Origin of the sequence: Klebsiella sp. S69, from assembly GCF_016516145.1 — a bacterium.
Classification (GTDB): domain Bacteria; phylum Pseudomonadota; class Gammaproteobacteria; order Enterobacterales; family Enterobacteriaceae; genus Klebsiella; species Klebsiella oxytoca.
Map to the genome: position 1 here is coordinate 1 of NZ_JACVUU010000009.1, position 57,671 is coordinate 57,671.

Genomic DNA, 57,671 nt, shown 5'->3' on the forward strand with positions numbered 1-57,671 from the left:
GGTAGCCCGGACAGATGCGCAGCATCGCCTCCGGGGAGTTCAACGACTCTGCTCTCTACTGGGGTATTCTGCGCACAGCTCCCGGGGGCGGCGCTTGACGCGCCTTGCCCGGGCTACGGGTTCATTGCCGTTTGCAGCGCGGTAGCCCGGACAGATGCGCAGCATCGCCTCCGGGGAGTTCAACGACTCTGCTCTCTACTGGGCTACTCTGCGCGCTGCTCCCGGGGCGGCACTCAACGCGCCTTGCCCGGGCTACGGGTTCACCGCCGTTTGCGGGCCGGAAGCCCGGGCAAAGCACTGTCAGGCAGCCGACACCACCGATTTTTGCAGCAGCCAGTCGCGAAATACCTGCAAATGACGGGATTCCGTTTTATCCTCCTGCCACGTCATAATAAAACGGTTACCGGTACGAATCGGCACATCGCAGGGGATCACCATCTCACCGCTATCCAGGTCATGCTGAATGGCAAAACGCGGCAGTAGCGCGACTCCCAGATTTGAACGCACTGCCGCAATCAGCATCGAGAGCAGATCGAAACGTGGACCGATGTTGATCTGCGGGCTGGTGATATTCGACAGCGCAAACCACTCCTGCCAGCCGTGAATCCGCGTGCTTTGATGCAGCAGCGGAAATTCGCCCAGCAGCTCCTCCACCGCCAGCTTTTGCCCGGGTTCCGACAGCAGTCCGCAGCCGCACACCGGCAAAATCTCCTCTTCAAACAGATACTCCACTTCAGACCACGGCGAGCAAAAATCCTCGCGCATAATGGCGGCATCGTACTCGCGGCTCAGAAAATCACTCATGCTGGCCAGCGAATGAATATTAACGATGATGTCAGGATTTAATTTATTAAACTCGCGCAGGTTGGGGATCAGCCAGTGGGTGCTAAAGGTGGGATTAACGGCCAGTTCAAGAACCTGCACCGTCGGTTGCCAGGTCATAATCGAATTGGTATCACGCTCCAGTTTGTTCAACGTTTCTTTAACGATAGACAAATAATGCTTGCCGGCCTCATTTAAAAAAATCCTTTTTTTAGCATGATTAAATAATGACGTATGGAGGAAATCCTCCAGCGCCGTGACCTGTCGGAACACGGCGCTTTGTGTTAAAGCCAACTCTTCCGCTGCCCGGGTATAACTTTCATGGCGAGCCACAACCTCAAAAGTCACCAGTAATTCAGTTTTCGGTATTTTTCCTCTCATAACGTCTTCCATTTACGGCGTGCAAAAATTGTTTAATATATAAAAAAAGCGCGCAAGGACATCAGGTTAGCCCCCGGTGTTATATTTTATTTTACCGTCAGGTGTCATTGATCTATTCCATGATTAATGCATACTATCACTGATCAAATAATAACCAATGATACCCAGGCGCTACAATAAAGACAATTTAAACAACGTGATTGCTGCACAATTAAAAGCATTAAGTTGTCAATATTTTTTCACGTTAACTTGTTTATTAGCGAAGACATGAAGAGAGCCAATGGGAATTAATTACCTGGCCATGGGCATAATTGAAAAATTCCGCGATCGGGCACACATTATGAATGCTCCAGGAAAAATCTGTATTAGCCTGAATTCGAGGCTAACCGATGCGAGGTGAAGATCTCCAGAGGTTCCGTTCGCGGAACGACTGGGGGGTCGTGCGGTGAGCAGCGCGGAACACCCGGCAAAAGTAGCTGGTTTGCGCAAACTGAAGCTTACGCGCCACGCTGTCTATGGAATTAGCCGGGTCCCCGAGCAGCTCTCCGGCACGCTGCATTTTCTTCTGATTGACCCACACCTTAAAATTTACGCCCTGACGCTTTTTAAAAAAACGGCTGAAGTAGTTAGCGCTGAGACAAACATGGGCGGCAACAGATTCCAGAGACAGCTCATCATATAAATGTTCATCAATATAGCGCAGCGCAGCCGCCAGTTTTATTTCATGCGGCGATTTTTGCGCATAATAAAAAGTGCTCTTTTGTCGCGCCAGTCTCGCACCTTCCTCCTCTGCTTCTTCCATCGCTGAGTAATGACTAACGATGAAATGCAGAAGCCTTATCGCCGCCGAGCGATGATTATTATCGGTTGCTGCTCGATGGTCAAAAATAATATACCCGCATATTTCATTGCTTTGAACCAGCGGTAGGGAAAAGAACTCTGCCCCCGCATAGCAATCGGGCAAGCGACCGTCGGTTACCTTAATAACTGTCGCCGTCAGCCCCGTTGCCCGCGAAAAAACATCTGTTAACGAACTAAAAAAAACGATGCCATTATCCCTTTTATTTTCCGCCATCTTATTCTCCGTAAGCTTTTGCAAGCGATTAATATGCAAAATCTTACGGATAAAAAGGATGATGACTGACGCAAAAAATAATCTCATTTAAACAGATGAATATGATCAAAATGCACAACCGTTACGCCGGTTCAGGAGGTCGATGCCTGAGAGCGGCCCGCGATCAGGCGGCCAGCGTTCTCAAACTTTAACGAATCTTCACAGAAAACTGTGAGCACAAATTTCTGACCGACAAATGATTAATTGTTATATTTCATATAGTTATAAAAATATCATGCGTTTTCGTGATGTTGTTGTTTGTGAGAATCATCATGTGAATGTGAAATGCCCTCCTGAATAATAGGTTCAATGTGAAAACAACTTGAACGGAGTGGATCCATGGCCGTCACTACAGGCGTTATCGCCGACGATTTTACCGGCGCAACGGATATAGCAAGCTTTATGGCTGAACAGGGCTGGCGAGTCGCGCTGCTGCCCGGCATGCCCGATATCACTCAGTGCTGGAACGAAGAGGTTGACGCTATCGTCATCTCGTTGAAGAGCCGCGCTTTACCGGCAGAACAGGCCGTCGCCCAGTCCCTGGCCTGCGCCCGCTGGCTAAGACAAAACGCCGGCGTCCGCCAGCTCTATTTCAAGTATTGCTCAACCTTTGACTCCACGCCGGCGGGCAACATCGGCCCGGTAAGCGATGCGCTGATGAACGACATTCAGGCCCCGCTAATCGTTCACTGCCCCGCTCTGCCGCAAAACGGGCGCACGGTGGTCCACGGCCATCTGTTTGTGAACGGGGTGCTGCTTAACGAATCCGGTATGGAAAAACATCCGCTAAATCCGATGACCGATGCCAGCGTACCGCGCCTGCTGGCCGCGCAGACGGCCAGCCCGGTTGGGCACATTGCTCTCAATACGATTCGCAGCGGTGTGGAAGCGGTCACTTACGCCTTAGAACGCTATCAGACTGAAGGGACGCGCCATGTGATTGTCGATACGCTGGACGACACCGATCTCCATACCCTGGCTCAGGCGCTGCAGGAGTATCCGCTGCTGGCCGGAGGTTCCGGTCTCGGCGGCGCGCTGGCCGCTAACGCTGGTGGTCATCATGTTGCGTCGCCGCACCGCTTTCCCTCTCCCGCCAGAGCAGTCGTGTTCTCCGGAAGCTGTTCGACGATGAGCAACCGCCAGGTCAACCGCTATAAAGCCCAGGCGGCATCCTGTTTGCTTGACGTTGCCCGCTGCCTGTCGGATACCGAAAGCTACAGCGACGAGCTGTCTACCTGGGCGATGGCACATATCAGCGACCCGCTCGCGCCGCTACTTTATGCCACCCAGCCGCCAGAGGCGCTACAGCGCATTCAGCAGGAATACGGCGAACAGGCCGCCAGTCGGGCAATCGAACGCACTTTCGCCCGGCTGAGCGCCAAACTTCTGGCCGCAGGCGTCAACACCTTTATTGTCGCTGGCGGAGAAACCTCCGGCACCGTCGTGGAAGCGCTACAGGTGAAGCGCCTGGCCGTCGGCAGAGCGATCGCGCCGGGCGTACCCTGGGTCTTCTCCTCCGGCCTGGCGCTGGCCCTGAAGTCAGGCAACTTTGGCGACGAAGATTTCTTTTTTACGGCCCAGGAGTATCCATCATGAATCCGGTGAGTGAACACCAACTCCGCGAACAGCTGGTCCACTATGGGCGCTCGCTGTTTATGCGCGGCTACAGCAGCGGCGGTTCCGGCAATCTCAGCGTGAAGCTGCCGGACGGCGGCTATCTGGTGACCCCAACCAATTCCTGTCTGGGTGAACTGCAGGCCGCCACCCTGAGTCGACTGGATGCCGATGGCGTGCATCTCAGCGGCGATAAGCCGTCAAAAGAGGTCCCTATGCATCTGGCGTGGTACCGCCACCGGCCTTCCTGCGGGGCCGTAGTACATCTGCACTCTCCGTGGCTGACCGCGCTCTCCTGTCTACCGTGCGCCACGCCGGAAAACTGCCTGCCGCCGCTAACGCCGTACTACGTGATGCGCGTCGGACGGCTGCCGCTGCTGCCCTATTTCAAACCCGGACACGAGGGCATTGCCAGCGCGCTCAGTGACATCGCCGCAGACCATACGGCGGCGCTACTGGCCAATCACGGGCCGGTAGTGAGCGGTCGCTCGCTGCGCGAGGCGGTGTTTAACGCCGAAGAACTGGAAGACAGCGCCCGTATCTGGCTGACCTTAAAACCGCTCGGCTATGTCCCGCTCTCAGAAGCAGCGGTGGCCGAACTCGAACAATCCCGACAGGCCTGAGGTGCGATGATGATCCCGGAACAACGGCGCGACTTTATTTACCGCTACGTGCATGAAAAAAACGCCGCCTCCTTCAATGAACTGGCGGAGCTGATGAGCGTGTCGCATATGACGGTACGCCGCGACATTCAGCTGCTGGAAGAAGAAGGCAAGGTTATCGCCATTAACGGCGGCGTAAAGCTCAATAATCTGCTTAAATCCGAGCTGCCGTGGCGAGAGAAAGCGGAGTTGCATCATGAAGTAAAACGCAAAATGGGCCAGCTGGCGGCGATGCTCATCGAGCCAGGTCAAACGCTCTACCTCGATGCCGGCACCTCGTTGTTTGAAGTGGCGAAAGCGGTGGCCGCCAGCCGCTGTTTTAACCTGACGGTCGTCACCAACGACTTTTCCATCAGCCACTACCTGATGGATATGCCGCATATCACGCTCTATCACACCGGCGGCCTGGTGGACCAGCGCAACCGCTCAAGCATTGGAAAAAGCGCCGCCAGCTTTCTTCGCACCATTAATATTGACGTGGCGTTTCTGAGCTCCTCTTCGTGGGATACCGAACGCGGGATGTCAACGCCGAGCGAAGGGAAAGCCTCGGTCAAGGAGGCGGTGCTCACCGTTTCCCGGCGTCGGGTACTGGTCTGCGATAGCAGTAAATTTGGCAAATACGGCATGTTCCATATCTGCGGGCTGGAGCAATTGACCGATATTGTTTCTGATAACCGGCTACCGGAGGATGCGCAACACACTATTGCCAGCCAGGGGGTGAAGCTGCATCTGGTAGATAGCCGGGAGGGAGCGCATCATGCTGAAGCTCGCGGCTAACCTCGATTGGCTATTTACCGATTTACCGATAGCGGCACGTTTCCAGGCGGCAAAAGCGGCCGGTTTTCACGGCATTGAAGGGCTATTTCTCTGGCAACACCCGCTGGAACAGCTGCAGGCGGCACAGCGGCAAACGTCTCTACCGTTGGTGCTGATGAACGCTCCGGCAGGCAACTGGTCTCAGGGTGAACGCGGGCTGGCAGCGCTACCCGGGCGCGAAGAGGAGTTTCACCGCAGTCTGGAGCGGGCTCGTCATTATGCCACGGCGCTGGGCTGCCGCCGGGTTCACGTTATGGCGGGCTTGCGCTGCGACGCTCTGACGCATCAGGCCCAGCTTGAGCTCTTGCGCAACAGGCTGCGTATCGCCTGCGATGTGCTGGCTGTTGCGGGAATAGACGTGCTGATTGAACCATTAAACTCGCAGGATATGCCCGGCTATTTTATTGATAGCTTTCCGCTGGCCGCAGCAATCATTGACCAGGTCGCCAGGAACAATATCGGTTTACAGTTTGATATTTATCACTGCCAGAAAATTCACGGCAACGTCGCCAAAAATATTGAACGCTACTTTACGCTTATCAAACATATTCAAATTGCTTCCGTTCCTTATCGCCATGAACCTGGGACCGGCGAATTAAATGAAGCATGGTTATTCGATTTTATTAAAAAAATGAACTACAAGGGCTGGATTGGTTGTGAATATCAACCCTCAACATCAGGCCCTGAATCATTACGCTGGATAACGCCTTACCTGGAATTTTAATCTCTCTGTACCGGAGGAAAATATGTCGGATACCGTTATTATCTCGCTGGCGCCCGTTGCCGCGGATTGCCCTCGAGTCATACCCGAAGAACTGGCGCAGGAAATACTCGCCAGCGTAGAATATGGCGCGGCGATTGTTCATCTGCACGTCCGTGATAAGCAGGGGCGTCTGACGCCGGACACCGTCGATTTTCAGGCCACAATCGACCCTGTGATGCGCCATTCAAACCTGATAATTCAGGCCTCTACCGGCGGCGTCTCTTCGCTGTCCATCGCCGAACGCTGCGCGCCCCTGGCCTGCTCAGGAGTGGAGATGGCGTCGCTTAACGTCGGCTCCGTTAACCTTGGCGATGCCGTTTACTTTAATCCCGGCCCGGACGTCGAATATTGTGCAAGACAAATCATCGCGCATAACATAATTCCCGAGTTTGAAGTTTTCGAAATTGGCATGATTAATAATATCCTGGCTCTGCAGGAAAATATCAAATTCAAAACCCCGATGCTGTTTAATATTGTACTGGGGCATCGCGGCACTACTCCCGCCACGATTGATACATTAATTGCCATGCGCAGCATGCTCCCCCGCGAGGCCTTATGGGGAATAACGCATTTTGGCAGAAAGAATTTCGATATTATCGCTGCCGCGGTCGCCATGGGCGCCAGCGAGGTTCGAATTGGCTTTGAGGATAGCTATTATTTAAGCGCGGAAGAAAAAGCCCAGAATAACTATCAGCAGGTCGCCAAACTCGCCACCCTGATTCGCAGCATGGATAAGAAAGTCGCCACGCCCGACATTGCGCGGCAAATGTTATCTATTCCCCCCCGGCAGCAATAACAACAGAAAGGACATTTCGCTATGACTATGACCACTGTTATTCACAAAACCGGTCTCGGCGTCAGCATCGCCGGCGCCGCCCTGGCGGCGGTTGGCGCGCTGATGCATTCACCCGCGCTCTGGCAGCCTGGGCTGGTGATGTTCACCGCCGGTTTTGCGGCGGGAGCAGGATACTGGCCGGGGTTACGCAGCTATCAGTTTACCTTGTGGATCATCGCCGGTTTCGTTGCCGCGATGACCTGGTCTACGGATCTGATCGTCTGGGGCGGCTTTAACATCACCCATAAATGGATCGTTTTCCTGGTCATCCAGGCCACTATGTTCAGCATGGGCACCAAGCTGACGATCCAGGATTTTATCGATGTCGCCAAAATGCCGTGGGCGGTGTTTATCGGTACCTTCTGCCATTTTGTCATTATGCCCCTGCTCGGCCTGACCATTACCCTGGTCTTCAACTTTCCGCCGGAAGTCGCGGTGGGCATCCTGCTGATTGGCGCGTGTCCCAGCGGCCTCTCTTCGACGGTGATGGTTTACATCGCCAACGCTAACCTGGCGCTGGCGGTATCGATAGCGGCAGTATCAACCCTGGCGGCCACGGTGATGACGCCGCTGTGGGTTAACCTGCTGGCGGGCTCGATGATCGATATTCAGCTGACCGCAATGGTGATGGACGTGGTGAAAATCGTGCTCATCCCGATCGGCGCGGCGATCTTACACGACTACCTGAAAACCTACGCCAGTATACGCGGCCGCCGTATTGTGCAGGGACTGGCCGGGCTCGGCGCCCTGTGGCTGCTGTATATGAGCGCCGGAGGCTGGAACACGCTGTTCGCCAGCGCCGGCGCCGAAGCGCAAATGTACGCCGTGGTTGTCAACTTCGTGGCTGGCGGTCTCGTCTGGGCGCTGTTTTACAACTGGCTGTATGGTCGCGTTGAAGGTATTAAGAAAATCATGCCGACTATCTCGATGATAGGGATTATTTTCTTCACGACCACCGCCGCCGCTGCGGGACGCGACAACCTGGTGCAGGTCGGCTTCCTGCTCTGTTTCGCCATGCTGATGCATAACCTCGGCGGTTTCCTGATTGGCTATCTGATGAGTCGCTGGATCTTTCGCATGGACGTACAGTCCGCCCGTACCGTGGCCTTTGAAGTCGGACTGCAAAACGGCGGAATGGCGTCGGGGCTTGCCGCCGCGATGGGCAAGCTGGCAACAGTGGGCCTTGCTTCCGCGGTGATGACTCCGCTTGGCAACGTCAGCGGCTCGCTGCTGGCGAACTACTGGCGCAAAAAGGACGCCCGACAGGCGCAGGCCGCCGCGAACAACCCCGCTCAAACCGTTTCTGAACATCTTTCAAAAGGATAATCACCATGACGACTCTCACTCTGGAACAGGCTTTACGCGCCGTAGCGTTCGCGCTTGACCTCGCTGACTCCTGCTATGCAAAGCGCCCGCTAAGCGTAGCGGTGTGCGACGCCAGCGGGGAGCTGCTCAGCTTCGCGCGGATGGACAATGCCAAATTGTTAACCATTGAACTTACCCAGCGCAAGGCGCATACCAGCAGTCGCCTCGGCTGTACCACGCAGGCATTTTTACAGCGCCTGCAAAAAGAGCAGCTGGACATCAGTTACTTTGCCGATCCGCATTTTACCGCCCTGCCCGGCGGGGTCCCGCTTCTGTACGACGGTAAATGTCTCGGCGCCGTCGCGGTAGGCGGGCTATCGGCACAGGAAGATCACGACGCGGCGCTGGCCGTCGCAGAAAATTTGCTTAAGGAGATAGCCCAATGAAAAAGATCGCTATGCTGCACACCAGTTCAGCGACGCTCGCGATGATGCAGCAGCTGATTGCCGATATCATGCCGGAAGTGGAAGTCATGCATCTGGTGGAAGAATCCATGATCAAGCAGGTAATGAAGGCCGGAGGGGTAACGCCGAATATTGCCGCCCGCATCGCCGACTACGTGCATATTGCCGAAAAAGCGGACTGCGATATTTTCATTACCGCCTGCTCTTCTATTGGCACGGCGGTGGAACAGTGCCAGTTTCTGACGCCGCTTCAGCTCGCCCGTATTGACAGCGCGATGGTCGAAGAAGCGATTGAAAAAGGCGAGCGTATCGCCGTGCTGGCAACCGTAGCGACCACGCTAAAGCCGACGCTGGATTACGTCCAGCGCAAAGTACAGGAGAGCGGTAAGCCGCGCGCCATTACCCCCATATTAATGGAAGAGGCTTTTCACGCACTGCTGGCAGGCGATATGGATACCCATGACCGAATCGTCAGTGAAGGGCTACAAAGCGCGTTTAGCCAGGCGGATGTAGTGATGCTGGCGCAAGCCTCGATGGCCCGGGTATTACAGCAGCTCCCTGCCCCGCCGGTACCGGTCATGACCTCACCAGAAAGCGGGATTCGCTGGCTGAAAGCGCTGGCGGAAAGCTGAGTTACGGGCAAAAAAAAGGCCATCATCAGATGGCCAACCATGTCGAAACTGGACCAGCCCTTGACCATGCAGAAAGTCAGGGCTGTTTTTTTACTTATTACTTAATGACGGTTTTCAGCGCTTCGCCGATATCGGCCAGGCTGCGAACGGTTTTCACGCCAGCGGCTTCCAGAGCGGCGAATTTTTCATCCGCCGTCCCTTTACCACCCGCAATGATGGCACCCGCGTGCCCCATACGTTTGCCTTTCGGCGCGGTCACGCCGGCGATGTAGCCGACAACCGGTTTGGTCACATGATCTTTGATGTAAGCGGCCGCTTCTTCTTCCGCGCTACCGCCGATCTCACCGATCATCACAATCGCTTCGGTCTGCGGATCTTCCTGGAACAGTTTCAGGATATCGATGAAGTTGGATCCCGGAATCGGGTCGCCGCCGATGCCCACGCAGGTGGACTGACCAAAGCCGTAGTCGGTGGTCTGCTTAACCGCTTCATAGGTCAGGGTACCGGAACGGGAAACGATGCCCACTTTACCCGGCTGGTGAATGTGGCCCGGCATGATGCCGATTTTGCATTCGCCCGGAGTGATCACGCCCGGGCAATTCGGCCCGATCATGCGCACGCCCGCTTCGTCGAGCTTCACTTTCACGGTCAGCATATCCAGCGTCGGGATACCTTCGGTGATGGTGATAATCAGCTTAATGCCAGCATCGATAGCTTCCAGAATAGAATCTTTGCAGAACGGCGCCGGAACGTAGATGACGGATGCGGTTGCGCCGGTGGCTTCGACCGCTTCGCGAACGGTATTGAATACCGGCAAGCCCAGATGCGTGGTGCCGCCTTTGCCCGGGGTGACGCCGCCGACCATTTGCGTACCGTAAGCGATGGCTTGTTCAGAGTGGAATGTGCCCTGGCTACCGGTGAAACCCTGGCAGATAACCTTGGTGTCTTTATTGATTAAAACGGACATTATTTCCCCTCCACTGCGGCAACAACCTGCTGAGCTGCATCCGTCAGACTTTTCGCTGCAATAATATTCAGGCCGCTGTCAGCCAGTTTCTTCGCGCCCAGTTCGGCGTTGTTACCTTCCAGACGTACGACTACCGGTACGTTAACGCCCACTTCGGCAACCGCGCCGATGATGCCGTCGGCAATCAGGTCGCAGCGTACAATACCGCCGAAGATGTTAACCAGAACCGCTTTTACGTTGTCATCAGAGAGGATGATTTTGAACGCTTCAGTAACGCGCTCTTTGGTTGCGCCGCCGCCAACGTCAAGGAAGTTAGCCGGTTCGCCGCCGTGCAGCTTAACGATGTCCATGGTGCCCATCGCCAGGCCCGCGCCGTTAACCATGCAACCAATGTTGCCGTCCAGCGCGACGTAGTTCAGTTCCCACTGCGCAGCCTGCGCTTCGCGCGGATCTTCCTGCGACTGGTCGCGCATTTCGCGCAGATCCGGCTGGCGGAACAGCGCGTTGCCGTCAGCGCCCAGCTTGCCGTCGAGGCAGATCAGATCGCCCTGTTTGGTGATAACCAGCGGGTTGATCTCGATCAGCGCCAGGTCGCGCTCAAGGAAAATGGTCGCCAGGCCCATGAAAATTTTAGTGAACTGCTGAACCTGTTTACCTTCCAGACCCAGTTTAAACGCCAGTTCACGACCCTGGTAAGGCATCGGGCCCGCCAGCGGATCGAGGGCGATCTTATGGATCAGATGCGGAGTCTCTTCCGCCACTTTTTCGATTTCCACGCCGCCTTCGGTGGAGGCCATGAAGACCACGCGACGGGAGCTGCGGTCAACTACCGCGCCCAGGTATAGCTCTTTATCGATATCGGTCGCGGCTTCAACCAGAATCTGGTTAACCGGCTGGCCGTTCGCATCTGTTTGATAGGTGACGAGGCGTTTGCCCAGCCAGTGCTCAGCAAATGCGCGAATGTCTTCTTTGCTTTTTACTACCTTCACACCGCCCGCTTTACCGCGGCCACCAGCGTGAACCTGACATTTCACTACCCACGGACCCGCGCCGATTTTAGAAGCGGCTTCTTCTGCTTCACGCGGAGTAGTACAGGCATAACCCACCGGCGCCGGTAAGCCATAGCGGGCAAAAAGTTGTTTTGCCTGATATTCATGTAAGTTCATGTGTTCAGTCCATCCTTCAGGGAATAATTATCTTTAAACCTGTAGGCCTGATAACGGCGCCAGGGCGCGTTATCCGGCCTACGGTAGGTAATACTCTTGCTGACTACACGTCCAGCAGCAGACGAGTCGGGTCTTCCAGCAGCTCTTTAATCGCTACCAGGTAGCCTACCGATTCACGTCCGTCGATCAGACGGTGGTCGTAGGAGAGCGCCAGGTACATCATCGGCAGAATTTCTACCTTACCATTCACCGCCATCGGGCGATCTTTAATGGCATGCATACCCAGAATCGCGCTCTGCGGCGGGTTGATGATCGGCGTGGACATCAGTGAACCGAATACGCCGCCGTTGGTAATGGTGAAGTTACCGCCGGTCAGATCGTCTACGGTCAGCTTGCCGTCGCGGCCTTTTACTGCCAGCTCTTTAATTTTCTTCTCGATATCCGCCATGCCCAGCAGGTCGACATCGCGCAGAACCGGCGTTACCAGGCCGCGCGGCGTAGAGACCGCCATGCTGACGTCGAAGTAGTTGTGGTACACCACGTCATCGCCATCGATAGAGGCGTTCACTTCCGGGTAGCGCTTCAGCGCTTCCACTACCGCCTTCACGTAGAAGGACATAAAGCCCAGACGGATACCGTGACGTTTTTCAAACGCTTCGCCGTACTGCTTACGCAGATCCATAATTGGCTTCATGTTGACTTCGTTGAAGGTCGTCAGCATGGCGGTAGAATTTTTCGCTTCCAGCAGACGCTCGGCAACGCGCTTGCGCAGACGGGTCATCGGCACGCGTTTTTCAGAGCGATTGCCCAGCTGTGGAGCCGGAGCAGCGGCTGGCGCTGCGGCCGGGGCCTCCGCCTTCGCTGGCGATTTCGCCAGGTGTTTCTCAACGTCTTCGCGGGTCAGACGGCCGCCAACGCCGGTGCCTTTAATGGCTGCCGCGTCGAGACTGTGTTCCGCCAGCAGACGGCGGATTGCCGGGCTCAGCGCATCGTTATTTTGCTCTTCCAGAGAAGCCTGCTGACGCTGGGCCGGAGTCGACTCTTTAGCATCAGCTTTCGCACCGGACTCTTTGCCCGCGCTGTTACCTTCGCGCAGGCGGCCGAGGATCTGACGGGAAAGCACGGTGGCGCCTTCGTCTTCAATCACCGCGTCCAGAATGCCATCCGCTGAAGCCGGTACTTCCAGTACCACTTTGTCAGTTTCGATTTCTACCAGCACTTCGTCACGAACAACCGCATCGCCCGGTTTTTTATGCCAGGTGGCAACCGTTGCGTCAGCTACGGACTCAGGCAGGTCGGGAACCAGAATATCTACGCTACTCATTATGTATCCTTTAATTAATCGACGTTCAGCGCGTCATTGACCAGATCTTGTTGCTGTTTCTGGTGAACGGACAGGTATCCTACCGCCGGAGAGGCGGAGGCCGGGCGGCCTGCATAACGCAGAGAGGCCCCAAACGGAATCACTTCACGGAAGTGATGCTGGCTGCAGTACCACGCGCCCTGGTTGAGCGGTTCTTCCTGGCACCAGACAAAATCATGCACGTGCGCATAAGGCTTCAGCGCTTCCTGTACCGCCTGATGCGGGAACGGATAGAGCTGCTCTATGCGAACGATAGCGACATCTTTTTGCTCGTTTTTACGACGCTGTTCCAGCAGGTCGTAGTAAACCTTACCAGAGCACAGCACAACCCGCTTCACTGCTTTCGGATCGAGCTGGTCGATTTCACCGATCGCTGGCTGGAAAGTGCCGTTAGCCAGTTCGTCCATGCTTGATACCGCCAGCGGGTGACGCAGCAGCGATTTCGGCGACATCACGATCAGCGGACGACGCATGCCGCGCAGCGCCTGGCGACGAAGCATATGGTAAACCTGCGCCGGGGTGGACGGTACGCAAACCTGCATATTCTGCTCAGCGCAGAGCTGCAGATAGCGCTCCAGACGCGCGGAGGAGTGCTCCGGGCCCTGGCCTTCGTAGCCGTGCGGCAGCAGCATCACCAGGCCGCACATACGGCCCCATTTCTGCTCGCCGGAGCTGATGAACTGGTCGATGACCACCTGCGCGCCGTTGGCGAAGTCGCCGAACTGCGCTTCCCAGATGGTCAGGGTGCGCGGCTCAGCGGTGGCGTAGCCGTATTCAAACGCCAGCACTGCTTCTTCCGACAGCACGGAGTCCCAGACTTTAAAATGGCCCTGGCCGTTGTGCACGTGCTGCAGCGGCGTATAGGTTGAGCCATTTTTCTGGTTGTGAATCACCGCATGGCGGTGGAAGAAGGTTCCGCGCCCGGAGTCTTCGCCGGACAGACGCACCGAAATGCCTTCATCGACCAGCGTGGCGTAGGCGAGGTTTTCCGCGCCGCCCCAGTCAAACATCTTCTCGCCGGCGGCCATAAGCTGACGATCGCCGTAGATTTTCGCCACGCGCGACTGCATTTCAACGGCTTCCGGCACCGTACTGATGCGTTTTGCCAGCTCCTGCAGACGCTTAGGTTCAACTTTGTCCGGATAGCTCTCATCCCACTCGTGGTTGAGGTACGGAGACCAGGTAAAGGAGTGCATATTCATCGGACGCCACTCCTTCACCACGCATTCGCCGGCATCCAGCGCGTCGCGGTAGAGGTTAACCTGCTCAGTGGCGTCTTCCAGCGTCGCGACGTTATCCGCTTCCAGCTTGTCAGCGTAGATTTTGCGCGGGGTCGGATGCTTTTTGATTTTCTGATACATCAGCGGCTGGGTTGCGCTCGGCTCGTCGGCTTCGTTGTGGCCGTGACGGCGGTAGCACACCAGGTCGATGAAGACATCGCGTTTAAAGGTGTTACGGAAGTCCAGCGCCAGGCGAGTCACGAAAGCGACCGCTTCCGGATCATCGGCATTCACGTGGAAAATAGGCGCCTGGACCATTTTACCAATATCGGTACAGTACGGGGTAGAACGCGCATCCAGCGGGTTGGAAGTGGTGAAACCCACCTGGTTGTTGATAACGATGCGTACGGTACCGCCGACTTCGTAACCGCGCGCTTTGGACATATTCAGGGTTTCCTGAACCACGCCCTGGCCGGTTACCGCGGCGTCGCCGTGAATGGTGATCGGCAGAACTTTGTTGCTGCTCGGTTCGTCGAGACGATCGAGACGAGCGCGGACGGAGCCGATAACCACCGGGCTGACGATTTCCAGATGCGACGGGTTAAACGCCAGCGCCAGGTGCACCAGGCCGCCTTCGGTTTCCATATCGGAAGAGAAGCCCATGTGGTACTTCACGTCACCGGTGCCGAGGTGTTCTTTATGTTTACCGGCGAACTCGTCGAACAGGTCCTGCGGTTTTTTACCCAGCACGTTGACCAGCACGTTCAGACGTCCGCGGTGCGCCATACCCAGCACCACTTCGCGGGTGCCGCTCTTACCCGCGTGGCGGATAATCTCTTTCAGCATCGGGATCAGCGCGTCGCCGCCTTCCAGCGAGAAGCGTTTAGCGCCCGGGAATTTCGCGCCGAGGTAGCGCTCCAGGCCTTCCGCCGCGGTCAATTCGCTGAGGAAGCGTTTTTTCTCTTCGGCGCTAAAGTTCGCTTTGCCTGCTACCGACTCAATGCGCTGCTGGATCCAGCGTTTTTCTTCGGTGGAGGTAATATGCATATATTCCGCGCCGATGGAGCCGCAGTAGGTCTGCTTAAGGGCGGAGATCAGATCGCCCAGCTTCATCGTATCTTTGCCGATGGCGAAAGAACCTACGTTATAGATCTCCTGGAAATCGGCCTCGGTCAGATCGTGGTAAGCCGGATCGAGATCCGCCACTCTCTCTTGCTGCCACAGTCCCAGCGGATCGAGATTCGCATGCTGGTGACCACGGAAGCGGTATGCGTTGATGAGCTGCAGGACTTTAACCTGCTTCACATTGGTGTCAGGGTCGGAAATCGAAGAAGTGTAACGCGAGGCATCCTTCGCCAGGCGGCGGAAATAATCACGCGTTTTGGAATGAAATTGATCCGGTTTGACTCCGGTGCCAGGTAACTGCTGGAACATAGAACGCCAGTTGGCGTCAACAGAGTCAGGATCGGTTAAGAAGTCTTCATAGAGCTGTTCTATCCAGCTCTGGTTCGAACCAGAGAGGTAAGAAGAGTCCAGCCAGGCTTTCATTGCGCCGTTCTGCATCGTGATCCCTTAAGCATTTATATGCTTATTTCGCCGTAGAAACTACCACGCACAGAAGTTGTACGTGCCGGGGTTCACTTGTTGCGGAGGAGTTGTGGTTTCGTCCGCTAAGGAACCTTTAAAAACTGCCATTAATCTTCGGCGTTCAGGCTGCGGTTGCGTTAGCTGCCTTCACTTACCCCGGTCACATAGTTCACTATGCTCCCGGGGATGCGTTCAGTTGCCGCCTTACCTCGCTCTGAACGCCTTGATTACTGGTACATATTTGGCGGTTTTTAAAGATTTCCTGCTATATCCCCCGGCGGCGCGAACGCTTGCCGGGGCTACTGTTTCGGATTGCCCGGATACGCGGTAGCGCCATCCGGGACAGACCGGGTTACTTACGCACTGCGCTGCAGCAGCATCGACTTAATATGGCCGATGGCGCGCGTCGGGTTCAGCCCCTTAGGACACACACTGACGCAGTTCATAATGCTGTGACAGCGGAATACGCTGAAAGCATCGCTCAGCCCTTCGAGTCGATCGCTGGTTTCGGTATCGCGGCTGTCGATCAGGAAGCGATACGCGGCCAGCAGGCCAGCCGGGCCGATAAACTTGTCCGGGTTCCACCAGAACGACGGGCAAGAAGTCGAACAACATGCGCAGAGAATACACTCGTACAAACCATCGAGTTTCTCACGCTGCTCTGGCGTCTGCAGATGCTCACGAGCCGGAGGATTTTGCCCATTATTCAATAAGTAAGGCTTAATCTTCTCATATTGTGCATAGAATTGCCCCATGTCTACCACCAAATCACGGATAACCGGTAATCCTGGCAGCGGACGGATAACAATTTTCTTACCCGGCTGATTCAGCGCGGAGATCGGCGTGATGCACGCCAGACCATTTTTACCGTTCATGTTCAGACCGTCGGAACCGCATACCCCTTCACGACAGGAGCGACGGAACGACAGCGACGGATCTTTCTCTTTCAGCTGGATTAACGCATCCAGCAGCATCATGTCACGACCCTCTTCCGCTTCCAGGGTGTAATCCTGCATGCGCGGAGCATCGTCTACGTCCGGGTTATAACGATAAACTGAAAACTCGAGTTTCATATTCCTGTCTCCGCATTAATAAGTACGAATCTTCGGCGGGAATGCCGGACGCAGTTTCGGTTCCATATTGACGCTACGACGCGTCATGGATTCCGACTCTGGCAGATACAGGGAATGGCACAGCCAGTTTTCATCATCACGATCCGGGAAGTCGAAGCGGCTATGCGCGCCGCGGCTTTCGGTACGATAATTTGCAGACATTGCGGTGGCGTAAGCGGTTTCCATCAGGTTATCCAGCTCCAGGCACTCAACGCGCTGGGTGTTGAACTCGCTGGAAGTATCATCCAGACGGGCGTTTTTCAGGCGCTCGCGGATGGCTTTCAGCTGCTCAAGGCCCTTCGCCATCGCATCCCCTTCGCGGAATACCGAGAAGTTATGCTGCATACACTCTTGCAGCGCTTTGCGGATTTCGACCGGATCTTCGCCATTCCGGTTGCCGTTCCAGCGGTTCAGACGTTCCAGAGAAGCGTCGATCTCGTCATCCGTCGCATCGCGCAGTACGCCCTGCTCGGCGATAGACTCTTGCAGATGCAGACCTACCGCGCGGCCAAAGACCACCAGGTCAAGCAGCGAGTTGCCGCCCAGACGGTTTGCGCCGTGTACCGATACGCAGGCGATTTCGCCTACCGCAAACAGCCCCGGAATCACCACGTCTTCGCCCTGCTCGTTGACGGTCAGCGCCTGGCCGCTCACTTTGGTCGGAATACCGCCCATCATATAGTGGCAGGTTGGAATGACCGGAATCGGCTCTTTCACCGGGTCGACGTGGGCAAAGGTACGGGAGAGTTCCAGGATACCCGGCAGGCGGGACTCAAGCACTTCTTTACCGAGGTGATCGAGTTTCAGCTTGGCGTGCGGGCCCCACGGACCGTCGCAGCCGCGACCTTCACGGATTTCGATCATGATGGAACGCGCCACTACGTCGCGACCCGCCAGGTCTTTCGCGTTCGGCGCATAACGCTCCATAAAGCGCTCGCCGTGTTTATTCAGCAGATAGCCGCCTTCGCCGCGGCAGCCTTCGGTCACCAGAACCCCCGCCCCGGCAATACCGGTCGGGTGGAACTGCCACATCTCCATATCCTGTACCGGAACGCCGGCGCGGATCGCCATGCCAACGCCGTCGCCGGTATTGATATGCGCATTGGTGGTGGACTGATAAATACGGCCGGCGCCGCCGGTCGCCAGCACGGTGGCGCGGGCTTTGAAGTAAACCACTTCACCGGTCTCGATGCACAGGGCGGTACAGCCGACCACCGCGCCATCGGCGTTTTTCACCAGATCCAGCGCGTACCACTCGGAGAAAATCGTGGTGTGATTTTTCAGGTTCTGCTGATAGAGAGTATGTAGCAGGGCGTGACCGGTACGGTCAGCCGCCGCAGCGGTACGTGCCGCCTGCTCGCCGCCGAAGTTTTTCGACTGGCCGCCGAACGGGCGCTGATAAATCGTGCCATTATCGAGACGCGAGAACGGCAGCCCCATATGGTCCAGCTCCAGAATCGCTTCCGGGCCGGTTTTACACATATATTCGATGGCATCCTGATCGCCAATGTAGTCCGACCCCTTAACGGTGTCGTACATGTGCCATTCCCAGTTATCTTCATGGGTATTACCGAGCGCGACGGTGATACCGCCCTGTGCGGAAACGGTATGGGAACGGGTCGGGAAAACTTTGGAGAGCAGCGCACAGCTTTGGCCGCTCTGGGAAATCTGCAGCGCCGCGCGCATACCTGCGCCACCGGCACCAATCACAACTGCATCAAATTCTCTGACAGGCAATTTCATTACACACCCCACACCACAACAAATCCATAAAGAACGTAAGCCACCAGCGCAACAACGATCAGCAGTTGCAGAATTAAGCGCACGGCCAGTGGTTTAACGTAGTCCGTTAACACCTGCCACATGCCGATCCAGGCGTGGATCAGAATGGAAACGAGAGCCAGCAGGGTGAAGACTTTAGTGAACGCGGAGGAGAAAAAGCCCGTCCAGACTTCCCATGAAATTTCACCTGTGGTGGCAAAGAAGCCAACCATATAGATGATGTAGAGGGTCAGAACGATAGCGGTAGCACGGACCAGAATAAAGTCATGTACGCCGTTGCGTCCTAGTGCTGAGGCGTTGCTTACCATACGAGGACTCCTGCGAGAAGTGAAAGCACGACAGTAATAACAAAAGAAATTTTGGCGGAGCGTGTCCCTGATTCGAGAGTTTCTGCAAGATAGCCAAAATCCATCAGCAGATGGCGGATACCGACCACCGCGTGATACGCCAGCGCGGTCAGGATGCCCCACATGATGAATTTCACAAAGAAGCTATCCATAATGGATGCCGCTGTGAGGAAACCTTCGGGAGAGGAAAGGCTGGTGCCCAGCAGCCAAAGCAGAATCCCGATCGCCACGAAGGTGATCACTCCGGATACGCGATGGAGAATGGACGCTATCGCCGTGATTGGGAACCGGATCGTTTGCAGATCCAGATTGACAGGTCTTTGTTTTTTCACATTTCTTACCATGAATAACGCCCACATGCTGTTCTTATTGTTTCCTTCCTCCGGTCTGCTTGCGGGTCAGACAGCGTCCTTATCTATAACTAAAAGTCATGTTAAAACGCCTTTCCAGGAGTTAAAGCGTGACAAAATAACGCTGGGTGGCTCGGGATTGCAGGGTGTTCCGGAGACCTGGCGGCAGTATAGGCCGTTCACAAAATCATTACAATTAACCTACATATAGTTTGTCGGGTTTTCTCCCGAACAGTGATCTATGTCACGATAACAACATATTTTTAATTTTTAATCATCTGATTTGACAAATATTAAACATTATTGTTACAACCATTACCAGATAAATGCAATAATACGCAAAAGTTATGGGGTCACTCTTTTACCTGAGAATAAGTTATGCAACAGTGAGAGAGTATTGACCGATGTAATCAGGACAGTTATTAGTGGTATATAGTTTTATAATATTCGGGCTGCTAAAACGCTGATTTGCTGCTGTTTCATCGTAGGCTGAAGACGTACCATCAAGCGCCCTTGCTCTGTACCCTGCCCCTTTCGCGACGCAGAGCGATGTGCAACATAACAAACTGGTAACGTCATCTGCTACGGGCCGAATGCAAATCCACCACCCCGGCAGTCTTAAGCAATAAAGGCGCTAAGGAGACCATAAATGTCTGATGCTAAAGCAAAAATCACCCTGGGTGGTGATACTGCTATTGAACTGGATGTGCTAAAGGGCACTCTCGGTCAGGATGTTATTGATATTCGTAGTCTTGGTTCAAAAGGTGTATTTACTTTTGACCCTGGTTTCACCTCAACCGCATCCTGCGAATCTAAAATCACCTTTATCGACGGTGATGAAGGTATCCTGCTGCACCGCGGTTTCCCGATCGATCAGTTAGCAACCGACTCTAACTATCTGGAAGTATGCTACATCCTGTTAAACGGTGAGAAACCGACCCAGGCACAGTACGACGAATTTAAAACCATCGTGACGCGCCACACCATGATTCACGAGCAGATCACTCGTCTGTTCCACGCGTTCCGCCGCGATTCTCATCCGATGGCCGTCATGTGCGGTATTACCGGCGCGCTGGCTGCGTTCTATCACGATTCGCTGGATGTAAATAACCCACGCCACCGCGATATCGCCGCATTCCGTCTGCTCTCCAAGATGCCGACGATGGCGGCAATGTGTTACAAATATTCCATCGGCCAGCCTTTCGTTTATCCGCGCAACGACCTCTCCTACGCGGGTAACTTCCTGAATATGATGTTCTCCACGCCGTGTGAAAAATATGAAGTGAACCCGATTCTGGAACGCGCAATGGACCGTATTCTGATCCTGCACGCCGACCACGAACAGAACGCTTCCACCTCCACCGTGCGGACTGCCGGCTCTTCCGGCGCGAACCCGTTTGCCTGCATCGCTGCGGGCATTGCTTCCCTGTGGGGACCGGCACACGGCGGCGCCAACGAAGCGGCGCTGAAGATGCTCGAAGAGATCAGCTCCGTTGAACACATTCCGGAATTCGTCCGTCGCGCGAAAGACAAAAACGACTCTTTCCGCCTGATGGGCTTTGGCCACCGCGTGTACAAAAATTACGACCCGCGCGCCACCGTTATGCGTGAGACCTGCCACGAAGTGCTGAAAGAGCTCGGTACCAAAGACGATCTGCTGGAAGTGGCCATGGAGCTTGAGCACATCGCGCTCAACGACCCGTACTTCATCGAGAAGAAACTCTACCCGAACGTCGATTTCTACTCCGGTATCATCCTCAAAGCGATGGGCATTCCGTCTTCGATGTTTACCGTTATCTTCGCGATGGCGCGTACCGTGGGCTGGATTGCGCACTGGAACGAAATGCACAGCGATGGCATGAAAATCGCCCGCCCGCGTCAGCTCTATACCGGCTACGAAAAACGCGACTTCAAGAACGATATCGCTCGCTAAGTCAGCTTTCGCAGCGACAAAAAACGCGCCTGAAGGCGCGTTTTTTTATTGCTGGCATCCGGGGCACCAGTAAAACGGCCGCGACGAGAGCATGGTCCTCTCGATAATCCCGCCGCAGCGCTCGCAGACCTCACCCTGGCGATGAAAAACCTTAAAGCGAAACAGCGCGCCGTGGTGCTTATTGTCGTCCACCAGACCGCGCGTGTTATAGGACAAACGCGGGATCTCCAGCAGCGCATGGGCCAGCGCATCGAGCTGCTTTTCATCCAGTTCAGAGGCTTTGTGACGACCGGTTAGCCCAACCTGCCAGAGGATCTCCACGCGCAGATAGTTGCCCAATCCGGCAAGAAACGCCTGATCCAGCAGCAGTCCGGAGAACTGGCGGTTGCGGAATTTCGCCGACAGCAGCCGCTCTTTAACCTGTTCAACGCTAAGGCTCATATCGAGCACATCCGGTCCGACCCGCAACAAAAATGGATGTTGGGCGAGCTGCTCAGGCGTCAGCATTTCAATATCGGAGGCGCTGTAGAGCAAAATCGCTCTACGCGCCGTCTGCAGCCGAACGCGCAACACGCGCGTGGTTTCTGGCTGCGCCCCCGCATCCACCACTCGCCAGACGCCATACAGCTGATTGTGGCTATACAGCGTTAATCCGCCGGAGAAATGGGTCAACAGCGCCTTACCGCGTGTTTCAATGCGTGTTACTCGCTGGCCGACAAGCTGGGATTGATAATGTTGTAACTGCGGGAAGGCGAACCACGCCTCAGTCAGGGGTTCGCCTTTAATCGCCGCTTCCAGGCTATCCGCCGCACGGCGAATTTCCGGACCTTCCGGCATAATAATATCCTTGTGTTAATGCGTTGCGCCGCCGCCGATTTTCACGTCGCCATCCTGCTGCAGGGCAACGGCGATAGCCGTTTCCAGCGCCGCACGCACCGTCTCTACCGCCATACTGGCGGCACCGGGGTGAGCCGCAGCCTGCTCAGGCAAATACGGAATATGGATAAACCCGCCCTTCACTCCGCTGCTGTTACGCAGGCTATGCAGCAGACCGTACATCACGTGATTACAGACAAACGTCCCGGCCGTCTGCGATACCGACGCCGGGATCCCCTTGCTGCGCAGCGCGGCAACGATCGCTTTGATCGGCAGCGTGCTAAAGTACGCCGCCGGACCGTCAGCCACGATCGGCACGTCAATGGGCTGCAGACCTTTATTATCCGGGATCCGCGCATCATCGACGTTGATCGCTACCCGTTCAACGGTGATGTCGACGCGACCGCCCGCCTGACCAATCGCCAGGATCAGGCGCGGCTGCAGCTCATCCAGTGCGGCGTTCAGCGCCGTCAGGGCATCGCCGAAGACGCAGGGCAGCTGCCGCGCCACTACCGGTTGCCCGGCAATGATAGCGCCATCCAGCTGCTTTACCACTTCCCACGAAGGGTTAACCGCTTCGCCGCCGAACGGTTCAAAACCGGTAATCAATACGCCAGCCATCATCCCTCCTTACAGGAACATCAGGAAATAGAGCAAAAATACGTTCACGATAAGCAACATAATGCCGGTCGGCACCTGAGCTTTGATCACCGCGTTTTTGTCCGGCAGCTCCAGCAGCGCGGCCGGGACGATATTGAAGTTCGCCGCCATAGGCGTCATCAGCGTTCCACAGTAGCCGGAGAACATGCCAATTGCCGCCATCACCGCCGGGTTACCGCCGTGCTGCAGCACCAGAATCGGGATCCCGACCCCTGCCGTCACGATGGGGAAAGCGGCAAACGCGTTGCCCATCACCATCGTCAGCAGCGCCATACCAAGGGTATAGACGGCGACGGCGATAAACCGGCTGTCCACCGCCAGATAGTGCTGCGTCAGCCAGGAGATGCTGTTGCCGACGCCCGCGGCGGTAAACAGCAGCCCAAGAACCGCCAGAATTTGCGGCAAAATAAACGCCCAGCCCACAGAATCCAGCAGACGGCGAGCTTCCTGTAACGGCTGAACCGCCGTTTCATGGGTCATGCGGATAGCCATCACCAGACCAATCAACGTGCCCGCGGTCATTGAAAACAGCGTAATCAGCGTGGCGTGATTGCCCGGGCCAAAGATGGCGACCTGCAGCGAGGGCAAATTATTAAACAGCAGGACGCCGATCACCGTCACTACCGGGATCGCCAGCGCCGGGAAAAACAGCCGATTGCCGAGGCGCGCGGCGCTGGCGCTGCGTTCTTCCTGCGAGCGCTGGTGATAACGACCGAGACGCACGCCGCCAAATCCGGCGATCAGCGCCAGCACCACGACCACCACGCCAACGCCGATATTGACGAGGCGCTTGTCGCCGACCAGCGCATAGGTCCAGTCGCCGAACAGAAAGACCACGCCGTACAGACCCCAGAACAGACCGGTTGTCAGCCTGCGCGGATTAGCCTTATCGCGCCATGACATCACCGCCACCACCAGCAGAACGACGCCCGCCAGCCAGTACAGCCAGGTTTGCTGAAAATTCATGCGGCACCGCCTTTCGCCTGTCCGGCGTTAACCTTGTCCAGCTCGCGCTGGAGATGACGGTCGAGGCGCCACAGGCGGGCAGAGTGGATCAGGAAGGCGCATACCGCCGTTGGGATCCCCCACAGGGCAATATGCAGCGGCTCAGTCTGAATGCCCCCCGACTCCAGCATAAAGTTATGCATAAAGATAATCGCCCCGAAGGCAACGAAAATATCTTCGCCGAAGAACAGGCCCACGTTGTCGGTGGCCGCCGACATCGCGCGCAGGCGATAGCGGACATTTCCCGGCAAGGCGCCAAAGTTTTTTTCCGCCGCCCCTTCCGCCATCGGCGCCAGAAGCGGGCGCACCATCTGCGGATGACCGCCCAGGCTGGTAAGGCCCATCGCCGCGGTCACTTCACGCACGAAAAGATAGACGATTAGCAGACGACCAGCGGTGGCGCTGCGGATTTTCGCGATCCACGTCTGCGCGCGCTCTTTCAGACCGTGCCGCTCCAGCAGGCCAATCACCGCCAGCGGCAACAGAAGAATAAACGGCAGATTGCGGGTATTGAGAAATCCTTCACCCAGCTTCTCCAGAATGGTCGCGATCGGCATATGCGCCGTCAGACCCGTGATGATCCCGGAAACAATAACCACCAGCACCGGGTTAAAACGCAGAACAAATCCGACCACGATCGCGGCAATGCCGATCAGCGGCCAGAGAGATAATGACTCTCCCATAATTACATCCTGTATGTTGTTGTGAAGTGTTGTTTGTTGTTAATTTATTGATTAATAATATTATTTTTATTCTTCTGCTTCCGCGCTCACCTGAATGTTACGTCCGGCGAACGCCGCGCGCAGGCGACGCGCAAAATCCAGCGCATGCTCGCCGTCGCCGTGCAGACAAACGGTTTCCGCCACCACGTGCGCCCATTCGCCGGTGATGCTGCGTACCCGGCTGTGCTGCACCATTTCCAGAGTTTGCGCCAGCGACTGCTCTTCACTCTCGATCAATGCCCCAGGCTGGGTGCGCGGCACCAGGCTACCGTCCGCCAGATAGCCGCGGTCGGCGAAGACCTCCTGGCGGGTGGTCAGTTGATAACGCTGCCCGGCGCGAATCAGCTCGCTGCCCGCCAGGCCCACCAGCACCAGACCGGCGTCAACGTCATATACCGCTTTGGCGATAGCGTCAGCAAGCTGCGGATCTTTTGCCGCCTGGTTATAGAGCATGCCGTGCGGTTTGACGTGCTGTAGTTCGCCGCCCTGCGCGCGCACCAGCGCCGCCAGCGCGCCCACCTGATACAGCGTTTGCGCATAAACCGTCTCCGGCGGCAGCTGCATCGCCGTGCGGCCAAAATTTTCCCGGTCAGGAAAGCTGGGGTGCGCGCCCACCGCGACGCCATATTTCAGCGCTTCGCGCACGCACTGCAGCATCATCACCGCATCGCCCGCATGGAAACCGCAGGCGATATTGGCGGAAGAGACCAGCTGCAGTAGCGCGCTATCGTTGGCGCAGCCTTCGCCAAGGTCGGCGTTTAAATCAATCTTCATCGTTCAGTCTCCATGCCAGTTGTTCAAAATAACGTTGCCGGTCGGCGCGCGCCTTCAGCGCCTCCTCCAGAGAGCAGGGAACAAAGTGGATCGGCTGCCCCAGCGGGATTTGCGCCAGCTGATACATATCGGCCTCGATAATCGTCGCGATGCGCGGGTAACCGCCGGTGGTCTGGGCATCGTTCATCAGTACGATAGGTTGACCGTTATGCGGAACCTGCACCACGCCAGGCAGCAGACCGTGCGAAAGCATCTCGCGATCGGTCGTCCGCTTCAGCGGTTGCCCCTGCAGACGATAGCCCATGCGGTTGCTCTGCGGGCTAAGCTGCCACGGCGAGCGCCAGAAGGTGTCCTGCGACACGCTGTCAAACTCCTGATACTCGGGGCCGGGCAGCGCGCGGATGCGGTTGCCGATGGGCAGTTGCTTCACCCCGCGCGGCCCGCGGAACTGCTTATCCGATTTCCCCAGCTTCAGTCGGTCTCCATCCTGCAAACGTCGACCTTCCAGACCGCCAATACCCACTTTCAGATCGGTACTGCGCGAGCCCAGCACCTTCGGCACCGCGATGCCGCCCGCCACTGCCAGATAGCTGCGCACGCCGTGCTGTGGATTCTTGAGCACCAGACGCTGCCCGGCCTTGACCGCCGTCCGCCAGCCCACCCACACCGGCTCGCCGTCAAGCTTCGCCTCGCAGGCAGCGCCGGTGAGTGCGAACCAGCCGCTGCGTTCAAATTGAATATCCACCTGGCCCAGCGTGATCTCCAGCGCCGCGGCATTGGCCCCGTTGCCCACCAGCAGATTCGCGGTAACCAGCGCCGGTTTATCCATCGCACCGCAGCGGCTGATGCCCAGTTGACGCATACCTTCACGCCCGCCGTCCTGCACCGAGGTATACATCCCGGCACGGATGATTTTTAACATACGCCCTCCTTTTGCGGGACGAAACGCACTCTGTCGCCGGAGCGCAGCAGCACCGGCTCCTTGCGCTTCGGATCAAATAGCGCCAGCGGCGTTCGGCCCAGCAGTTGCCAACCTCCCGGCGTCGCCAGCGGATAAATCCCGGTCTGCGCTCCGCCGATCCCCACCGAACCCGCCGGCACCAGCAGACGCGGTTCCGCCCGCCGCGGCATCGCCAGGCGCTCTGGCAGGCCGCCGAAGTACGGGAACCCCGGCTGGAAGCCGAGGAACCACACCACGTACTCCACCGATGAATGCAGCTCCACCACCTGCTTTTCGCTCAGTCCGCTGTGGCGAGCCACTTCCCCCAAATCCGGACCGCCTTCGCCGCCGTAAACGACCGGCACCAGAATCTCCCGCGATTCCGGTTCGAGCGTATCGCACTCCTCCCACCAGATTTGCAGGCGCTCGATCGCGTCCCACGCCGTCTGCTGGGGATTTCGCAGTATCACGGTAATGTTGTTCATACCCGGAACGGCTTCCACCACCTCGGTATGACCAACCAGCCGTTGGGCTAATCGCCAGATCCGCTTCTGACTCTCCAGCGTCACCGGAGGTTCAAGCTCCAGTACGACTGCCGTTTCACCTAATAGATAACAACGCGCTCGCTGCACTTTTACCTCCGTTCATCAAGCCGGGTTCGGGATATCAATAAAGGTGACATCCAGCTCGGTATTTTCCGTCAGCCATTCGCTTAACGCGCGAATTCCGCCACGCTCGGTGGCATGATGTCCGGCGGCGTAAAAATGCAGCCCCTGCTCGCGCGCCGAATGGATGGTTTGCTCTGAAACTTCGCCGGTAATAAATGCATCAACGCCAAAGCGGGCTGCGCTGTCGATAAAGCTCTGGCCGCCGCCGGTACACCAAGCCACGCGGGCCACTTTGTCCGGCCCGGTGTCGCCGCACCACAGCGGTTTGCGCCCCAGCCGCGCTTCAATCCACGACGCCAGTTCCAGGCCCGAGACCGCCATCGACAGTTCGCCCCACGGCACCAGCGGTTCAATTTCGCCCATCACGTTAATGCCGAGCAGCGACGCCAGCTGGGCGTTATTGCCCAGCTCCGGATGGGCATCAAGCGGCAGATGCCAGCCGTAAAGGTTGATGTCGTTAGCCAGCAGCGTTTTGAGGCGGTTACGCTTCATGCCGCGAATAATCGGCGACTCGCCTTTCCAGAAGTAGCCGTGGTGGACGATGACCGCATCCGCCTCAAGACGGACGGCCTCATCAAGCAGCGCCTGGCTGGCGGTTACGCCGGTGACGATTTTCCGAACCGTCTCGCGACCTTCCACCTGGAGCCCATTGGGTGCGTAATCACTGATGGCCGCGCTATTGAGTTTTTCATTAATCAGTTGTTCCAGTTCACTATTTTTCATTGCCGTTCCACCAGGTCATCGTTTTATGCAGAGGAATAACATAACGGTATCCGCCCAATCAGTCGATAGTCCTGCCGCGTCGCCGTCAATTTTGCCCATTCACAAAATCCCGCAATTTGTCTACTCACCTCCTCGCGCATTCGTGTATATTTATGCACTATTACAGCATATTAAATAACCAGAAAGCCTATAAGGCCATGAATATCACTAGCGAGTAGCTATTCATGCAGAAAGATCGACTTTCATTTTTATGGCAGGACAAAGCATTTCATGAACACACAATCTTCACAGCCGCGGGCGATTTATTACGTCGTCGCGCTGCAAATCTGGGAATACTTCAGTTTTTACGGCATGCGCGCGCTGCTCATTCTTTATCTCACCAATCAGCTCAAGTATGACGATAATCATGCCTATGCGCTGTTTAGCGCCTACTGTTCTTTAGTCTACGTCACGCCGATTCTCGGCGGCTTCCTGGCCGATAAGCTGCTGGGCAACCGTATGGCGGTGATGCTCGGCGCGCTGCTGATGGCCATCGGCCATCTGGTGCTCGGCGCCAGCGAAATCGCCCCCACCTTTCTCTATCTGTCGCTGGCGATTATTGTCTGCGGCTACGGGCTGTTTAAATCCAACGTCAGCTGTCTGCTCGGTGAACTGTATGAACCCACAGACCCGCGTCGCGATGGCGGTTTTTCGCTGATGTACGCGGCGGGCAACGTCGGGTCTATCGTCGCGCCAATCGCCTGCGGCTACGTACAGCAAGAGTACAGCTGGGCGATGGGCTTCGCGCTGGCGGCCGTTGGCATGATTGCCGGGCTGGTGATTTTCCTCAGCGGCAATCACCATTTCCGCCACACCCGGGGCGTGAATCGCGAAGCGCTGCGGGCGCGGAGTGTTGTCTTACCGAACTGGGGCTGGCTGCTGGTTCTGCTGATCGCCGCGCCGCTGCTGATCACCGTGCTGTTCTGGCAGGAGTGGTCGGTGTACGCGCTGATTGTCGCGACGGTGATTGGTCTGGCGGTACTGGCGCGGATCTACCTGCGGGCAGAGACCGCCAGGCAGCGTAAAGAGCTGCGCCTGATTATGGTGCTCACCTGCTTCAGCCTGCTGTTCTGGGCCTTTGCGCAGCAGGGCGGCAGCTCCATCAGCCTGTACATCGACCGTTTTGTTAACCGTCATTTTATGGGCTATGAGATTCCGACCGCGATGTTCCAGTCGGTCAATGCCTTTGCGGTGATGCTCTGCGGGGTGGTTCTGGCGTGGCTGGTGAAAGAAAACATCAACGGCAACCGTACCGTGCGCATCTGGGGTAAGTTCGCGCTGGGCCTTGGCCTGATGAGCGCCGGGTTCTGCATCCTGACCCTTAGCGCACGTTGGTCAGCCGCCTATGGGCACTCCTCAATGCCGCTGATGGTGCTGGGCCTGGCGGTGATGGGGTTTGCCGAACTGTTTATCGACCCGGTGGCGATGTCGCAGATTACCCGTATCGAGATCCCCGGCGTGACCGGCGTGCTGACCGGCATATATATGCTGCTCTCCGGCGCTATCGCCAACTATCTGGCTGGGGTCATTGCCGATCAAACCTCGCAGGGATCGTTCGACGCCGCCGGAGCCATCAACTATTCAATTAATGCCTACATTGAGGTGTTCAGCCAGATAACCTGGGGCTCGCTGGCCTGCGTCGGCCTGGTGCTGGCTATCTGGCTGTATCACTCCGTTAAGATCAGGGCTCGCCGCCTGGCGGTGGAGTCTTAACTTCTCTGGCGGCTTCCCAGGCCGCCAGCGTCTCCAGCCGCGCCTGTTTGTGATCGACAATCGGGCGCGGATAATCCAGCGTTACGCCCTGTTTCTCCGCCCACAGCCACGGTTGATGCAGCGCTTTCTCAGGCACCCCGACCAGCTCCGGTAGCCATTGACGAATAAACTGCCCCGCTTTGTCGAAGCGCTCTCCCTGGGTCGTAGGGTTAAAAATACGAAAATAGGGCGCGGCATCGGTGCCGGTCGAAGCCGCCCACTGCCAGCCGCCGTTATTCGCCGCCAAATCGCCATCTATAAGCTGTTCGATAAAATAGCGCTCCCCCAGCCGCCAGTCGATGCGCAGATCTTTCGCCAGAAAACTGGCGACAATCATCCGCAGGCGGTTATGCATCCAGCCGGTCGCATTAAGCTGACGCATCGCGGCGTCGACAATCGGGAAGCCGGTTTGCCCACGCTGCCAGGCCTGAAGCGCGGATTTATCGTCCAGCCAGGCAACCTTATCGGTCCAGCCAATAAAAGGCCGACCTTTACACAAGTCCGGGTAGTAAACCATCAGGTGGCGATAAAACTCGCGCCAGATAAGCTCGTTGAGCCATACCGCTCCGGCTTCGCCATCCAGCGCCCGCGGCAACTCCACCAGCAAGCGGTGCAGACACTGGCGCGGCGAGAGCGCGCCCACCGCCAGGCACGGCGACAGCCGGCTGGTCCCTTCGATGGCCGGAAAATCGCGCTGCTGTTCATATTCGGCGGCCTTTTGCTGGCAGAAGCCGCGAAGCCGGGCGATAGCGCTTTTTTCATCCGCGGCGAACAGTTCGCTATCAAATGACGTCTGTGGAAAATCTATTCTTACTGCAGACGAGGCTGTGATGGGCCCACCCGCACGGACTTTCGGCGCGGCGACGCACTCCGGCAGCGCCTCCTGTAAACGCCGAATAAAAGCATTTTTAAACGGCGTAAATACCTTATACATTTCGCGGCTGCCGGTCAGCACGCTGCCGGGCGGCAGCAGCACGCTGTCATCAAACCCCTGACAGGTCACCTCTGCTAAGGTTCTCTCCACCGCCGCATCGCGCTGGCGCTCATTGATTTCATACTGGTAGTTGTAAAACAGATGCGTCACCTGCTGCTGCCGGCAAATGCTGACGAGTAGCTCTACGCTGGCGGTGAAATCTTCAGCATGTTCAATCTGCAGCGGGATCCCCTTTTCGGCCAGCGCCGCTTGCAGGCTGTGCAGATGACTGACCATAAACGCCGCCTGGCGCGGCGCCATACCGTGCTGACGCCATTGCCCTGGCGTGGCGATGAATAATCCCAGCACCCTGGCATGCGGATCGCGGCAGGCGGCGGCGAGCGCCAGGTTATCGTGGATGCGCAAATCCGCGCGAAACCAGACCAGATGGGTGGCCATAACATTCCTTTCATCATGAAAATTGATAAGTTCGACGTATATTTAATCCTCCCGCAGGTTAACCTTCGGGGAGTGAATAAGTGTAAGCCACTCATGGCAAAAAAAAACCGCCGGATAAACCGGCGGCATGATGATAAAGCAATCTGTTGGCACGCTGTGTCGCGAGTCTGGCGGAGGAGACAGGGTAAATAAACCGCAATCTCAATACATTAGCCTGTTTCCACGGCGCGCACGCGCTGAGCCATAAGCCGTTATTAATAAAAATCTGCGGAGGCTTTTTCGGCCTGCGCCATCCATACCGGCTGTTCGCTGGTCTTTGCCCACACGCGGTGCAGCCAGCTGTAAAAACGGGCGCGATCTTTCCAGAACAGCATCACCGGCAGCGCCAGTACGCCAGCCGCCACGGCGAAAGCGCGACGCGCAAAGATGATATGAGCAGGATAAGTTTTGTACAACGCCATAATTTCTCTCCCCTTTGTCAGGCCGGCAAGTAAAGCCGGTAAAGTTAATCTGTTTCTCTGCTTAAAATAGTACCGCTTTGGCTGTAATTTTACTACTCATCCGACCACTAAAAAACGCCTATTCAGGATTTATTTACATTCATCCGGTAATTAAGTTACATAAAGGTTAAATTAATACTAATCATTAGTTAAATTGTGGTTTTGGCCATTTTTATATTTTTTTTACACCCCCGTGGCTGATTTTTGCGAAATCTTTGCGCCCGACTTCCTATTCTCCTCGTAAATCAAAAAAGACATCCGGAGGTGGATTGTGACTACAGGCGTAATCGCTGGCGTAGCGCTGGTGTTCCTGTTGCTGGTTTATCTGGTTTATGCCCTGATACATGCGGAGGCATTCTGATGGCCGCTCAAGGTTTTTTACTCATCGCGACTTTTATTCTGCTGCTAATGATCCTCGCTCGTCCGCTGGGTACGGCGCTGGCGACGATGATCAATGATATGCCGCTACCGGGTCTGGCCCGGATTGAACGCGGCTTATGGCAGGTAGCGGGGATTCGTTCGCAGGAGATGAACTGGCTCCAGTATTTAGTGGCGATTCTGCTGTTTAACGCGCTGGGTCTGGCGGCGCTGTTCGCTCTGCTGATGTTTCAGGGCTCTCTGCCGCTCAACCCGCAGCATCTGCCCGGTCTGTCATGGGATCTGGCGCTGAATACGGCGGTGAGCTTTGTCAGCAACACCAACTGGCAGGCCTATGCCGGTGAAGCCACCATGAGTAGCCTTAGCCAGATGGCCGGGCTGGCGGTGCAAAACTTCCTCTCCGCCGCTACCGGCATCGCGGTGATCTTTGCCCTCACCCGCGCATACGCCCGGCAGAAAGTCACCACTCTGGGCAACGCCTGGGTCGATCTGACCCGCATTACTCTCTGGGTGCTGCTGCCGATTTCGCTGCTGATTGCGCTGTTCTTTATCCAGCAGGGCGTGCCGCAAAGTTTATCGCCGAATCAGGAATTTACCTCGCTTGAAGGGGTACGCCAGATGCTGCCGTTGGGGCCGGTGGCTTCGCAGGAAGCGATAAAAATGCTGGGTACCAACGGCGGCGGCTTCTTTAACGCCAACTCGGCGCATCCCTTTGAAAACCCCACCGCGCTGACCAACCTGGTGCAGATGCTGGCGATCTTTCTCATTCCGGCGGCGCTGTGCTTCGCTTTCGGTGAGGCGGTGGGCGATCGCCGTCAGGGTCGGGCGATTCTGTGGGCGATGACGCTCATCTTCATCGTCTGCGTGGCGGTAGTGATGTGGGCAGAAACCCGCGGCAACCTTCACTTGCTGAGCCTTGGCGCCGACAGCAGTAGCAACATGGAAGGCAAAGAGAGCCGGTTCGGTATTCTCGCCAGCAGCCTGTTTGCCGTGGTCACCACCGCCGCGTCCTGCGGGGCAGTCAACGCCATGCACGACTCCTTTACCGCGCTGGGCGGGATGGTCCCTATGTGGCTGATGCAGATAGGCGAAGTGGTCTTCGGCGGCGTCGGCTCGGGTCTGTACGGCATGCTGCTGTTCGTGATGCTGGCCGTGTTTATCGCCGGGCTGATGATTGGCCGCACCCCGGAATACCTCGGGAAAAAAATCGACGTCCGCGAAATGAAAATGATCGCGCTGGCGATCCTCGTTACCCCGACGCTGGTGCTCCTCGGCACGGCGCTGGCGATGCTGACCGAGGCCGGTCGCGCGGGCATGTTTAACCCCGGGCCGCATGGCTTCAGCGAAGTACTGTATGCCGTCACCTCAGCGGCGAACAACAACGGCAGCGCCTTTGGCGGCCTCAGCGCGGCAACACCGTTCTGGAACCTGCTGCTGGCATTCTGCATGCTGGTCGGCCGCTTCGCGGTGATTATCCCGGTGATGGCGATTGCCGGTTCGCTGGTGACGAAGAAGATTCAACCCGCCGGCAGCGGCACGCTCGCCACCCATGACGCGCTGTTTATCGGCCTGCTGATCGGCACCGTGCTGTTGGTCGGCGCCCTGACCTTTATTCCCGCGCTGGCGCTCGGCCCGCTGGCAGAACACTTTTCCTTACTTTAAGCGATTGCGGAGCAACCTGTTATGAGTCGCAAATCATTAGCCCTGCTGGAGCCGACGCTGGTGCGTCAGGCCCTGCTGGACGCCGTGAAAAAACTGAGCCCTGCCGTACAGTGGCGTAACCCGGTGATGTTTATCGTCTGGATCGGCAGCCTGCTCACCACCCTGCTGGCCATTGCCATGGCGAGCGGGCAAATCGCCGGCAGCGCCGGATTTACCGCCGCTATTAGTCTCTGGCTGTGGTTCACCGTCCTGTTCGCCAACTTCGCCGAAGCGATGGCGGAAGGCCGCAGTAAAGCGCAGGCCAACAGCCTCAAAGGTGTCAAAAAGACCGCCTTTGCCCGTAAGCTGCGCGCGCCGCAGCACGATGCGCAAATTGACCACGTCCCCGCCGAAGAGCTGCGTAAAGGTGACGTGGTGCTGGTGGAAGCGGGAGATATTATCCCCTGCGATGGCGAAGTTATCGAAGGCGGCGCATCGGTAGATGAGAGCGCCATTACCGGTGAGTCCGCGCCGGTTATCCGCGAATCCGGCGGCGACTTCGCCTCGGTGACCGGCGGGACGCGTATTCTCTCCGACTGGCTGGTGATCCGCTGTAGCGTCAACCCGGGCGAAACCTTCCTTGACCGGATGATCGCCATGGTTGAAGGTGCTCAGCGCCGCAAGACGCCGAACGAAATTGCGCTAACCATCCTGCTTATTGCCCTGACGCTGGTATTCCTGCTGGCCACCGCCACTATCTGGCCCTTCTCCGCCTGGAGCGGTAATGCTGTCAGCGTAACGGTACTGGTGGCGCTGCTGGTATGCCTGATCCCCACCACTATTGGGGGCCTGCTGTCGGCCATCGGCGTTGCCGGGATGAGCCGCATGCTCGGCGCGAACGTCATCGCCACCAGCGGCCGCGCGGTTGAGGCGGCGGGCGACGTCGACGTCCTGCTGCTGGACAAAACCGGCACCATTACCCTCGGCAACCGCCAGGCTTCGGCATTCCTGCCTGCGCAGGGCGTGGAAGAGAAAACCCTTGCCGATGCCGGCCAGCTGTCGTCGCTGGCCGATGAAACGCCGGAAGGCCGCAGCATCGTCGTCCTGGCCAAACAGCGCTTTAACCTGCGCGAGCGCGATCTCCAGTCGCTGCATGCCACCTTTGTGCCGTTTACCGCCCAGACCCGGATGAGCGGCATCAACATCGACCAGCGGATGATCCGCAAAGGTTCCGTAGATGCCATCCGCCGCCACGTTGAGGCCAACGGCGGCCACTTTCCGGCCGATGTCGATAAGCAGGTTGAAGAAGTGGCGCGTCTTGGCGCGACGCCGCTGGTGGTCGCCGAAGGCGAGCGGGTGCTGGGGATTATCTCGCTGAAAGATATCGTGAAAGGCGGCATCAAAGAGCGTTTTGCCCAACTGCGTAAAATGGGGATTAAAACGGTGATGATCACCGGCGATAACCGACTGACCGCCGCCGCTATCGCCGCGGAAGCCGGAGTGGACGACTTTCTCGCCGAAGCGACGCCGGAGGCCAAGCTGGCGTTGATCCGCCAGTATCAAGCGGAAGGTCGGCTGGTGGCGATGACCGGCGACGGTACCAACGACGCCCCGGCGCTGGCGCAGGCCGACGTGGCGGTCGCGATGAACTCCGGTACCCAGGCGGCGAAAGAGGCGGGCAATATGGTGGATCTCGACTCTAATCCCACCAAACTGATCGAGGTCGTACATATCGGTAAACAGATGCTGATGACCCGCGGATCCCTGACCACCTTCAGCATCGCCAACGACGTGGCGAAGTATTTCGCCATCATTCCGGCCGCCTTTGCCGCCGTCTATCCGCCGCTGGCGATGCTCAACGTGATGCATCTGCACTCGCCCTCTTCGGCGATCCTGAGCGCGGTGATTTTTAATGCGCTGATTATCATCTTCCTGATCCCGCTGGCGCTGAAGGGCGTGAGCTATAAGCCGCTGACGGCCTCGGCGATGCTGCGCCGCAACCTGTGGGTCTACGGCCTGGGCGGACTGCTGGTGCCCTTTATCGGTATCAAAGCTATCGACCTGTTATTGACCCTGACCGGGCTGCTGTGAGGAAAAAACCATGTCATTCATTCGTCCTGCCCTTGTACTGTTTATTCTGTTAACGCTGCTCACCGGCGGCGTCTACCCGCTGTTGACCACCGCGCTGGGACAGTGGTGGTTCCCGCAGCAGGCCAACGGCTCGCTGGTGCGGATTGACGGCGAAGTGCGCGGTTCCCGTCTCATCGGGCAGAACTTTACGGCGCCGGGCTATTTCCAGGGCCGCCCTTCCGCTACGGCGGAGATGCCGGATAACCCGCTGGCCTCCGGCGGCAGCAACCTCGCCGCCAGCAATCCGGCGCTGGACAACGCCATCAGCGAACGGGTGCAGGCCCTGCGCGCCGCCAATCCGGACGCCAGCGCCACGGTTCCGGTGGAGCTGGTCACCGCCTCGGCTAGCGGGCTGGATTACAGCCTGACGCCTGCCGCCGCCCTGTGGCAGGCGCCGCGCGTCGCCAAAGCGCGACAGCTCAGCGTGGAGCAGGTCACGCAGTTGGTGAACGAGGCAACGCAAAAACCGTTGCTCAGTTTTCTCGGCCAACCTGTGGTAAATATATTGCAGCTGAATATGTCGCTGGATGCCCTGAAGGATAAGTAAGATGAGTGATGAGCCGCTGCGTCCGGACCCTGATCGCCTGCTGCAACACACCGCCGCCCCGCATCGCGGTAAGCTAAAGATATTTTTCGGCGCCTGCGCCGGGGTCGGTAAAACCTGGGCGATGCTGGCGGAAGCGCAGCGGCTGCGCGCCCAGGGGCTGGATATCCTGATTGGCGTGGCGGAAACCCACGGGCGTAAAGAGACGGCGGCGATGCTTGAGGGGCTGAGTACCCTGCCCCAGCGCCGCCTTTCCCACCGCGGGCGCTACGTGAAGGAGTTTGACCTTGACGGCGCCCTGGCCCGCCGCCCGGCGCTGATCCTGGTCGATGAGCTGGCGCACAGCAACGCGCCCGGATCGCGTCATCCTAAACGCTGGCAGGACGTCGAAGAGCTGCTGGAAGCCGGCATCGACGTGTTTACCACCGTTAACGTTCAGCACCTCGAGAGCCTGAACGATGTCGTCAGCGGCATCACCGGCGTGCAGGTTCGCGAAACCGTCCCCGATCCGTTTTTCGACGCCGCCGACGAGGTGGTGCTGGTTGACCTGCCTCCGGACGATCTGCGTCAGCGGCTCAATGAAGGTAAAGTCTATATCGGCGGTCAGGCTGAGCGGGCCATTGAAAACTTCTTTCGCAAGGGCAATCTCATCGCCCTGCGCGAGCTGGCGCTACGCCGTACTGCCGATCGAGTCGATGAGCAGATGCGCGCCTGGCGCGATCGCCAGGGCCAGGAAAAAGTCTGGCATACCCGCGACGCTATTTTGCTCTGCATCGGCCATAACACCGGCAGCGAAAAGCTGGTGCGCGCCGCCGCCCGGCTGGCCGCCAGATTGGGCAGCGTCTGGCATGCGGTGTATGTTGAAACCCCGTCGCTGCACCGCCTGTCGGAGGCGAAGCGGCGGGCGATTCTCGCCGCGCTCAGGCTGGCGCAGGAGCTGGGAGCGGAAACCGCCACCCTCTCCGATCCATCCGAAGAGAAGGCCGTTCTGCACTACGCCCGCGAACATAATCTCGGCAAGATAGTGATTGGCCGCCAGCAGAAAAGGCGCTGGTGGGATCGCGGCGGCTTCGCCGATCGGCTGGCCCGTCACGCTCCGGATCTCGATCTGGTGGTGATCGCACTGGATGAAAAAGCCGCCTCCCTGCCGGCTCGCGGCAGCGATAGCCGGACGGCGATGGATAAATGGCGTCTACAGCTCCAGGGCTGCGTCGTCGCCATCGCGCTGTGCGCGGTGATTACCGTTGTCGCCATGCAGTGGCTGATGGCCTTTGAGGCCGCCAACCTGGTGATGCTGTATCTGCTTGGCGTGGTGATTATCGCTCTCGTATATGGCCGTTGGCCGTCGGTACTGGCGACGGTGATTAACGTGGTCAGCTTCGATCTGTTTTTCGTTGCGCCGCGCGGTACGCTGGCGGTTTCAGATGTACAGTATTTACTCACCTTTGGCGTGATGCTGACCGTCGGGCTGCTTATCGGCAACCTCACCGCCGGCGTTCGCTACCAGGCGCGGGTGGCGCGCTATCGCGAGCGGCGCACCCGGCATCTGTACGAAATGTCCAAAGCGCTGGCGGTGGGCCGCAGCCGTGAAGATATCGCCGCCACCAGCGAACGGTTTATCGCCTCGACGTTTCAGGCGCGCAGTCAGCTACTGCTGCCCGATGAGATGAACCGGCTCTCTCCATTGACTCAACCCACCGCGGCCATCACCTGGGACGACGCGATCGCCCGCTGGAGCTTCGATAAGGGGCTGCCCGCCGGGGCGGGTACCGATACGTTACCCGGCGTCCCCTACCAAATCCTGCCGCTGAAAAGCGCCGCCCGCACCTGGGGGCTGGTGGTGGTGGAGCCGGCTAACCTGCGCCAGCTGATGATCCCCGAACAACAGCGCCTGCTGGAAACCTTTACCCTGCTGGTCGCCAGCGCGCTGGAGAGACTGACGCTCACCGCCAGCGAAGAGCAGGCGCGGCTGAACAGCGAGCGGGAAAGCCTGCGCAACTCGCTGCTGGCGGCGCTGTCCCATGATTTACGCACCCCGCTGACGGTGCTGTTCGGCCAGGCGGAGATCCTGACCCTCGATCTTGCCAGCGAAGGGTCGAAGCACGCGCCGCAGGCCAATGAGATACGCCAGCACGTACTGAACACCACCCGGTTGGTGAATAATCTGCTGGATATGGCGCGGATCCAGTCCGGCGGCTTTAATTTGCATAAAGAGTGGTTGACCCTCGAAGAGGTGGTCGGCAGCGCTTTGCGTATGCTGGAGCCGGGGCTCGGTGGGCGGCATATTCAGCTCGATCTGCCGGACCCGCTGCTGCTGGTACACGTCGATGGCCCGCTATTTGAACGGGTGCTGATTAATCTGCTGGAAAACGCGGTGAAGTACACCGGGCCGCAGGCGCAAATCGGCATCGCGGCGCATGTCGACCCGCACCATTTATTGCTTGAGGTGTGGGATAACGGGCCGGGTATTCCTCCAGGGCAGGAACAGGCTATCTTTGATAAATTCGCCCGCGGCAATAAAGAGTCGGCGATCCCCGGCGTAGGCCTGGGACTGGCGATTTGTCAGGCCATCGTTGAGGTGCACGGCGGAACGATTAGCGCCGAGACGCGCCCGCAAGGCGGCGCCTGTTTCCGTGTTACACTGCCGCGAGAAGCGCCCCCTGAACTGGAAGAGTTAGCCGAGGAAATGTGATTAACGTTCTGATTATCGAAGACGAAAATGCTATCCGCCGCTTTCTGCGTACCGCGCTGGAAGCCGACGGCATGCGCGTGTTTGAAGCGGAAACGCTGCAGCGCGGGCTGATCGAAGCCGCGACCCGCAAGCCGGATTTAGCTATTCTCGATCTGGGTCTGCCCGATGGCGACGGCAACGCGTTTATTCGCGAGGTTCGCCAGTGGAGCCAGATGCCGATTATCGTGCTGTCGGCGCGCACCGAGGAGCAGGACAAAATCGCCGCCCTTGACGCAGGAGCCGATGACTATCTCAGTAAACCCTTTGGCATTGGCGAGCTGCAGGCGCGACTGAGGGTGGCGATGCGTCGCCATGCCGGCGCCCAGGCCGACGAGCCGCGAGTGCGTTTTGCCGATATTGACGTTGATATCCCTGCCCGCCGCATCGTGCGCGGCGATGAAGAGATCCACCTGACGCCGATTGAATTTCGCCTGCTGGTGGTCCTGCTCAACAATCCTGGCAAAGTGCTGACCCAGCGACAGCTGCTCAAACAGGTCTGGGGGCCAAATGCGGTGGAGCACAGCCACTACCTGCGGATTTATATGGGGCACCTGCGGCAAAAGCTGGAGGCCGACCCGGCCCGTCCGCAGCACTTGCTGACCGAAACGGGGATCGGCTATCGGTTTATGCCCTAGCCGTTGTCCCCGGCTCGCGCTTCGCTTAGCCGGGCTACAGTTCCGCCGTCGACTGCGGGCTGGTAGCCCGGATAAGGCGTTTACGTCGCAATCCGGGGAATGCAGGCGGAGTCGCCCGGACAGGCGCGTCAAGCGCCGCCTCCGGGAAATGTGCCGGACCTGTAACATCTGTGCTGTTTCATCCCGGTGGCGCTGCTGTATGACCGGGCTACGGGTTCACCGTCGACTGCGGGCCGGTAGCCCGGACAGGCGCCTCAAGCGCCGCCTCCGGGAAATGTGCCGGGCCTGTAACATCTTCGCTGTTTCATCCCGGTGGCGCTGCGTTGACCGGGCTACGGGTTCACTACCGACTGCGGGCCGGTAGCCCGGATAAGGCGTTTACGCCGCCATCCGGGGAATGCAGACAATTACTGCCCGTAGTAGGCCCCCGCGCCGTGTTTACGCAAATAGTGTTTATCCAGCAGGGTCGCAGAGACCGGCTGTTCGTCAGCGCTTAACTGGCGGGTCCACATATTCATATAGGCAATCTCTTCCAGCACCACCGCATTATGCACCGCGTTCGCCGGATCTTTTCCCCATGCAAATGGGCCGTGGCCGTGAACCAGCGCGGCGGGCACGCTGAGCGGATCGGTATGCTGCGCGCCCAGCGTTTCGATAATCACGTGACCGGTATTGGTTTCATAATCACCGCGGATTTCATCATCGCTAAGGGGACGGGTACAGGGGATCGGCCCATAAAAATAGTCGGCGTGGGTGGTGCCCATCGCCAGCAGCGACCTCCCCGACTGCGCCCAAATCGTCGCATGGCGCGAATGGGTATGCACAATTCCGCCCACGCCGCTGAATGCCTTATACAGCTCGAGATGGGTCGGCGTATCCGACGAGGGCTTATAGCGCCCCTCCACCACGCTGCCGGTCGCCAGCTCCACCACCACCATATCGTCAGCGGTCATCACGGCGTATTCCACGCCGGAGGGTTTGATCACCACCAGCCCGGCGTCGCGATCGATGCCGCTGACGTTGCCCCAGGTAAAGGTCACGAGATTAAATTTCGGCAGCGCCAGATTGGCATCAAGAACCGCCTGCTTGAGGTTATCCAACATACTTCACTCCTGAATTCACAATGCCTTCATAGTGCGGTGGACGAAATGTCTGCTGGTATTTATCCGTTAGCCACGCTTTAGCGTCGGCGATTCTCTCGCTGTCCAGCCCGTCGTTTTTGGCCCACATCTCAATCAACCAGGCGCCGCGATAGTTCAGCGCCGAGAGCGTACGAAATATCTCCGTGAAATCGACGCAGCCGGTACCGAATGGCACATCGCGAAACTGCCCCAGCGAAGCGTGGGACACCGGCTGGGTATCCTTCAAATGAATGGCGGTGATTTTATGAATTCCCTTACTCAACTCTTCGGGAACATCGTTTTGCCATGCGCTTAAGTTGCCGACGTCCGGATAGACGCAAAACCACGGACTACAGACCTTCCTTTCGAGATCCAGCCAGCGGGAGATATTGCTCATAAAGGCGGTATCCATAATCTCCATCGACAGCATCACCTGCGCTTTCGCCGCTTCGGCCACCGCCCAGTTGATGCCCTCAATAAAGTATTCCCGGGTCTGCGCCGAAGAGGATTCGTAATAGACGTCATAGCCTGCCAGCTGGATGTTGCGAATACCGACGTGGCTGGCAAAATCCAGCGCATCAAGCATCAGTTCCCGCGCCTTGAGCCGGGTCTCGAGATTGACGCTACCAAAGGGATGGCTACGGTGCGCGGAGAGGCACATGCTCGGCACATCGATACCGCTGTTAATTTTGTCGGCCACAAATGCCAGCCGCTGTCCACGGTTCCAGCGCAGCCTGGCCTGGCGTTCAGGACTCTCATCAACGGAGATTTCGATAAAATCAAACTCCAGGCCAGCCGCCATTTCGAAGCGTTTCGGCCAGTCCAGCGCGGTGGGAAGCGCTTTTTCGTAGATACCAAGTCTCGGTTTCATTGCGCCGCCCCCGTTGCCCTGGAGAGGCTTTGCGCGACCTCTACGTAACGGGCATAACCTTCGCGCAGCTGCTGATGCCGCTTGCCGTCCGGTTGATAACTGACCACCTCGGGCTGCGTGGCCGCTATCGCTTCGCTGAAGTTGGCGTAGGCTCCGCTGCCGGCGGCTGCGCACAGCGCGGCGGCTCGACATCCCGCCTGTTCGATGTCCACGACTTCCAGAGGAAGATTGGCCGCGTCGACGTACATCTGGGTCCAGCCTCTCGACTGGCTCGGCCCGCCGGTAAAGCGAATTTTTTCAATACCCCGATTGAGTTCAATAATGCGGTCCTGATGTATCAGGTGAGAAAAAACGATCCCGCGGTAGATGGCCGCAATAATATCCTTTTTCGTATGATGTCCCGCCAGACCTACCAGCGCACCCGGCAGATCCATCGCCAGATTGGAACCGAACAGATAAGGTAAAAAAATCAGGTTACTGTCGGTCTCTTGCGCAATCCAGCTTTCGAAATGGTCGTAGCAGCGGTCATCGTCAGGGAAAAACTGTTTCACAAACCAGGAGAGATTGCTCGCCGAAGTAGGGCTGCCCTCATGAACAAAATATTTGCCCGGAATGCAGTATTTTCCCCAAATGTAGGGATAGTCGTTGGCAATAATGCTGTCCGTCACCGAGGTGGCGATACTCCATGTACCGGCCACTGCGCTCAGGGTATCCGCCCGGTCAATGCCCGATGAGACGGCGGAGGCCACCACGTCGAAAAAGCCGCCGAATACCGGCGTTCCCGGACATAATCCGCAGTCCAGCGAGGCCTGCAGGGTAATGTGGCCCACGCAGTCCGTCGAGTTGACCACCGGCGCGGTCTTATCCGCCACTTCCTCAATGCCGAACAGCGCCATCATGTCGCGGTCGTAGCGGGAGGAAAGCTGGTTATAAAAATTGCTGCCGGAGATATTGGTAATTTCCGCCGTCGCCTCGCCGGTCAGACGAAAGCGAATGTAGTCGTGCACCATTAAAACGGCGTCGATTCTGTCGTAGTTGGCGGGCTCATGTGCTTTTAACCACGCCAGCAGCGATACCGGGTGCCCGGTCCACAGCTGCTGCAGCCCTTTGGGATAGGCCAGTTTATCGACCCCTTCGCGGTACCATTTTTTGACGAACGCCAGCGCCCGGGTATCGGATGAGATAATTCCGTTGCGCACCGGCTCGCCTTTTTTATCAATCGCGTACAGCCCTTTGCCGTGCGAGGAAAAGCCGATCCCGCCAATACTTAACGCTGGCACCTGGCTTTCAAACAGCGCTTTTTTTATTACGCTGCAAACGGTATCCCATAGCTCATGCATGTTCCGCTCGGTAAAACCCGGCTGTTCGGATAATACCTGAGCATATTGCGAAGCCACGTGGATCTCCTGCCCGCACTCAGTATATATCCCGGCTTTGGTGACCGTACCACCGATATCCACTCCGATAAAATTCATATCCCTTCGTCCCATAATTAATATAAGTTAACGTCTGGCTGAGCTAATAAAGGTGGCGCCCCAAATAATAAGCCCTTTCACCACGTACTGAACGTAAGGTGAGATCCCTAACAGGTTTAATCCATTATTCAGTACGCCGAGCATCATGGCGCCGATCAGCGTGCCAATAATCATTCCGCGCCCACCGGCAATCGATGCCCCGCCGAGCACCACGGCGGCAATAGCATCCAGTTCAAAACCGACGCCCGCATTAGGCTGACCGCTCATCACCCGTGAGGTAAAAATAAGACCGGCAAAACTGGCGGTAAAACCGCTGATCACATAAACCAGCAATTTATAATATTTAACCCGCAGTCCGCTCAGGCGCGCCGCTTCTTCATTGCCACCAAGAGAATAAACATAGCGGCCAAACGGCATATGATTCAGCACGATATAAAAGATGAAATATAAAACCACCATCAGAATAATAGGTACCTGAATACCGAACAGATATTCACGGCCCCAAAAAGCGAATGAATCCGGTAAGCCGGAGATGGGATAGCCGCCGGTATAGATCAGTGCCAGCCCCTTCGCAATAATCATCGCGCCGAGGGTTACGATAATCGGCGGCATTTTGCCGTAGGCGGTTAAAAAGCCGTTCAGCGCGCCAAAGGCGACGCCGGAACCCAGGCCGATAAGAATGGCTAACCACGGATCTAAACCATAGTACTTCATTAATCCCGCCATCAGCGTACCGGCCAGGGCCATGACCGCGCCGACGGAGAGGTCGATCCCGCCGGTCAGGATGGCAAAGGTCATTCCGATGGCGATGATGGCATTGATCGAGACCTGACGGGCGACGGTAGATAAGTTATCAACCGTTAAGAAGTAGTCATTAAAAATGGCCATACAGGAAAACAGGAGTACCAGACCAACGAACGGCAGGAATGCAGGCATTTTTAATAAACTATGCAGCATCTTTTTATTTTTATCAGGAGACACGGCTGGCGCTAATGATACGTTTTCATTACTCATTTAATACTCCCTAAATAATATTACCGGCAGCATGCAGCATAATGACGGTGGAATTAATTTGGTCGTTCTCAAGCTCCGCAACGATATTACCGTCGCGAAAAACCATCACCCGGTCGCTGACGCCTATGACCTCTGGAAGCTCAGATGAAATCATAATTATCGCAATCCCCTGGGCGGTGAGGTCGCGCATAATCTGGTAGATTTCTGATTTTGCTCCGACATCAATACCGCGAGTCGGCTCGTCAAAAATAAGAATATTGACGTCATGATTTAACCAACGAGAAATAACGACTTTCTGCTGGTTACCGCCGCTCAACGTCCCCACCGCGGTCCCGGCATCTGGCGTTTTCACACCAACGTGGCTAATTAAACGCTCGGCGGTCAGGCGCTCTTCGTTATCGCGGATTAGCGAGAACTGGCAGGCGTGTTTGTTAAGCCAGATATTGTCTTTGACCGAAAAAGGCAGTACCAGTCCCTGCGTTTTGCGGCTTTCCGGCAACAGGCCGATACCCAGACGCAGAGCCCGATCGGTTGAATTTATCGTCACCTCTTTTCCGGCCAGACGGACGCGTTTTTTGTAGCATTTATCCGCGCCGGTCAGAGCCAGAATCGCTTCGGAACGCCCCGACCCCACCAGCCCGGCAAGGCCTAAAATCTCCCCTTTGCGCAACGTCAGCCGATTAACCTGACTACCTTCGGTCAGCTGAATTTCCGCCTCCAGCAGTATTTCATCATGCGCCAGCGTCCGCCGCTCGGGATAGATGTTCTCCACCTCACGGCCGACCATCATCTGGATCATCTCTGCGATATCGATATTGTCGACCTTTGCCGATCCGATATATTTGCCGTCGCGCAGAATACTCAGGCTATCGCAGATTTCATATATCTCCTCCAGATGATGCGAGATAAAGAACATGCCGACGCCTTTGGCCTTTAAATCGCGCATCACGCGGAAAAGATGTTCCGCCTCGCCAGGAGTCAGGGTCGCGGTGGGTTCGTCCAGAATGAGAATTCGCGCATCCAGCGACAGCGCTTTGGCAATTTCCACGAACTGCTGCTCGGCGACGCTGAGATGGCAGATTTGCTCGTCGGGATCGAGCGTGACGCCAAGCTCTTTAAAAATGCGTAACGCCTCCCGACGCATCGCTTTACGATCTAACAGGCCAAAACGATTTACCTTTTCACGATTAAGGAAAATATTCTCATAAGCGTTCAGATAGGGAATAAGAGAAAACTCCTGAAAGATAATCCCTACGCCGCAGGCAATCGCATCGCGATAGTTATGAAAATGCTGCTGCTTACCATCAATATAAATATTACCGGCGTCAGGTTGATAGATCCCGCACAGGATTTTCATCAGCGTCGATTTACCCGCGCCGTTTTCACCTAATAAAGCGTGAACTTCTCCACGAGCAAGGGTGATATTAACATTATCCAGCGCCTTGACTCCGGGGAAGCTTTTACTGACGTTTTTGACTTCCAGTAAGCTGGGCATAAACATCGCTCCATAATGGCTCGATAAAATAGTGAGCCATACTTTAATAAGAATCCGGCACGGCTCACCTGAATAAGCGAGAGCCGCTGTGGCGTAATAACGCGATTACCAGTGGAAATCTTTGGCGTTGTTTTTATCGATAAGCTTCACATCAACAGGAATCTCTTTAGGAATATCCGCCCCCCAGTGTTTTGCGAGGGCAATACCTAAGCCAATACGCAGCTGATCGCGCGGGAACTGTGCTGCGGTAGCAATAAACGGCGTATTACCTTTGGCAATTTCAGCCACCGCTTCCGGAGATCCATCGACGCTGACCAGCTTGACATCGCGTCCAGATGACTGAATAGCCGCCAGGGCACCGAGTGAGCCAACATCATTGACGCTGAAAATACCGTTGAGCGTCGGGTTGGATTGCAGCATATTTTCCGTCACGCTCATGGAGGTATCGCGCTCTTGTTTACCATTCAGTTTGGTAAGCACTTTAATATTGGGATGCTTTTTCATCGCATCTTCAAAGCCGCGCACGCGCTCCAGAATAGGTACCACCGGAATTCCGTCGAGAATCGCCACGTTGCCTTTATCTCCCAGCGCTTTGGCTAAATGCTCTCCGGCAATAAAGCCCGCATCATAGTTTTTTGAACCCACAAAAGAATCAATCGGACCGTTAGCCTGAGCATCTATCGCCACCACCACCACGCCGGCTTTTTTGGCGGCCAGGACGGCGGTTTCCGCGCCAACGCTATCTGCCGGGTTAATCAGTAAAATATCAATTTTCTTTTGCAGCATATCCTCAACATCGCTAATCTGCTTGGAGACATCATGCGCCGCATCCGCAGTATAGACGGTGGCGTTAATATCTTTTGCCGACTGTTCAAGTGACTCTTTCATGGTCACGAAATATTCGTTGTTTAATTCCTGGAAGGACATGCCGATAGTCAAAGGTTTAGCATTAACGCAGGCGACCATGCTCATAGCCAGAAGTCCTGAGAGTAATGCTTTGGTATTAAATTTAACAGGCATTCAATATCTCCTTATTGAGTTGTGCGCTGCGGAATATAAATTATTCAGCAGCGTTTTCATGGTACTAATGTTGCCTGATTTACTGAGCAATAAATTCACCACTGGTAATTAGCAGAGGCTACCGACATTTATCTCAGCAATCCCCATGATTGAAGAAATCCAGTATTGATTTAGCAGCCATTTATGAAAGTGCAGAACAATCAATATAAATGACGCGAGTGACTGATGATAAATTTATGGCTTGATAACGACCTTGATGGAATCCAGCGATTTGGCCATCTCAAAAGCGGCTTTCCACTCATCGATAGAATAGAAATGCGTTACCACGCCTTTGGCGGTCAAGAGGCCACGCTCAAAAAGATCGATGGCGATTTCATAGCTATAGGGGCCGAGATGCGCACCGCGAATATCGAGCTCTTTGCGGTCGCCGATGATCGACCAGTCGGCGGTGGTTTCTTTCCCAAACACGCTAAATTCAACGAAGCGCCCCAGTTTGCGTATCATCTCCAGTCCCTGAGTCACGCCAACAGGCGCGCCGGTCGCTTCGATATAAACGTCGCAGCCGTATCCGTCCGTCATGGATTTAACGATGGCGACGGCGTCCTCTTTCGCCGCGTTGATGACCACGTCGGCGCCAAACGCTTTAGCCAGCGCCAGGCGATCTTCCATGGTATCGATGACCACCAGTTTCTTCGGCGTCTTAAGATGAGCGACCTGCACCATGCACAGCCCCAGCGGCCCGGCGCCGGCGATAACGACCACATCATCCAGATCGATATCCCCGCGGCGTACCGTATGGATTGCACAGGCCATAGGTTCGATCAGCGCCGCATCTTCTTCACTTAATGATTCAGGAATTTTATGAATAATCGCGCGTTCGGAGAAACGCATATATTCAGCCATACCGCCATCGGCGACATCTTTCTGGAAGCCGTAAATATCATGGGTTTCACACATCCAGTATTTTCCGGTTTTACAGAAACGGCACTCATGGCAGGGAACAATCTGTTCAGCGAGAATGCGATCGCCAATTTTTAATTTATATTTTTCAGCGGAACCCGGGCCTAATTCAGCAACCCGACCGTAAAACTCATGGCCGGGCACTACCGGCGTTTTTACCCACGGATTATCACCCCAGAACATCGGCGCACCGTCCTGGGCCTTGCAATCACCGGCGCATATTCCACAGCCGTCAACCTTAATGACCACTTCCTTTTCTTTGGCGATCGGGCGGCGAATTTTCTCAAAGCGATAATCCTGGGGACCGTGGCAGACAACCGCTTTCATATCTTCAGGTAATTGTTCCATCGTAAACCTCTTTTTCGGATAAATAATGAAGAGGGACAGTATTGCTAATGCAATACTCCTCCAACTGGTACAGAGCGATTAAATGATGATGCAATTAGATTATTATTCAGAGCCTTATTTGGTCTCTACAATATGTACCTGATGCTGGCGATAGATATCGCCGGGTAACTCATTAGTGATCAAGATATCAATATCCGCCAGATCGCATATTTTATAAAGCGAATAGCGTTCAAATTTACTGCTATCGACCATCAGAATTTTTTGATCGGCAACTTTCAGCATCTCTTGCTTTAGCCGGACGTTGACTTCATTACTGTCTTTAATTTCCAGACCGGAGTCCAGGCCCTGACAGGAAAAAAACAGCTTATTGACCTTAAAATTGTTGATAATGAACTCAGCAACAGGACCGTGAAAGTCACCGTGACGCTCAGAATATTCACCACCAACGCTGACAATTCTTATTTTTTTGCGGCAGGCTAAGGTTTGAATAATATTCAAAGAATTAGTAATAACGGTCAATTCAATGTCAGGTAGCTGACGGGCTAAAAACCAGCAGGAGCTGCTATTATCCATAATGATGCACTCATGCTCATGAATAAATTGCAGCGCACCTTTGGCGATGCGCATCTTACGTTCTGGCTGTTCTTTCGTGCGCTTAATAAAGGCTTCGGCTTTATCGACAAAGTTTCCGTTATTTGCCGGCATATCGGCAGCTAAAAACGATGCCGTATTTTCCGAAATCATTGCGCCGCCAAAGCTGCGCACTATTTTCTTATTCCTGGCCAGCGCAGTTAAATCACGTCGAATAGTTTCCGGAGATACGCCAAATAATCGCGACAGCTCATTAACTCTGGCACATCCCTTTTCTACGACATATTCCACAATTAATGAGTGACGTTTAACTTGTAACATATAAGTTCTCAAGAAAGCATCCAGGATTTAATGACATAAATATAACAAAATCATCCATATCAGTAAGTGACATAAATCATACAAAATCAAAACAAGCTTTTAGCTTTTTTTAATTTGAAGTTGATCATATATATATGGGAAATTTCATTTTAATCACGATAAATTTGTGACTAAAATCGCAGAATTAGCCGTGATTGTTCACCTGCTCCGGTAGTTAATTCGGCAAAACGGGCAAACCCGGTCAACGACCTGATACCCGTTTATGCCCGATTCGGTCACCGTGTTACCGGATACCCCTGCCCCGTGAAGATAGCGCGTAAAGTTAAATCTTTCGCCATCGCCATAATGTCATCAATTTTGCCGCCTCAGAGACCAGCAGCAGAGCGATAAAGAAAGCCGCGCCTTTAACTCCCAGGACCTGCGCGCCCCATAGCACCAGCGAAAGTGAGGGCAGCATAAAGGCCAGCCGCAGGGGCGTTTGCGCACAGGCTAACCGCAGGGCATAGCGGCTCTGCCGCCAGAGGAGAACCATCGACACGGGAATAGTGACAATCAGCAGCACATTCAGCGGGAACAGCCAGGCGGCCGCGGGGCCAAGGGTGGGTACAAGCTGGAGATAAGAGAGGATGTCGTCGTAGAAAGGCAGGCGCTGATGGTAAAGATTCCAGCCGAGAAACTGGATGAGATAAAAGAGATCCATCCCGCCCCAGAACCGGAAGACGTGTTTACGTTTTAGTTTCATCGCTGCCATGCGAAAAAAATCAGGCCCTGAAACGGGCCTGATTATCATGTGGGAGATTAGGCGTTTTTCAGCACTTCGCTGACAATCTCCACCGCTTCTTTTTCAATCTGCTGACGGTGTTCAGCGCCGAGGAAGCTTTCACAGTAGATTTTGTAGGCATCTTCGGTACCTGACGGACGCGCGGCGAACCAGCCGTTGTCGGTCATCACTTTCAGACCGCCAATCGCCGCCCCGTTGCCCGGAGCCGCAGTCAGACGCGCGGTAATCGGATCGCCTGCCAGGGTGCTGGCGCTCACCATTTCCGGAGAGAGCTTAGACAGCGCCGCTTTCTGGGCTGAAGTCGCGGAAGCCTGCAGACGATTGTAGCTTGGCGCGCCGAAGCGCTCTGCCAGCTCGTCGTAGTGCTGCTGCGGGTTTTTCCCGGTCACCGCGGTGATTTCCGCCGCCAGCAGGCACATGATGATGCCGTCTTTGTCAGTGGACCACGGCGTCCCGTCAAAGCGCAGGAACGACGCCCCCGCGCTCTCTTCGCCGCCGAAGCCGAAGCTACCGTCGAACAGGCCATCAACGAACCACTTAAAGCCAACCGGTACTTCCACCAGCTTGCGGCCCAGATCGTTGACTACGCGGTCAATCATCGCCGAGGAGACCAGGGTTTTACCCACCGCAACATCTTTGCCCCACTGCGGGCGATGCTGGAACAGGTAGTTAATCGCCACCGCCAGGTAGTGGTTCGGGTTCATTAACCCGGCCGGCGTGACGATACCGTGGCGGTCGTAATCCGGGTCGTTGGCGAAAGCCAGGTCAAACTTGTCGCGCAGCGCCAGCAGGCCCGCCATCGCGCACTCGGAGGAGCAGTCCATGCGGATTGCGCCGTCTTTATCGAGGTGCATAAAGCGGAAAGTCTGATCCACGTGGTCATTCACGATAGTCAGGTTTAGGTTGTAATGCTCGGCGATACGCTTCCAGTATTCGATACCGGAGCCGCCCAGCGGATCGACGCCCAGCGTCAGTCCGGCTTTCTGGATCGCCGCCATGTCGACGATATCCGCTAATCCCTCAACAAACGGCTGCACCAGATCCTGCTCTTTGACGTGACCGGAGGCCAGCGCCGCATCAAGCGTCATACGCTTCACGCCCTGCAGACCCGCCGCCAGCAGTTCGTTGGCGCGGTTTTCGACCACTTTGGTGACGTTGGTATCAGCCGGGCCGCCGTTCGGCGGGTTGTATTTGATACCGCCATCTTCCGGCGGGTTGTGGGACGGCGTAATAACAATACCGTCAGCCAGCGGGCCGCCCTTTTTGTTGTGCACCAGAATCGCATTGGAAATCGCCGGCGTCGGGGTGAAACCGTTGTTTTCCTGCACGATAACGTCAACCCCGTTCGCCGCCAGCACTTCCAGTACGGAAATAAAGGCAGGTTCGGAGAGCGCGTGGGTGTCCTTCCCGACGTAGCATGGGCCGGTGATCCCGTTCTTCGCGCGGTCTTCAGCAATTGCCTGGGCAATCGCCAGAATATGCTGCTCGTTGAAGTTATGGCGCGCCGCGCTGCCGCGATGGCCGGAGGTGCCAAACTTCACCGCATGTTCCGCATTGCCTACTTCCGGCTTCAGCACATAGTACTGGGCAGTCAGTTGGGCGACGTTAATCAAATCACTCTGTTGCGCAGGTTGACCTGCGCGCTTATCGATTGCCATTGCCTGATCCTTCTGGTGCAAAAGTTAAATGACTAGATCGTACCGCAAACCTTTTCGATCAATTCCGCAGGGAACTGCATGGACTGCATGATGTGTTCGATCATGCTGCATTTGCGACCGGTATTGGTATTTGTGATAACCCACCACGGCGTACCGGGGACCTGCTTAGGCTTAGTCTGATTACCGTTTTTCTGCAGCGTGCGCTCATCTTCAGCGAAATAGACGCGGGTGCGCCCGTGCAGAGACTCGGTGGCCTCGGCAAACGCTTTGCTGTCTAAGGTGTAGAGGGTAGTCAGAACCAGCATGAATCGGTTTACCGCGCGCTTTTGTTCGGCATACTCATCAGATAACAGCAGCTCACGCATCGCGCGAACTTTATCCTTCAGAGGATTAGCGGGCTTCACGTCAACGACAGGCGTTGGCGCCGGTGCCGGAGCGGCTTTCGCTACCGGTGCGGCAGGCTGGGAAACGGCGGAAAACTTCAACATGCGCCGTAAAATGTCGGATGCACTCTCGCCAATATGCTTGGTGTGGCTGGCAATATAGCTATAGAGTTCATCATCAACTTCAATTGTTTTCATCTTAATCCAGTGCGATATCTTTTTCTGAATACAAGTTGTCGGGATTATAGGGACAAATCCCAACCGCGGATAGCGTCAAACCAGGATGACGGCAAAACTCAGAAATCTTCCGGGTCTTGCAGCCGGATGGCAGAATGTTCAACATAATACCCTAACCCGACGGAGCGAAAAAAAGAACTTTGCCATGAAATTAAATAGCCGAGCGCAATCTGCACAGAATCAGCACAATAATCCCCCTATCGTCCTGGTCCACGGCCTTTTTGGCAGCCTGGACAACCTTGGGATCCTCGCCCGCGATCTGGTTGTCGATCACGATACGGTGCAGGTCGACATGCGAAACCACGGTCTCTCCCCGCGCGCGCCGGAGATGACCTACGCCGCGATGGCTGAGGATCTGCTTGATACTCTCAATGAATCGCAGATTGAGAAAGCCACCTTTATTGGTCACTCTATGGGCGGCAAAGCGGTGATGGCGCTGAGCGCGCTGGCGCCAGAGCGCATCGCAGGCCTGGTAGCTATTGATATCGCCCCGGTGGATTATCACGTCCGCCGCCATGATGAAATTTTTGCTGCCATCAACGCCGTTACCGATGCGGGCGCCGCTACGCGTCAGCAGGCAGCGACGGTCATGCGTCAACACCTTAATGAAGAGGGCGTGGTTCAGTTTCTGCTGAAATCCTTTGTGGATGGCCAGTGGCGTTTTAATGTACCGGTGCTGTGGGAGCAGTACGACAACATCGTCGGCTGGCAAACCGTCCCGGCATGGCCGCATCCGGCGCAGTTTATCCCCGGCGGCAACTCCCCTTACGTGACCGATGCCTGTCGTGACGCGCTGCTTGCGCAGTTTCCCGAAGCTCGGGCGCACGTTATCGCCGGCGCCGGGCATTGGGTGCACGCTGAAAAACCGGAGGCCGTGATCCGCGCCATTCGCCGTTATTTGACCTCTATCGCCGCGTAACTGCCTAAAATATACTCGACCGCGCGGCTTAATGTCCGCGGCCGTTGGCGCAGCCCGCCGCCTGATGTATTATGGCGCGCTGTCTGCGTCGGCTATGCCCGATAGCTTGTTTCCCCCGAAGTCACTCTGAATCATGGCAAAAGAACAAACGGACCGTACGACATTAGATTTGTTCGCAACTGAGCGTCGGCCGGGAAGACCGAAAACGAATCCGCTTTCGCGCGATGAACAGCTGCGCATCAACAAACGCAATCAGCTTAAACGCGACAAGAGCCGCGGCCTGAAGCGCGTGGAGCTTAAGCTCAATGCCGATGCGGTCGATGCGCTCAATGAGCTGGCCGAAGCCCGTAACATGAACCGCAGCGATCTGATCGAAGAGATGCTGATGACCCAGCTGGCAGCCCTGCGCGGCCAGGATAAAGCCTAAAACCCTCAAAAAATAAGCTTTCATGTAGCAGAGTGTGCAGTTGGGCGTGATTGCTGTTTCCGCGCCCTTCTCAGTTCTGCTATCATTGCCCCTATCTGCGGGCATTACGCCACTACCACATCATTAAGTTTCAAGAGGTTATTTTACTCATGGCAATCATCGGCATCTTTTTTGGCAGCGACACCGGCAACACCGAAAATATTGCAAAAATGATTCAAAAGCAGCTTGGTAAAGATGTTGCTGATGTTCACGACATTGCCAAAAGCAGCAAAGAGGATCTGGAAGCTCACGATATCCTGCTGCTCGGCATCCCAACCTGGTACTACGGTGAAGCCCAGTGCGATTGGGACGATTTCTTCCCGACGCTGGAAGATATCGATTTTAATGGCAAACTGGTAGCCCTCTTTGGCTGCGGCGACCAGGAAGACTATGCTGAATACTTCTGCGATGCGCTGGGCACCATTCGCGATATCATCGAACCGCGCGGCGCAACTATCGTTGGCCATTGGCCGACCGCTGGCTACCATTTTGAAGCCTCTAAAGGCCTGGCCGATGACGATCATTTTGTCGGTCTGGCTATCGACGAAGACCGTCAGCCTGAACTGACTAACGAACGCGTCGAAAAATGGGTAAAACAGATTTCCGAGGAGCTGCACCTCGAAGAAATCAAGAATGCCTGAGTCTAAACGGCGTAATCACCATATTTCGCCGAATTGATAGATAAAAGCAATCAAAGTTATAGCTACAAGTTTTTAACTTTTAATCACATATCTGTACAATGTCCTCTGATTTAACGGGGTCGCGTGAAGCACTTTGTAGCGAGTGCCTCGTTTTTGACAGCATACAAGGCCCGATGCTTGCAGTTTTCATTTCACCATGGCAGTTCTATAATGAGACGCATTACATCGGGTGATTCTCTGTATTACTTCCGCTGATGGAAGTAGATCGTTTAGCAACAGGACAGATTCCGCATGACTGACAACAATACCGCATTAAAGAAAGCTGGCCTGAAAGTGACGCTTCCGAGATTAAAAATCCTGGAAGTGCTGCAAGGACCGGATAACCATCATGTCAGTGCGGAAGACTTATACAAACGCCTGATTGATATGGGTGAAGAGATTGGCCTGGCCACCGTCTACCGCGTACTGAACCAGTTTGACGACGCCGGTATCGTCACCCGTCATAATTTCGAAGGCGGTAAATCCGTTTTTGAACTGACGCAGCAGCACCATCACGATCACCTGATTTGCCTGGACTGCGGCAAAGTGATCGAGTTTAGCGATGATTCCATCGAAGCGCGCCAGCGTGAGATTGCCGCCAGACACGGTATTCGCCTCACCAACCACAGTCTGTACCTGTACGGCCACTGTGCAGAAGGCGACTGCCGCGAAGATGAACATGCCCACGACGCGGTAGAGAAATAATCACCGCATCGTTTATCAGCCAAAGCCAGCCTGCGGGTTGGCTTTTTTTTGCCCGCCATCTGCCGCCTCTTCCTCTCGCGCCTGAATACGTTTACTGTCGGTGCATCCTGCTTTATACGGAGTGTGCTTATGGAGCTTCGCCAGCTACGCTATTTTGTGCGCATTATTGAAACCGGCAGTATGGGCCGCGCCGCGCTTGACCTGAATATCGGCGTCTCCGCGCTTAGCCAACAAATGGCGCGCCTGGAAAATGAACTCGCCATTCGCCTGCTACAACGGACGTCTCGCGGCGTAATGCCCACCAGCGCTGGCCTCGCCTTCTATTCACAGGCGCAGCTGGCACTGCGTCACGCTGATGATGCGGTTCTTGCTGCGCGCGAGGCGCGGCTATCTGGCCACGTCAGCGTCGGCATGGCCCCCAGCACCGCCTCTGTGCTCGGCGTACCCTTTATTAACGCGATGCGCGAAAGCTATGCCGACGTCCGCCTGCATCTGGTAGAAAGTCTCTCCGGCAACCTTGAACGCATGATCAACACCCGTCAGCTCGATTTAGCGATCGTGTTCCAGAAGGAGAAGCTTGTGCGCTGGAGCGCCAGGCCGATTCTTGAAGAGCGTCTGTTTCTGATTGGCACCCATAAGGTACTGGCTCCCCTTTCCGACGATAGCATCTCGCCGGACCAGCTCTCCGCTGTCCCGCTGATTATGCCAAGCCTGGGGCATGGGCTGCGCGGCAGGCTGGAGGCGATGTGCCAGGAGCATGCGCTTAATGTCGATGTGGTCGCTGAAATCGACGGTCTGGCCCTGCTAATGCGCGCCGTGCGCGACGGCCTCGGCGCCACTTTGCAGCCGGGAGCAGCGATTTCTCATCTCGACGGCGAGCCCCTGAGAGTGATCGGCATCAACAATCCGATACTCAGTCGGCCTAATTTTCTCGTCAGTCTTTCCGATGATGAACTGACCCCATCGGGTCTCGCCGCGCGAGTCATACCGGCAAAAGTCATGCGTCAGCTGGTCGAATCTGGCCGCTGGCCTGGCGCCAGCCTTTACGCACACTAAACCCCTCTTTAGCAATACGCCATAGCGTCCTGCTGCCCTGAGCGCATACATTTCCATTACAAATTTAACAATAAAGCAAACTGTAATGGAGCCAAAAATGGTGGATGTACTGGTGATTGGCGGCGGCAACGCTGCGCTATGCGCCGCCTTGACCGCCCGGGAATCCGGCGCGTCCGTGCTGCTGCTGGAGGCCGCACCGAAAGAATGGCGCGGCGGAAACTCTCAGCACACGCGGAACCTTCGCTGTATGCACGATGCTCCGCAGGATGTGCTGGTCGACAGCTATCCGGAAGAAGAGTACTGGCAGGATCTGCTGCGCGTCACCGAGGGTAATACCAACGAAGCGCTGGCGCGGCTGGTGATCCGTACCTCATCACAGTGCCGGGACTGGATGCGCCAGCACGGAGTTAACTTTCAGCCGCCGCTCTCCGGCGCACTGCACGTCGCCCGCACCAACGCCTTTTTCATGGGCGGCGGCAAGGCTCTTATAAATGCTTATTACCGCAGCGCGGAGCAGATGGGTGTACAGATCCGCTACAACACCCCGGTCCAGGCGCTCGAATTGTATAACGGCGAATTCGTCGCCGCGCTGGCGGGTGAAGAAAGGATTGCCGCGAAAACCTGCGTCCTCGCCGCCGGCGGCTTTGAGTCTAACCGCGAGTGGCTGCGCGAAGCGTGGGGACAGAACGATCGTGGCGAATGGCCAGCCGATAACTTTCTCATCCGCGGAACCCGCTTTAACCAGGGCGTGCTGCTGAAATATATGATCGACGCCGGGGCTGACGTTATCGGCGATCCCTCGCAGTCACACTGCGTCGCCATTGACGCCCGGGCACCGCTCTATGATGGCGGGATCTGCACCCGCGTGGACTGCGTATCGCTGGGCGTGGTCGTAAACCGCGACGCCGAGCGCTTTTATGATGAAGGGGAAGATTTCTGGCCCAAACGTTATGCCATCTGGGGGCGGCTGGTCGCCCACCAGCCGGGACAAATCGGCTATTCAATTATCGACAGCAAAGCGATCGGTCACTTTATGCCGCCGGTTTTTCCCGGCGCCCAGGCCAATACTATCGAAGAACTGGCTCGCCAGCTGGGGCTGGACGCGGCGCGTCTGGCGCAAACCATCGCGCACTATAACGCCGCCTGCGTGCCGGGCCAGTTCGATCATACCTGCCTTGATAACTGCGCAACATCAGGCCTGACCCCACCGAAAACCCACTGGGCGCGTCCCATCGATTCGCCGCCTTACTACGGTTACGCCTTGCGCCCGGGGATCACTTTCACCTACCTCGGACTGTACGTCAATGAACGCGCCGCCGTCCATTTTGCGGGCAAACCCAGCCGTAACCTGTTCGTTGCTGGCGAAATGATGGCCGGCAACGTGTTGGGCAAAGGCTATACCGCCGGCGTAGGCATGTCGATTGGTACGACGTTCGGCCGCATTGCCGGCCAGCAGGCCGCCCGTGCGGCACAGCAGGAGATACATCATGAAGTCGCTTGAAAAGTTGATTATCGACGCGCAGATCATTACCGAGCCGGAAGCAGAAGTTGAACGGGTGATGCAGGTCTGTAACGCCTGCCGCTATTGCGAAGGGTTTTGCGCCGTGTTTCCGGCCATGACTCAGCGCCTGGCTTTTGGTAAAGCGGATATTAACTACCTGGCCAACCTGTGCCACAACTGCGGCGCCTGCCTGCATGCCTGCCAGTATGCGCCGCCGCATGAGTTTGCCATTAATGTCCCGAAAGCGATGGCGGAAGTCCGCCTGGAAACCTATCAGCACTATGCCCAGCCCGCGGCTTTCAGCAGCCTCTACCGTCGGGCCGGCGTGACCACGGTGCTGGCGCTGGTCGCCGGTTTGATCCTCTTTTTGCTGTTGGCGATGGGGCTCAATGGCTCGCTGCTTCATCCACCGCTGGCCGGCGATTTTTACCGGATATTTCCCCATAACCTGCTGGCCTGGATGTTTGGCTCGGTCTTCATTCTGGCCATAGGGTTACTGATGAGCGGGGTGATCCGCTTCTGGCGCGAGATTTCACCGGGTCAGCCTCAGGCTATCGACATCGCTACAGCCTCGCATAATGCGCTCACGCTGAAGTATCTCGACGGCGGGCACGGTAAAGGCTGCAACGAGGCTGATGACGCGTTTACCCTGATGCGCCGCCGTTTCCATCACTTTACCTTCTACGGTTTTCTGCTCTGTTTCGCCGCCACCGTGGTGGCTACGGGTTATCACTATATCGCCGG

Annotated in this window: 54 protein-coding genes (1 of these 54 running past the window's edge); 23 read left to right on the forward strand and 31 right to left on the reverse strand. The window is 56.3% G+C overall.

From position 1 onward, the window contains the following. Window positions 1-300: 300 nt before the first annotated feature. Both IAE27_RS10440 and IAE27_RS10445 read right to left on the reverse strand, forming a co-directional pair. Window positions 301-1,203, reverse strand: coding sequence for a LysR substrate-binding domain-containing protein (locus tag IAE27_RS10440; protein WP_004100304.1), 903 nt, complete (start codon window positions 1,201-1,203; stop codon window positions 301-303). Between the two features lie 382 nt (window positions 1,204-1,585). Then, window positions 1,586-2,278, reverse strand: coding sequence for a helix-turn-helix transcriptional regulator (locus tag IAE27_RS10445; protein ID WP_004111460.1), 693 nt, complete (start codon window positions 2,276-2,278; stop codon window positions 1,586-1,588). Window positions 2,279-2,656: 378 nt separating this feature from the next. On the opposite strand from IAE27_RS10445, the gene otnK reads away from it, so the two are divergent. The 8 genes from otnK to IAE27_RS10485 are packed head-to-tail and all read left to right on the forward strand — an operon-like array spanning window position 2,657 to window position 9,408. Then, window positions 2,657-3,913, forward strand: a complete 1,257-nt coding sequence (otnK, locus tag IAE27_RS10450) for a 3-oxo-tetronate kinase (protein ID WP_200092395.1) — start codon at window positions 2,657-2,659, stop codon at window positions 3,911-3,913. Next, entirely contained in the window at window positions 3,910-4,554 is a 645-nt protein-coding gene (locus IAE27_RS10455; protein ID WP_004111456.1) for an aldolase, read from the forward strand. Before otnK ends, IAE27_RS10455 begins: the two co-directional genes overlap by 4 nt. Window positions 4,555-4,560: 6 nt before the next feature. After that, complete coding sequence (locus tag IAE27_RS10460) at window positions 4,561-5,370, forward strand: DeoR/GlpR family DNA-binding transcription regulator (RefSeq protein WP_017146329.1); 810 nt, start codon at window positions 4,561-4,563, stop codon at window positions 5,368-5,370. Further along, complete coding sequence (locus IAE27_RS10465) at window positions 5,351-6,133, forward strand: hydroxypyruvate isomerase family protein (RefSeq protein ID WP_004111452.1); 783 nt, start codon at window positions 5,351-5,353, stop codon at window positions 6,131-6,133. Before IAE27_RS10460 ends, IAE27_RS10465 begins: the two co-directional genes overlap by 20 nt. Before the next feature lie 22 nt (window positions 6,134-6,155). Beyond that, the gene (locus IAE27_RS10470) at window positions 6,156-6,968 is read left to right on the forward strand and encodes a 3-keto-5-aminohexanoate cleavage protein (RefSeq protein ID WP_024273924.1); all 813 of its coding nucleotides are present in this window, start codon (window positions 6,156-6,158) and stop codon (window positions 6,966-6,968) included. Window positions 6,969-6,989: 21 nt separating this feature from the next. After that, on the forward strand, window positions 6,990-8,333 hold the full coding sequence (locus IAE27_RS10475) for a bile acid:sodium symporter family protein (protein WP_016807950.1): 1,344 nt from the start codon (window positions 6,990-6,992) through the stop codon (window positions 8,331-8,333). Window positions 8,334-8,338: 5 nt separating this feature from the next. After that, window positions 8,339-8,758: a GlcG/HbpS family heme-binding protein gene (locus IAE27_RS10480; protein ID WP_004100290.1), complete on the forward strand. Its 420-nt coding sequence runs from the start codon at window positions 8,339-8,341 to the stop codon at window positions 8,756-8,758. Beyond that, on the forward strand, window positions 8,755-9,408 hold the full coding sequence (locus IAE27_RS10485) for an aspartate/glutamate racemase family protein (RefSeq protein WP_023329450.1): 654 nt from the start codon (window positions 8,755-8,757) through the stop codon (window positions 9,406-9,408). Before IAE27_RS10480 ends, IAE27_RS10485 begins: the two co-directional genes overlap by 4 nt. A gap of 97 nt (window positions 9,409-9,505) precedes the next feature. On the opposite strand, the gene sucD is transcribed toward IAE27_RS10485, so the two are convergent. From sucD to sdhC, 8 genes are all read right to left on the reverse strand, one after another. Then, window positions 9,506-10,375, reverse strand: a complete 870-nt coding sequence (sucD, locus tag IAE27_RS10490; RefSeq protein WP_004100288.1) for a succinate--CoA ligase subunit alpha — start codon at window positions 10,373-10,375, stop codon at window positions 9,506-9,508. Continuing rightward, entirely contained in the window at window positions 10,375-11,541 is a 1,167-nt protein-coding gene (sucC, locus tag IAE27_RS10495; RefSeq protein WP_004100286.1) for an ADP-forming succinate--CoA ligase subunit beta, read from the reverse strand. Before sucC ends, sucD begins: the two co-directional genes overlap by 1 nt. A 103-nt stretch (window positions 11,542-11,644) precedes the next feature. Next, window positions 11,645-12,865, reverse strand: a complete 1,221-nt coding sequence (gene odhB / locus IAE27_RS10500) for a 2-oxoglutarate dehydrogenase complex dihydrolipoyllysine-residue succinyltransferase (protein WP_070555174.1) — start codon at window positions 12,863-12,865, stop codon at window positions 11,645-11,647. Window positions 12,866-12,879: 14 nt separating this feature from the next. Further along, window positions 12,880-15,687, reverse strand: coding sequence for a 2-oxoglutarate dehydrogenase E1 component (gene sucA, locus IAE27_RS10505; RefSeq protein ID WP_004100282.1), 2,808 nt, complete (start codon window positions 15,685-15,687; stop codon window positions 12,880-12,882). Between the two features lie 380 nt (window positions 15,688-16,067). Beyond that, window positions 16,068-16,784, reverse strand: a complete 717-nt coding sequence (sdhB, locus tag IAE27_RS10510) for a succinate dehydrogenase iron-sulfur subunit SdhB (protein ID WP_004100281.1) — start codon at window positions 16,782-16,784, stop codon at window positions 16,068-16,070. Window positions 16,785-16,799: 15 nt separating this feature from the next. Further along, a complete protein-coding gene (sdhA, locus tag IAE27_RS10515; protein ID WP_004100279.1) occupies window positions 16,800-18,566 on the reverse strand; it encodes a succinate dehydrogenase flavoprotein subunit in 1,767 nt (588 codons plus the stop codon). Further along, window positions 18,566-18,913: a succinate dehydrogenase membrane anchor subunit gene (sdhD, locus tag IAE27_RS10520; protein ID WP_004100278.1), complete on the reverse strand. Its 348-nt coding sequence runs from the start codon at window positions 18,911-18,913 to the stop codon at window positions 18,566-18,568. The genes sdhA and sdhD overlap by 1 nt, the downstream gene beginning before the upstream one ends. Then, a complete protein-coding gene (gene sdhC, locus IAE27_RS10525) occupies window positions 18,907-19,311 on the reverse strand; it encodes a succinate dehydrogenase cytochrome b556 subunit (protein WP_004100277.1) in 405 nt (134 codons plus the stop codon). Before sdhC ends, sdhD begins: the two co-directional genes overlap by 7 nt. 640 nt (window positions 19,312-19,951) lie before the next feature. Between sdhC and gltA the strand changes: the two genes are divergently transcribed. After that, a complete protein-coding gene (gene gltA, locus IAE27_RS10530) occupies window positions 19,952-21,235 on the forward strand; it encodes a citrate synthase (RefSeq protein WP_004100276.1) in 1,284 nt (427 codons plus the stop codon). A 45-nt stretch (window positions 21,236-21,280) separates the two neighbouring features. Here the strand turns inward: gltA and nei are convergent, their stop codons facing one another. The 8 genes from nei to IAE27_RS10570 form a co-directional block, all read right to left on the reverse strand. Further along, entirely contained in the window at window positions 21,281-22,072 is a 792-nt protein-coding gene (gene nei / locus IAE27_RS10535) for an endonuclease VIII (protein WP_108704062.1), read from the reverse strand. Window positions 22,073-22,087: 15 nt separating this feature from the next. Continuing rightward, entirely contained in the window at window positions 22,088-22,732 is a 645-nt protein-coding gene (gene pcp / locus IAE27_RS10540) for a pyroglutamyl-peptidase I (RefSeq protein ID WP_064345070.1), read from the reverse strand. A gap of 9 nt (window positions 22,733-22,741) precedes the next feature. Next, window positions 22,742-23,737 carry a DUF979 domain-containing protein gene (locus IAE27_RS10545; RefSeq protein WP_004100273.1) on the reverse strand — a complete coding sequence of 332 codons (996 nt, stop codon included), beginning with the start codon at window positions 23,735-23,737 and terminating at the stop codon, window positions 22,742-22,744. Continuing rightward, the gene (locus tag IAE27_RS10550; RefSeq protein ID WP_023320579.1) at window positions 23,734-24,459 is read right to left on the reverse strand and encodes a DUF969 domain-containing protein; all 726 of its coding nucleotides are present in this window, start codon (window positions 24,457-24,459) and stop codon (window positions 23,734-23,736) included. The genes IAE27_RS10545 and IAE27_RS10550 overlap by 4 nt, the downstream gene beginning before the upstream one ends. Window positions 24,460-24,525: 66 nt before the next feature. Next, entirely contained in the window at window positions 24,526-25,272 is a 747-nt protein-coding gene (gene pxpA / locus IAE27_RS10555) for a 5-oxoprolinase subunit PxpA (RefSeq protein WP_004100269.1), read from the reverse strand. Beyond that, window positions 25,262-26,194, reverse strand: coding sequence for a 5-oxoprolinase subunit PxpC (gene pxpC / locus IAE27_RS10560; RefSeq protein WP_200092398.1), 933 nt, complete (start codon window positions 26,192-26,194; stop codon window positions 25,262-25,264). The genes pxpA and pxpC overlap by 11 nt, the downstream gene beginning before the upstream one ends. Further along, window positions 26,188-26,844, reverse strand: coding sequence for a 5-oxoprolinase subunit PxpB (gene pxpB, locus IAE27_RS10565; RefSeq protein WP_004100266.1), 657 nt, complete (start codon window positions 26,842-26,844; stop codon window positions 26,188-26,190). Before pxpB ends, pxpC begins: the two co-directional genes overlap by 7 nt. Before the next feature lie 15 nt (window positions 26,845-26,859). Then, window positions 26,860-27,603: a type 2 GTP cyclohydrolase I gene (locus IAE27_RS10570; protein ID WP_004100265.1), complete on the reverse strand. Its 744-nt coding sequence runs from the start codon at window positions 27,601-27,603 to the stop codon at window positions 26,860-26,862. 270 nt (window positions 27,604-27,873) lie between these two features. On the opposite strand from IAE27_RS10570, the gene dtpD reads away from it, so the two are divergent. Further along, a complete protein-coding gene (dtpD, locus tag IAE27_RS10575) occupies window positions 27,874-29,355 on the forward strand; it encodes a dipeptide permease DtpD (protein WP_154022715.1) in 1,482 nt (493 codons plus the stop codon). On the opposite strand, the gene phrB is transcribed toward dtpD, so the two are convergent. Both phrB and IAE27_RS10585 read right to left on the reverse strand, forming a co-directional pair. Further along, window positions 29,324-30,766, reverse strand: a complete 1,443-nt coding sequence (gene phrB, locus IAE27_RS10580) for a deoxyribodipyrimidine photo-lyase (protein ID WP_200092401.1) — start codon at window positions 30,764-30,766, stop codon at window positions 29,324-29,326. The two genes, dtpD and phrB, sit on opposite strands and share 32 nt — an antisense overlap. A gap of 254 nt (window positions 30,767-31,020) precedes the next feature. After that, window positions 31,021-31,227 carry a DUF2517 family protein gene (locus IAE27_RS10585; RefSeq protein WP_004100261.1) on the reverse strand — a complete coding sequence of 69 codons (207 nt, stop codon included), beginning with the start codon at window positions 31,225-31,227 and terminating at the stop codon, window positions 31,021-31,023. A 310-nt stretch (window positions 31,228-31,537) separates the two neighbouring features. On the opposite strand from IAE27_RS10585, the gene kdpF reads away from it, so the two are divergent. Genes kdpF through kdpE form a run of 6 tightly spaced genes read left to right on the forward strand, consistent with a single transcriptional unit; the run spans window position 31,538 to window position 39,325 of the window. Then, complete coding sequence (kdpF, locus tag IAE27_RS10590; protein ID WP_016807944.1) at window positions 31,538-31,627, forward strand: K(+)-transporting ATPase subunit F; 90 nt, start codon at window positions 31,538-31,540, stop codon at window positions 31,625-31,627. Beyond that, window positions 31,627-33,306 carry a potassium-transporting ATPase subunit KdpA gene (gene kdpA, locus IAE27_RS10595; RefSeq protein ID WP_070555158.1) on the forward strand — a complete coding sequence of 560 codons (1,680 nt, stop codon included), beginning with the start codon at window positions 31,627-31,629 and terminating at the stop codon, window positions 33,304-33,306. Before kdpF ends, kdpA begins: the two co-directional genes overlap by 1 nt. Before the next feature lie 21 nt (window positions 33,307-33,327). Continuing rightward, window positions 33,328-35,376, forward strand: a complete 2,049-nt coding sequence (kdpB, locus tag IAE27_RS10600) for a potassium-transporting ATPase subunit KdpB (RefSeq protein WP_154022718.1) — start codon at window positions 33,328-33,330, stop codon at window positions 35,374-35,376. Between the two features lie 10 nt (window positions 35,377-35,386). After that, window positions 35,387-35,962, forward strand: coding sequence for a potassium-transporting ATPase subunit KdpC (kdpC, locus tag IAE27_RS10605; protein ID WP_016807942.1), 576 nt, complete (start codon window positions 35,387-35,389; stop codon window positions 35,960-35,962). Window position 35,963: 1 nt separating this feature from the next. Continuing rightward, entirely contained in the window at window positions 35,964-38,651 is a 2,688-nt protein-coding gene (gene kdpD, locus IAE27_RS10610) for a two-component system sensor histidine kinase KdpD (protein WP_154022719.1), read from the forward strand. Continuing rightward, window positions 38,648-39,325, forward strand: a complete 678-nt coding sequence (kdpE, locus tag IAE27_RS10615) for a two-component system response regulator KdpE (protein ID WP_004111427.1) — start codon at window positions 38,648-38,650, stop codon at window positions 39,323-39,325. Before kdpD ends, kdpE begins: the two co-directional genes overlap by 4 nt. A 407-nt stretch (window positions 39,326-39,732) precedes the next feature. Here the strand turns inward: kdpE and araD are convergent, their stop codons facing one another. The 11 genes from araD to seqA all read right to left on the reverse strand — a co-directional run bounded on the left by araD (window position 39,733) and on the right by seqA (window position 51,561). Further along, window positions 39,733-40,428: an L-ribulose-5-phosphate 4-epimerase gene (gene araD, locus IAE27_RS10620; protein WP_004111424.1), complete on the reverse strand. Its 696-nt coding sequence runs from the start codon at window positions 40,426-40,428 to the stop codon at window positions 39,733-39,735. Further along, the gene (locus IAE27_RS10625) at window positions 40,418-41,317 is read right to left on the reverse strand and encodes an L-ribulose-5-phosphate 3-epimerase (protein WP_108704067.1); all 900 of its coding nucleotides are present in this window, start codon (window positions 41,315-41,317) and stop codon (window positions 40,418-40,420) included. The genes araD and IAE27_RS10625 overlap by 11 nt, the downstream gene beginning before the upstream one ends. Beyond that, window positions 41,314-42,792, reverse strand: a complete 1,479-nt coding sequence (locus IAE27_RS10630; protein WP_200092404.1) for an FGGY-family carbohydrate kinase — start codon at window positions 42,790-42,792, stop codon at window positions 41,314-41,316. Before IAE27_RS10630 ends, IAE27_RS10625 begins: the two co-directional genes overlap by 4 nt. A 27-nt stretch (window positions 42,793-42,819) precedes the next feature. Then, window positions 42,820-43,806 carry an ABC transporter permease gene (locus IAE27_RS10635; RefSeq protein WP_004100252.1) on the reverse strand — a complete coding sequence of 329 codons (987 nt, stop codon included), beginning with the start codon at window positions 43,804-43,806 and terminating at the stop codon, window positions 42,820-42,822. A gap of 10 nt (window positions 43,807-43,816) precedes the next feature. After that, window positions 43,817-45,301 (reverse strand): sugar ABC transporter ATP-binding protein, encoded by a 1,485-nt coding sequence (locus IAE27_RS10640; RefSeq protein WP_154022720.1) that lies wholly within the window; start codon window positions 45,299-45,301, stop codon window positions 43,817-43,819. A 105-nt stretch (window positions 45,302-45,406) separates the two neighbouring features. Beyond that, the gene (locus IAE27_RS10645; RefSeq protein WP_108704068.1) at window positions 45,407-46,321 is read right to left on the reverse strand and encodes an ABC transporter substrate-binding protein; all 915 of its coding nucleotides are present in this window, start codon (window positions 46,319-46,321) and stop codon (window positions 45,407-45,409) included. A gap of 234 nt (window positions 46,322-46,555) precedes the next feature. Beyond that, a complete protein-coding gene (locus IAE27_RS10650; RefSeq protein WP_049591132.1) occupies window positions 46,556-47,629 on the reverse strand; it encodes a zinc-binding dehydrogenase in 1,074 nt (357 codons plus the stop codon). A gap of 114 nt (window positions 47,630-47,743) precedes the next feature. Continuing rightward, window positions 47,744-48,541, reverse strand: a complete 798-nt coding sequence (locus tag IAE27_RS10655) for a DeoR/GlpR family DNA-binding transcription regulator (protein ID WP_004100245.1) — start codon at window positions 48,539-48,541, stop codon at window positions 47,744-47,746. A 322-nt stretch (window positions 48,542-48,863) separates the two neighbouring features. Further along, window positions 48,864-49,283, reverse strand: a complete 420-nt coding sequence (locus IAE27_RS10660) for a hypothetical protein (protein WP_004100239.1) — start codon at window positions 49,281-49,283, stop codon at window positions 48,864-48,866. A gap of 56 nt (window positions 49,284-49,339) precedes the next feature. Beyond that, window positions 49,340-50,980 (reverse strand): phosphoglucomutase (alpha-D-glucose-1,6-bisphosphate-dependent), encoded by a 1,641-nt coding sequence (pgm, locus tag IAE27_RS10665; protein WP_024273919.1) that lies wholly within the window; start codon window positions 50,978-50,980, stop codon window positions 49,340-49,342. 32 nt (window positions 50,981-51,012) lie between these two features. Beyond that, window positions 51,013-51,561, reverse strand: coding sequence for a replication initiation negative regulator SeqA (seqA, locus tag IAE27_RS10670; RefSeq protein ID WP_004111417.1), 549 nt, complete (start codon window positions 51,559-51,561; stop codon window positions 51,013-51,015). Between the two features lie 184 nt (window positions 51,562-51,745). On the opposite strand from seqA, the gene ybfF reads away from it, so the two are divergent. From ybfF to tcuB, 7 genes are all read left to right on the forward strand, one after another. Then, complete coding sequence (gene ybfF / locus IAE27_RS10675; RefSeq protein WP_004100236.1) at window positions 51,746-52,519, forward strand: esterase; 774 nt, start codon at window positions 51,746-51,748, stop codon at window positions 52,517-52,519. Window positions 52,520-52,652: 133 nt separating this feature from the next. Beyond that, window positions 52,653-52,946: a LexA regulated protein gene (gene ybfE / locus IAE27_RS10680; RefSeq protein ID WP_004100235.1), complete on the forward strand. Its 294-nt coding sequence runs from the start codon at window positions 52,653-52,655 to the stop codon at window positions 52,944-52,946. A 149-nt stretch (window positions 52,947-53,095) separates the two neighbouring features. After that, window positions 53,096-53,626, forward strand: a complete 531-nt coding sequence (gene fldA, locus IAE27_RS10685) for a flavodoxin FldA (RefSeq protein WP_162556089.1) — start codon at window positions 53,096-53,098, stop codon at window positions 53,624-53,626. Window positions 53,627-53,917: 291 nt separating this feature from the next. Further along, window positions 53,918-54,370 carry a ferric iron uptake transcriptional regulator gene (gene fur, locus IAE27_RS10690; RefSeq protein ID WP_004100233.1) on the forward strand — a complete coding sequence of 151 codons (453 nt, stop codon included), beginning with the start codon at window positions 53,918-53,920 and terminating at the stop codon, window positions 54,368-54,370. 129 nt (window positions 54,371-54,499) lie between these two features. Continuing rightward, entirely contained in the window at window positions 54,500-55,426 is a 927-nt protein-coding gene (gene tcuR / locus IAE27_RS10695; protein WP_200092409.1) for a tricarballylate utilization LysR family transcriptional regulator TcuR, read from the forward strand. A 97-nt stretch (window positions 55,427-55,523) separates the two neighbouring features. Further along, window positions 55,524-56,927: an FAD-dependent tricarballylate dehydrogenase TcuA gene (gene tcuA / locus IAE27_RS10700; protein ID WP_004100231.1), complete on the forward strand. Its 1,404-nt coding sequence runs from the start codon at window positions 55,524-55,526 to the stop codon at window positions 56,925-56,927. Continuing rightward, window positions 56,914-57,671 carry the 5' portion of a tricarballylate utilization 4Fe-4S protein TcuB gene (gene tcuB / locus IAE27_RS10705; protein WP_023320572.1) on the forward strand. Its footprint extends 382 nt past the window's final position, so 758 of the gene's 1,140 nt are visible here — the first part of the coding sequence; the start codon lies at window positions 56,914-56,916; its stop codon lies beyond the right edge, outside the window. Before tcuA ends, tcuB begins: the two co-directional genes overlap by 14 nt.

Coding starts and splice junctions, on each gene's coding strand:
- IAE27_RS10440 (WP_004100304.1), bottom strand. CDS start 1,203: ATGAGAGGAAAAATACCGAAAACTGAATTACTGGTGACTTTTGAGGTT.
- IAE27_RS10445 (WP_004111460.1), bottom strand. CDS start 2,278: ATGGCGGAAAATAAAAGGGATAATGGCATCGTTTTTTTTAGTTCGTTA.
- otnK (WP_200092395.1), top strand. CDS start 2,657: ATGGCCGTCACTACAGGCGTTATCGCCGACGATTTTACCGGCGCAACG.
- IAE27_RS10455 (WP_004111456.1), top strand. CDS start 3,910: ATGAATCCGGTGAGTGAACACCAACTCCGCGAACAGCTGGTCCACTAT.
- IAE27_RS10460 (WP_017146329.1), top strand. CDS start 4,561: ATGATGATCCCGGAACAACGGCGCGACTTTATTTACCGCTACGTGCAT.
- IAE27_RS10465 (WP_004111452.1), top strand. CDS start 5,351: ATGCTGAAGCTCGCGGCTAACCTCGATTGGCTATTTACCGATTTACCG.
- IAE27_RS10470 (WP_024273924.1), top strand. CDS start 6,156: ATGTCGGATACCGTTATTATCTCGCTGGCGCCCGTTGCCGCGGATTGC.
- IAE27_RS10475 (WP_016807950.1), top strand. CDS start 6,990: ATGACTATGACCACTGTTATTCACAAAACCGGTCTCGGCGTCAGCATC.
- IAE27_RS10480 (WP_004100290.1), top strand. CDS start 8,339: ATGACGACTCTCACTCTGGAACAGGCTTTACGCGCCGTAGCGTTCGCG.
- IAE27_RS10485 (WP_023329450.1), top strand. CDS start 8,755: ATGAAAAAGATCGCTATGCTGCACACCAGTTCAGCGACGCTCGCGATG.
- sucD (WP_004100288.1), bottom strand. CDS start 10,375: ATGTCCGTTTTAATCAATAAAGACACCAAGGTTATCTGCCAGGGTTTC.
- sucC (WP_004100286.1), bottom strand. CDS start 11,541: ATGAACTTACATGAATATCAGGCAAAACAACTTTTTGCCCGCTATGGC.
- odhB (WP_070555174.1), bottom strand. CDS start 12,865: ATGAGTAGCGTAGATATTCTGGTTCCCGACCTGCCTGAGTCCGTAGCT.
- sucA (WP_004100282.1), bottom strand. CDS start 15,687: ATGCAGAACGGCGCAATGAAAGCCTGGCTGGACTCTTCTTACCTCTCT.
- sdhB (WP_004100281.1), bottom strand. CDS start 16,784: ATGAAACTCGAGTTTTCAGTTTATCGTTATAACCCGGACGTAGACGAT.
- sdhA (WP_004100279.1), bottom strand. CDS start 18,566: ATGAAATTGCCTGTCAGAGAATTTGATGCAGTTGTGATTGGTGCCGGT.
- sdhD (WP_004100278.1), bottom strand. CDS start 18,913: ATGGTAAGCAACGCCTCAGCACTAGGACGCAACGGCGTACATGACTTT.
- sdhC (WP_004100277.1), bottom strand. CDS start 19,311: ATGTGGGCGTTATTCATGGTAAGAAATGTGAAAAAACAAAGACCTGTC.
- gltA (WP_004100276.1), top strand. CDS start 19,952: ATGTCTGATGCTAAAGCAAAAATCACCCTGGGTGGTGATACTGCTATT.
- nei (WP_108704062.1), bottom strand. CDS start 22,072: ATGCCGGAAGGTCCGGAAATTCGCCGTGCGGCGGATAGCCTGGAAGCG.
- pcp (WP_064345070.1), bottom strand. CDS start 22,732: ATGGCTGGCGTATTGATTACCGGTTTTGAACCGTTCGGCGGCGAAGCG.
- IAE27_RS10545 (WP_004100273.1), bottom strand. CDS start 23,737: ATGAATTTTCAGCAAACCTGGCTGTACTGGCTGGCGGGCGTCGTTCTG.
- IAE27_RS10550 (WP_023320579.1), bottom strand. CDS start 24,459: ATGGGAGAGTCATTATCTCTCTGGCCGCTGATCGGCATTGCCGCGATC.
- pxpA (WP_004100269.1), bottom strand. CDS start 25,272: ATGAAGATTGATTTAAACGCCGACCTTGGCGAAGGCTGCGCCAACGAT.
- pxpC (WP_200092398.1), bottom strand. CDS start 26,194: ATGTTAAAAATCATCCGTGCCGGGATGTATACCTCGGTGCAGGACGGC.
- IAE27_RS10570 (WP_004100265.1), bottom strand. CDS start 27,603: ATGAAAAATAGTGAACTGGAACAACTGATTAATGAAAAACTCAATAGC.
- dtpD (WP_154022715.1), top strand. CDS start 27,874: ATGAACACACAATCTTCACAGCCGCGGGCGATTTATTACGTCGTCGCG.
- phrB (WP_200092401.1), bottom strand. CDS start 30,766: ATGGCCACCCATCTGGTCTGGTTTCGCGCGGATTTGCGCATCCACGAT.
- IAE27_RS10585 (WP_004100261.1), bottom strand. CDS start 31,227: ATGGCGTTGTACAAAACTTATCCTGCTCATATCATCTTTGCGCGTCGC.
- kdpA (WP_070555158.1), top strand. CDS start 31,627: ATGGCCGCTCAAGGTTTTTTACTCATCGCGACTTTTATTCTGCTGCTA.
- kdpB (WP_154022718.1), top strand. CDS start 33,328: ATGAGTCGCAAATCATTAGCCCTGCTGGAGCCGACGCTGGTGCGTCAG.
- kdpC (WP_016807942.1), top strand. CDS start 35,387: ATGTCATTCATTCGTCCTGCCCTTGTACTGTTTATTCTGTTAACGCTG.
- kdpD (WP_154022719.1), top strand. CDS start 35,964: ATGAGTGATGAGCCGCTGCGTCCGGACCCTGATCGCCTGCTGCAACAC.
- araD (WP_004111424.1), bottom strand. CDS start 40,428: ATGTTGGATAACCTCAAGCAGGCGGTTCTTGATGCCAATCTGGCGCTG.
- IAE27_RS10625 (WP_108704067.1), bottom strand. CDS start 41,317: ATGAAACCGAGACTTGGTATCTACGAAAAAGCGCTTCCCACCGCGCTG.
- IAE27_RS10630 (WP_200092404.1), bottom strand. CDS start 42,792: ATGAATTTTATCGGAGTGGATATCGGTGGTACGGTCACCAAAGCCGGG.
- IAE27_RS10635 (WP_004100252.1), bottom strand. CDS start 43,806: ATGAGTAATGAAAACGTATCATTAGCGCCAGCCGTGTCTCCTGATAAA.
- IAE27_RS10640 (WP_154022720.1), bottom strand. CDS start 45,301: ATGCCCAGCTTACTGGAAGTCAAAAACGTCAGTAAAAGCTTCCCCGGA.
- IAE27_RS10645 (WP_108704068.1), bottom strand. CDS start 46,321: ATGCCTGTTAAATTTAATACCAAAGCATTACTCTCAGGACTTCTGGCT.
- IAE27_RS10650 (WP_049591132.1), bottom strand. CDS start 47,629: ATGGAACAATTACCTGAAGATATGAAAGCGGTTGTCTGCCACGGTCCC.
- IAE27_RS10655 (WP_004100245.1), bottom strand. CDS start 48,541: ATGTTACAAGTTAAACGTCACTCATTAATTGTGGAATATGTCGTAGAA.
- IAE27_RS10660 (WP_004100239.1), bottom strand. CDS start 49,283: ATGAAACTAAAACGTAAACACGTCTTCCGGTTCTGGGGCGGGATGGAT.
- pgm (WP_024273919.1), bottom strand. CDS start 50,980: ATGGCAATCGATAAGCGCGCAGGTCAACCTGCGCAACAGAGTGATTTG.
- seqA (WP_004111417.1), bottom strand. CDS start 51,561: ATGAAAACAATTGAAGTTGATGATGAACTCTATAGCTATATTGCCAGC.
- ybfF (WP_004100236.1), top strand. CDS start 51,746: ATGAAATTAAATAGCCGAGCGCAATCTGCACAGAATCAGCACAATAAT.
- ybfE (WP_004100235.1), top strand. CDS start 52,653: ATGGCAAAAGAACAAACGGACCGTACGACATTAGATTTGTTCGCAACT.
- fldA (WP_162556089.1), top strand. CDS start 53,096: ATGGCAATCATCGGCATCTTTTTTGGCAGCGACACCGGCAACACCGAA.
- fur (WP_004100233.1), top strand. CDS start 53,918: ATGACTGACAACAATACCGCATTAAAGAAAGCTGGCCTGAAAGTGACG.
- tcuR (WP_200092409.1), top strand. CDS start 54,500: ATGGAGCTTCGCCAGCTACGCTATTTTGTGCGCATTATTGAAACCGGC.
- tcuA (WP_004100231.1), top strand. CDS start 55,524: ATGGTGGATGTACTGGTGATTGGCGGCGGCAACGCTGCGCTATGCGCC.